The organism is Acinetobacter psychrotolerans, assembly GCF_048552595.1.
Classification (GTDB): domain Bacteria; phylum Pseudomonadota; class Gammaproteobacteria; order Pseudomonadales; family Moraxellaceae; genus Acinetobacter.
Window position 1 is genome coordinate 1 of sequence record NZ_JBIMDK010000016.1, and the last position, 57,671, is coordinate 57,671.

The 57,671-nt window shown below is 37.7% G+C and carries 47 protein-coding genes, 7 tRNA genes and 1 pseudogene (1 of these 55 running past the window's edge); 46 read left to right on the forward strand and 9 right to left on the reverse strand.

Annotated features, from left to right (window positions below):
* Window positions 1-348 precede the first annotated feature (348 nt).
* Both ACG94X_RS13015 and ahpC read left to right on the forward strand, forming a co-directional pair.
* Entirely contained in the window at window positions 349-3,072 is a 2,724-nt protein-coding gene (locus ACG94X_RS13015; RefSeq protein WP_419384147.1) for a hypothetical protein, read from the forward strand.
* A gap of 566 nt (window positions 3,073-3,638) precedes the next feature.
* Complete coding sequence (gene ahpC, locus ACG94X_RS13020; protein WP_419384148.1) at window positions 3,639-4,202, forward strand: alkyl hydroperoxide reductase subunit C; 564 nt, start codon at window positions 3,639-3,641, stop codon at window positions 4,200-4,202.
* A gap of 70 nt (window positions 4,203-4,272) precedes the next feature.
* Here the strand turns inward: ahpC and ACG94X_RS13025 are convergent, their stop codons facing one another.
* Both ACG94X_RS13025 and ycaC read right to left on the reverse strand, forming a co-directional pair.
* The gene (locus ACG94X_RS13025) at window positions 4,273-5,196 is read right to left on the reverse strand and encodes a LysR substrate-binding domain-containing protein (RefSeq protein WP_419384149.1); all 924 of its coding nucleotides are present in this window, start codon (window positions 5,194-5,196) and stop codon (window positions 4,273-4,275) included.
* 131 nt (window positions 5,197-5,327) lie between these two features.
* A complete protein-coding gene (ycaC, locus tag ACG94X_RS13030) occupies window positions 5,328-5,954 on the reverse strand; it encodes an isochorismate family cysteine hydrolase YcaC (protein ID WP_419384150.1) in 627 nt (208 codons plus the stop codon).
* A 277-nt stretch (window positions 5,955-6,231) separates the two neighbouring features.
* On the opposite strand from ycaC, the gene ACG94X_RS13035 reads away from it, so the two are divergent.
* The 3 genes from ACG94X_RS13035 (at window position 6,232) to ACG94X_RS13045 (ending at window position 9,970) form a co-directional block, all read left to right on the forward strand.
* Complete coding sequence (locus tag ACG94X_RS13035; RefSeq protein ID WP_419384151.1) at window positions 6,232-7,101, forward strand: pirin family protein; 870 nt, start codon at window positions 6,232-6,234, stop codon at window positions 7,099-7,101.
* Between the two features lie 721 nt (window positions 7,102-7,822).
* The gene (locus ACG94X_RS13040) at window positions 7,823-9,121 is read left to right on the forward strand and encodes an FAD-dependent oxidoreductase (RefSeq protein ID WP_419384152.1); all 1,299 of its coding nucleotides are present in this window, start codon (window positions 7,823-7,825) and stop codon (window positions 9,119-9,121) included.
* 18 nt (window positions 9,122-9,139) lie between these two features.
* Entirely contained in the window at window positions 9,140-9,970 is an 831-nt protein-coding gene (locus tag ACG94X_RS13045) for an SAM-dependent methyltransferase (protein WP_419384153.1), read from the forward strand.
* A 69-nt stretch (window positions 9,971-10,039) separates the two neighbouring features.
* Here the strand turns inward: ACG94X_RS13045 and ACG94X_RS13050 are convergent.
* Window positions 10,040-10,115, reverse strand: a tRNA-Thr gene (locus ACG94X_RS13050).
* A gap of 678 nt (window positions 10,116-10,793) precedes the next feature.
* Between ACG94X_RS13050 and ACG94X_RS13055 the strand changes: the two are divergent.
* From ACG94X_RS13055 to ACG94X_RS13115, 13 genes and pseudogenes are all read left to right on the forward strand, one after another.
* Window positions 10,794-10,985: pseudogene (locus ACG94X_RS13055) on the forward strand (tyrosine-type recombinase/integrase); the annotation flags it as partial.
* Window positions 10,986-11,376: 391 nt separating this feature from the next.
* Entirely contained in the window at window positions 11,377-13,791 is a 2,415-nt protein-coding gene (locus ACG94X_RS13060; RefSeq protein WP_419384154.1) for a hypothetical protein, read from the forward strand.
* A gap of 291 nt (window positions 13,792-14,082) precedes the next feature.
* On the forward strand, window positions 14,083-15,057 hold the full coding sequence (locus ACG94X_RS13065; protein WP_419384155.1) for a YagK/YfjJ domain-containing protein: 975 nt from the start codon (window positions 14,083-14,085) through the stop codon (window positions 15,055-15,057).
* Window positions 15,058-15,161: 104 nt separating this feature from the next.
* Complete coding sequence (locus tag ACG94X_RS13070; protein WP_419384156.1) at window positions 15,162-15,440, forward strand: hypothetical protein; 279 nt, start codon at window positions 15,162-15,164, stop codon at window positions 15,438-15,440.
* 22 nt (window positions 15,441-15,462) lie between these two features.
* Window positions 15,463-16,497, forward strand: coding sequence for a DUF932 domain-containing protein (locus ACG94X_RS13075; protein WP_374665209.1), 1,035 nt, complete (start codon window positions 15,463-15,465; stop codon window positions 16,495-16,497).
* A 185-nt stretch (window positions 16,498-16,682) separates the two neighbouring features.
* Window positions 16,683-17,741 carry a YqaJ viral recombinase family nuclease gene (locus tag ACG94X_RS13080; protein WP_374665211.1) on the forward strand — a complete coding sequence of 353 codons (1,059 nt, stop codon included), beginning with the start codon at window positions 16,683-16,685 and terminating at the stop codon, window positions 17,739-17,741.
* Between the two features lie 195 nt (window positions 17,742-17,936).
* On the forward strand, window positions 17,937-18,821 hold the full coding sequence (locus ACG94X_RS13085; RefSeq protein ID WP_374665213.1) for a recombination directionality factor: 885 nt from the start codon (window positions 17,937-17,939) through the stop codon (window positions 18,819-18,821).
* 79 nt (window positions 18,822-18,900) lie between these two features.
* Entirely contained in the window at window positions 18,901-19,131 is a 231-nt protein-coding gene (locus ACG94X_RS13090; protein WP_374665215.1) for a helix-turn-helix transcriptional regulator, read from the forward strand.
* A gap of 202 nt (window positions 19,132-19,333) precedes the next feature.
* The gene (locus ACG94X_RS13095) at window positions 19,334-20,509 is read left to right on the forward strand and encodes a Fic family protein (RefSeq protein ID WP_419384157.1); all 1,176 of its coding nucleotides are present in this window, start codon (window positions 19,334-19,336) and stop codon (window positions 20,507-20,509) included.
* Window positions 20,510-20,656: 147 nt separating this feature from the next.
* Window positions 20,657-22,990, forward strand: coding sequence for a type I restriction-modification system subunit M (locus ACG94X_RS13100; protein ID WP_419384158.1), 2,334 nt, complete (start codon window positions 20,657-20,659; stop codon window positions 22,988-22,990).
* On the forward strand, window positions 22,990-24,300 hold the full coding sequence (locus ACG94X_RS13105) for a restriction endonuclease subunit S (protein ID WP_419384159.1): 1,311 nt from the start codon (window positions 22,990-22,992) through the stop codon (window positions 24,298-24,300). Before ACG94X_RS13100 ends, ACG94X_RS13105 begins: the two co-directional genes overlap by 1 nt.
* Window positions 24,297-27,563, forward strand: a complete 3,267-nt coding sequence (locus tag ACG94X_RS13110) for a type I restriction endonuclease subunit R (protein ID WP_419384160.1) — start codon at window positions 24,297-24,299, stop codon at window positions 27,561-27,563. Before ACG94X_RS13105 ends, ACG94X_RS13110 begins: the two co-directional genes overlap by 4 nt.
* Before the next feature lie 61 nt (window positions 27,564-27,624).
* Window positions 27,625-29,496 (forward strand): DUF262 domain-containing protein, encoded by a 1,872-nt coding sequence (locus ACG94X_RS13115; RefSeq protein WP_374665225.1) that lies wholly within the window; start codon window positions 27,625-27,627, stop codon window positions 29,494-29,496.
* A 226-nt stretch (window positions 29,497-29,722) separates the two neighbouring features.
* Here the strand turns inward: ACG94X_RS13115 and ACG94X_RS13120 are convergent, their stop codons facing one another.
* Window positions 29,723-30,919: a tyrosine-type recombinase/integrase gene (locus tag ACG94X_RS13120; RefSeq protein ID WP_374665227.1), complete on the reverse strand. Its 1,197-nt coding sequence runs from the start codon at window positions 30,917-30,919 to the stop codon at window positions 29,723-29,725.
* Between the two features lie 181 nt (window positions 30,920-31,100).
* A tRNA-Ser gene (locus ACG94X_RS13125) sits at window positions 31,101-31,190 on the reverse strand.
* Between the two features lie 119 nt (window positions 31,191-31,309).
* Here ACG94X_RS13125 and ACG94X_RS13130 point away from each other — a divergent pair.
* The 3 genes from ACG94X_RS13130 (at window position 31,310) to ACG94X_RS13140 (ending at window position 34,935) form a co-directional block, all read left to right on the forward strand.
* Window positions 31,310-33,190, forward strand: a complete 1,881-nt coding sequence (locus ACG94X_RS13130) for a potassium transporter Kup (protein ID WP_419384161.1) — start codon at window positions 31,310-31,312, stop codon at window positions 33,188-33,190.
* A gap of 376 nt (window positions 33,191-33,566) precedes the next feature.
* Window positions 33,567-34,613, forward strand: a complete 1,047-nt coding sequence (locus ACG94X_RS13135) for a DNA/RNA non-specific endonuclease (protein WP_419384162.1) — start codon at window positions 33,567-33,569, stop codon at window positions 34,611-34,613.
* Between the two features lie 76 nt (window positions 34,614-34,689).
* Window positions 34,690-34,935 (forward strand): hypothetical protein, encoded by a 246-nt coding sequence (locus ACG94X_RS13140; RefSeq protein ID WP_419384163.1) that lies wholly within the window; start codon window positions 34,690-34,692, stop codon window positions 34,933-34,935.
* Window positions 34,936-35,065: 130 nt separating this feature from the next.
* On the opposite strand, the gene aqpZ is transcribed toward ACG94X_RS13140, so the two are convergent.
* Both aqpZ and ACG94X_RS13150 read right to left on the reverse strand, forming a co-directional pair.
* Complete coding sequence (aqpZ, locus tag ACG94X_RS13145; RefSeq protein ID WP_419384164.1) at window positions 35,066-35,758, reverse strand: aquaporin Z; 693 nt, start codon at window positions 35,756-35,758, stop codon at window positions 35,066-35,068.
* A gap of 246 nt (window positions 35,759-36,004) precedes the next feature.
* Complete coding sequence (locus ACG94X_RS13150) at window positions 36,005-37,033, reverse strand: AraC family transcriptional regulator (RefSeq protein WP_419384165.1); 1,029 nt, start codon at window positions 37,031-37,033, stop codon at window positions 36,005-36,007.
* 219 nt (window positions 37,034-37,252) lie between these two features.
* Here ACG94X_RS13150 and ACG94X_RS13155 point away from each other — a divergent pair, with 219 nt between their 5' ends.
* Window positions 37,253-37,891: a hypothetical protein gene (locus ACG94X_RS13155; RefSeq protein WP_419384166.1), complete on the forward strand. Its 639-nt coding sequence runs from the start codon at window positions 37,253-37,255 to the stop codon at window positions 37,889-37,891.
* A gap of 356 nt (window positions 37,892-38,247) precedes the next feature.
* Here the strand turns inward: ACG94X_RS13155 and ACG94X_RS13160 are convergent, their stop codons facing one another.
* Together ACG94X_RS13160 and argH are read right to left on the reverse strand one after the other, a co-directional pair.
* Window positions 38,248-38,517, reverse strand: coding sequence for an oxidative damage protection protein (locus ACG94X_RS13160; RefSeq protein WP_419384167.1), 270 nt, complete (start codon window positions 38,515-38,517; stop codon window positions 38,248-38,250).
* An 11-nt stretch (window positions 38,518-38,528) separates the two neighbouring features.
* Window positions 38,529-39,959 carry an argininosuccinate lyase gene (gene argH / locus ACG94X_RS13165; protein ID WP_419384168.1) on the reverse strand — a complete coding sequence of 477 codons (1,431 nt, stop codon included), beginning with the start codon at window positions 39,957-39,959 and terminating at the stop codon, window positions 38,529-38,531.
* Here argH and ACG94X_RS13170 point away from each other — a divergent pair.
* The 24 genes from ACG94X_RS13170 to rplA all read left to right on the forward strand — a co-directional run.
* Window positions 39,950-41,131, forward strand: coding sequence for a sensor histidine kinase (locus tag ACG94X_RS13170; protein WP_419384169.1), 1,182 nt, complete (start codon window positions 39,950-39,952; stop codon window positions 41,129-41,131). The genes argH and ACG94X_RS13170 overlap by 10 nt on opposite strands.
* Window positions 41,132-41,159: 28 nt before the next feature.
* Entirely contained in the window at window positions 41,160-41,897 is a 738-nt protein-coding gene (locus tag ACG94X_RS13175) for a LytR/AlgR family response regulator transcription factor (RefSeq protein WP_419384170.1), read from the forward strand.
* A gap of 95 nt (window positions 41,898-41,992) precedes the next feature.
* Window positions 41,993-42,916, forward strand: coding sequence for a hydroxymethylbilane synthase (gene hemC, locus ACG94X_RS13180; protein WP_419384198.1), 924 nt, complete (start codon window positions 41,993-41,995; stop codon window positions 42,914-42,916).
* 12 nt (window positions 42,917-42,928) lie between these two features.
* Entirely contained in the window at window positions 42,929-43,711 is a 783-nt protein-coding gene (locus ACG94X_RS13185) for a uroporphyrinogen-III synthase (RefSeq protein ID WP_419384171.1), read from the forward strand.
* Entirely contained in the window at window positions 43,708-44,547 is an 840-nt protein-coding gene (locus tag ACG94X_RS13190; RefSeq protein WP_419384172.1) for a hypothetical protein, read from the forward strand. The genes ACG94X_RS13185 and ACG94X_RS13190 overlap by 4 nt, the downstream gene beginning before the upstream one ends.
* Before the next feature lies 1 nt (window position 44,548).
* Window positions 44,549-45,742, forward strand: coding sequence for a YfgM family protein (locus ACG94X_RS13195; protein ID WP_419384173.1), 1,194 nt, complete (start codon window positions 44,549-44,551; stop codon window positions 45,740-45,742).
* A 9-nt stretch (window positions 45,743-45,751) separates the two neighbouring features.
* Window positions 45,752-46,198, forward strand: coding sequence for an acyl-CoA thioesterase (locus ACG94X_RS13200; RefSeq protein ID WP_419384174.1), 447 nt, complete (start codon window positions 45,752-45,754; stop codon window positions 46,196-46,198).
* 202 nt (window positions 46,199-46,400) lie between these two features.
* Entirely contained in the window at window positions 46,401-46,724 is a 324-nt protein-coding gene (locus tag ACG94X_RS13205) for an H-NS histone family protein (protein WP_419384175.1), read from the forward strand.
* A 163-nt stretch (window positions 46,725-46,887) separates the two neighbouring features.
* A complete protein-coding gene (gene gspN, locus ACG94X_RS13210; RefSeq protein WP_419384176.1) occupies window positions 46,888-47,631 on the forward strand; it encodes a type II secretion system protein N in 744 nt (247 codons plus the stop codon).
* Window positions 47,632-47,633: 2 nt separating this feature from the next.
* Window positions 47,634-48,485, forward strand: a complete 852-nt coding sequence (locus ACG94X_RS13215) for a type II secretion system protein N (protein ID WP_419384199.1) — start codon at window positions 47,634-47,636, stop codon at window positions 48,483-48,485.
* A gap of 41 nt (window positions 48,486-48,526) precedes the next feature.
* Entirely contained in the window at window positions 48,527-50,764 is a 2,238-nt protein-coding gene (gene gspD, locus ACG94X_RS13220; protein ID WP_419384177.1) for a type II secretion system secretin GspD, read from the forward strand.
* Window positions 50,765-50,959: 195 nt separating this feature from the next.
* On the forward strand, window positions 50,960-51,685 hold the full coding sequence (locus ACG94X_RS13225) for an FHA domain-containing protein (RefSeq protein WP_419384178.1): 726 nt from the start codon (window positions 50,960-50,962) through the stop codon (window positions 51,683-51,685).
* Window positions 51,686-51,770: 85 nt separating this feature from the next.
* Window positions 51,771-52,439, forward strand: a complete 669-nt coding sequence (locus ACG94X_RS13230) for an HAD-IA family hydrolase (protein ID WP_419384179.1) — start codon at window positions 51,771-51,773, stop codon at window positions 52,437-52,439.
* Between the two features lie 146 nt (window positions 52,440-52,585).
* Entirely contained in the window at window positions 52,586-54,079 is a 1,494-nt protein-coding gene (trpE, locus tag ACG94X_RS13235; RefSeq protein WP_419384180.1) for an anthranilate synthase component I, read from the forward strand.
* A gap of 98 nt (window positions 54,080-54,177) precedes the next feature.
* A tRNA-Thr gene (locus ACG94X_RS13240) sits at window positions 54,178-54,253 on the forward strand.
* Between the two features lie 55 nt (window positions 54,254-54,308).
* Window positions 54,309-54,392 (forward strand) — tRNA-Tyr (locus tag ACG94X_RS13245).
* A gap of 36 nt (window positions 54,393-54,428) precedes the next feature.
* Window positions 54,429-54,504 (forward strand) — tRNA-Gly (locus ACG94X_RS13250).
* A gap of 12 nt (window positions 54,505-54,516) precedes the next feature.
* Window positions 54,517-54,591: transfer RNA gene (locus ACG94X_RS13255), tRNA-Thr, on the forward strand.
* 146 nt (window positions 54,592-54,737) lie between these two features.
* Window positions 54,738-55,928, forward strand: coding sequence for an elongation factor Tu (gene tuf / locus ACG94X_RS13260; protein ID WP_419382675.1), 1,191 nt, complete (start codon window positions 54,738-54,740; stop codon window positions 55,926-55,928).
* A 50-nt stretch (window positions 55,929-55,978) separates the two neighbouring features.
* Window positions 55,979-56,054 (forward strand) — tRNA-Trp (locus ACG94X_RS13265).
* A gap of 74 nt (window positions 56,055-56,128) precedes the next feature.
* Window positions 56,129-56,569 (forward strand): preprotein translocase subunit SecE, encoded by a 441-nt coding sequence (secE, locus tag ACG94X_RS13270; protein WP_419384181.1) that lies wholly within the window; start codon window positions 56,129-56,131, stop codon window positions 56,567-56,569.
* A 7-nt stretch (window positions 56,570-56,576) separates the two neighbouring features.
* Window positions 56,577-57,110 carry a transcription termination/antitermination protein NusG gene (gene nusG / locus ACG94X_RS13275; RefSeq protein ID WP_419384182.1) on the forward strand — a complete coding sequence of 178 codons (534 nt, stop codon included), beginning with the start codon at window positions 56,577-56,579 and terminating at the stop codon, window positions 57,108-57,110.
* A 118-nt stretch (window positions 57,111-57,228) separates the two neighbouring features.
* Window positions 57,229-57,657: a 50S ribosomal protein L11 gene (gene rplK, locus ACG94X_RS13280; RefSeq protein WP_419384183.1), complete on the forward strand. Its 429-nt coding sequence runs from the start codon at window positions 57,229-57,231 to the stop codon at window positions 57,655-57,657.
* A gap of 3 nt (window positions 57,658-57,660) precedes the next feature.
* On the forward strand, window positions 57,661-57,671 hold the 5' end (the start) of the coding sequence (gene rplA / locus ACG94X_RS13285; RefSeq protein ID WP_419384184.1) for a 50S ribosomal protein L1. The gene runs 685 nt beyond the window's last position; only the first 11 of its 696 coding nucleotides appear in the window; it begins with the start codon at window positions 57,661-57,663; its stop codon lies beyond the right edge, outside the window.

Sequence of the window (57,671 nt, forward strand, 5' to 3'; positions counted from 1 at the left end):
AAAGCGTTAGATTGGCTTACACCATTAGAGAAATTTGCTCAGCTTGTTGATTATCATAAGACTTTTCAAACTGTCGCACCTCATGTTTGAATTCGCCGAGTAATTAATCTGGAATTACGAGCTTCACAATGTATAAAAATTGCAGAAATAGCCAAAAAGAGCTTTAGTAAAAATGTTGCTATTGATTTTTTAAAAAAAGCATTAAATTCAGCTTCTGATTATAATGACTTAAAAGATATTTCAGAACTAGTAAATGGTTTAGATTCTGAACTATATGAGCAAGTGTCACAAAGGATTTTAGAGTTATTTCCAAATAGTGTTCGGTCTAAATTATATTGTATTAATGGGTTGGTTAAAGAAAAAAAATTTAAAGAAGCATATGATTATGCCTGTAATAATAATTTTGAAGATGATGTAATTCTTTATTTAGATTTTTTATCAGAAAATTACCATGTTTTGTCACAGGACTTCTATGGGTTTTATGTTTTAGGGATAAATAAAGGTCTTAGTCAAAAGTACTTATATTCATTATTTAAGCTAACAAAGGACTACCTTAAAAGTGAAAAAAATTTTCAAGGTTGGTTTATTTTAATAGATAAATCTTCAGAATTTTTAAATAAAAAAAATATATATTTAGAATATAAGTTTTTTGCTGAAGAAGTCTTAACGTATTTTGATGTAATTAAAGAGGGGGATGAAATATTTGATTATTTGTACTTTGCACTTGAGTATTTATTTTCTTTAGATAATTCAGAAGGATATACGTTGGATGAAATTAAATATGAACTGGTAGATATAGTTGAGTTCTCGAAAAATAATGGTTATGGTCTCGCATTCATAGTAGAGTTTCTTCTCAAAAAATTTGTTAATGGAGATTTTACCTTACAACCAAACACTGAGTTAAGCAAAAGTTTAGTGAGTTCATCTAAGGAAATTATTAAGGAAAATTATGAAATACTGAAGGATGATTTATTTCAAAAGAAATATATTAAATTAGATGGTGATTATCACTCATTTACTGTTGAACTACCTGATAAAAATATTATAGATGAAATTTTATGCCTAAAATTTTATATTTCACTTGATGTTTTGAGTGAGGATTTTGATGGATTAGAGAGTTTTAAACAATCCTATAGTGAAAATTTATATACTATTTATAATTTAGCAAAATTATCGTCATTTAAAGACTGTGATTTAGATTTTTTAAGAATTACACTTAGTAGTATACTGTGGAAATATGATAAACAAACTATTCGAGATTATTCACAATATCTATTATTATTAGCAAATTCAATTGAAAGAAAAAGGATTGGTCTAATTGGTTATGCTGAAGTTTCTCATAGATTATTAGACTTTAATGATGCTTTAGTTAGTTCGGCACTCTCTATAAAAGGAGGAAATATACCTGTAAATTATTATTATTTGACTGGAATGTTAATAGTTAAGCTCTTCAGAGATATTCGTTTTGAAAATAAAGCATTAGCGGTGTTAGATATTTTAGAATCAAAAATCAAAGTTTATGATATTAATATTTATGGCTCTATTGAGATGGAGTTAAAATTTATGCGTTACGTTATTCAATTTAAAGTAATGCTAAAGAGTCTTAAAGATAATTTAGAAAAATTAAAAAAATTATTAGAAGATGTTATTGAGTTTAATAATAAAGAAAGAAGTGCTGGAAGAGATATTAATCCATCTTTAGTACTGGCTATTCAAATTTATAAAATTTTAAAAGATAATGAAATTAATGTTGAAAGTTATAACTTATTTTTTAGTCAACAGGATTATGAAAGTAGTAATTTGAAATTAATTTACTCTTCATTGTTTGATGAAAATTTTAATTCAATATTCTCATTATATAAAAATAATCAGAGTAATTATGCTGAGAATTTAGAGTCTGACTCTAAAGATCTAAGAACTATAGCTAGAAGCTACTTAAATAATATTGAGGGGAAAAATAATTTTGACATAATTTTTTGTCTTGAATTACTTTCAGATCAAAGTATTAAAGATATAAAGTCAAATAAAGTTGATTCTCAGATTAAGTTCTTTGAAAATATTGATGGATTTATATCGAGTTTAGATAAAATTATTGATAAATCCGATGTTATATATATGGGGTTAAGTCAGACTCATCAATTAGTTGTTGCTAATATAACAAAAAATGAAGAATTAAAAATTGAAATTAAAGTTGAAAAAGATTTCTTAATAGATAACTTTGTGGAATGGTCGAAAAAATTTCCTAAAAATTATGGATTTTTTGACATCAGAGATGATCCAAATCTTTTCTTTGATTCTATTGAGGCATTAGGAATAAATATAAAATTAAATCGCGAAACAATTTTTATTTTTGATACAGAAATTCACTCATTAGTTCCAAATATTTTTTTAAATAATGATGTTTTTATTGGTGCAGAGTTTCCAGTTTCTATTGCTCCTTCGCTTACATGGTTAAATAGTGCAATGGAAAAGGAAAAACATAGTTGTTATGAAAATATGAAGGCTTGGATTTCAAATGATGACTCTAAAGATAATATAACTTTAAAAACATTAGGTGAAATGTATGTAGATGGTGGGATTTTGGAAAGTTATAATATTTTTTTGAATACAAATCATCTTATACCAGAGAATTTAAATAACTCTAAAATGATTATGATTACTGCTCATGGTGGTACGAGTATCAGAAATAATAGTTTTTCTTCTATTAGTGATGAAGGCTCTATAAATGTTCATTACAAAGAATTTGCTCAAAAAATATCAAGTAATGAGTTGGTTATACTTTTTGTTTGCAATGCTGGTCGATTCGACAATCATCCTTATTCATCTTCTACGATGAGTTTACCTCGTGAGTTATTAAAGCATGGTTGTGAAACAGTAATTGCATCACCCTGGCCATTAAATGCCATGATGACTCCTACATGGTTTGAGTTTTTCTTGGTTAAATGGATTAATGAGGGGTTAACAGCAACCCAAGCTGTTTTTGAGACAAATAGAGAATTTTATAGTGGAAATAATGATCCATCAAGATATCTTGCATTGAGTGTTTTTGGTAACCCTTTTAAAAAATATTAGCGTGAAGTTGTTTTGAAAAATATTCGCTTTAATTTTAGGTATCCATATAACATGAGAGTACGTTGTATTTGACCAATTCTGTGATCAGTAAAATCTAGAAATAAATTTTATTTCACAAAATACTTAACATTAATTTGTAAGTTGTTGTTATTAAATGATATATTATTTAAAGGCATGTATATCCGTTTTAATTGATTAAAACGGTAGATCATAAAAACCCTTTGTGAATACAGAGGGTTTTTTTATTGCGCAGATTTTAAGAAGATGAATAGAGTAATTAAGAATTAATCGAGATTACTTTATTCATGAATCAGAAAAATATGACACAGAATAATAAGGAAATCGGGCAGATGAAATGCTTTTAACCTTGCTTAATAGAAAGGTTTTTAGACACTAGTGATCTCACTGGAAGAATTTTCATCAGAATTATTGATCATCATAAAATAACCATTAATTTAAAAATTCGATTATTTTTATAAATATTTTCTGTTTTACCGATTTAAATAAATTTTGTATTGTGAATTCACAAGATAAGCACTCCCTGAAACGAAATTGAGGAATACCAAATGAGTTTAATAAATACAGAAGTAAAACCATTTAATGCAACAGCCTACCAAAATGGTGAATTTGTAGAAGTTTCAGAACAAAATTTGAAAGGTAAATGGTCTGTGGTATTTTTCTATCCTGCCGATTTTACCTTTGTATGCCCAACAGAATTAGGTGATTTAGCCGATAACTATGCTGAATTCCAAAAAATGGGTGTAGAAATTTATTCAGTATCAACAGACACTCATTTCACCCATAAAGCATGGCATGACAACTCAGATGAAATCAAAAAGATCCAATATCCAATGGTGGGTGATCCAACTTGGGCTTTGGCAAAAAACTTTGAAGTGTTGATTGAAGCTGAAGGCCTTGCAGATCGTGGCACTTTCGTAATTGATCCTGAAGGTAAAATTCAAATTATTGAAATCAATGCCGGTGGTGTTGGACGTGATGCACAAGAATTACTGCGTAAAGTGAAAGCAGCACAATATGTACACGCACACCCAGGCGAAGTATGTCCAGCAAAATGGAAAGAAGGCGATGCAACACTTGCACCTTCAATTGATTTGATCGGTAAAATCTAATCATTGCATAGGATTAAAATTGAAAACCAGAAGTTAAACTTCTGGTTTTTTTATTATTCGATTTTTGGCTTTATAAAATATAACCATCGTGTTTAGGGGCATAGGCACGGATACCTTCAACTAAATCTTCAATCAATTTTTCCATGACTAAGCGTTGACCTTTGCGTGATGCATAGACCAATTGTACAACACCAATATTGGAACACCACTCTGGTAACAGATGGATTAAACGTCCTGAAGCAATGTCTCGTTCTACCGTTAAATAGGGAAGATCAGCAATACCTAAGCCATCGAGTACCGCATAATACGCGCCCATTAAGTCATTGCTTTTGACCCGAGGCTGTAACGGAATATCAATTTCTTCTCGTTGCTGAATATGATGTAAATGCCAATGATAGTGCTGTTTATCTGTACCTAATACAATGGTTGGAAATTCACAAAGTTCTGTAACATGCTGAATTTCACGATCGCCTAAAAGTTCAGGACTAATCACTAAACAGTGCGTGGTTTTAATTACATCTCTAACGATAATGCTGGAGTCTTCATTGCTTGAAAAGTTAGTACGAATGGCTAAATCAATATCATCATGCAGCACATCGATACGTCGACTGGTGAGTGCCAATTCAACCCGAACTTTGGGATATTTTTTTAAAAACTGATTTAGAATCGGTCGAATTTGATGTTCCATCATCACCGGTGGGCAACTAATTTTAATTAGTCCCTGTAATTCAATTTCTTGTTTTAATAAGACATTCTGAGCATTATCCGCCTGTTCAATAATCTTTGCACATTCCTCAAAGAATTCTTGTCCTAAAGGTGTGACTTTAAAATGCCGTGTTGAGCGTTGAATCAGAGTCACATTAAATTTGGCTTCTAAATCCAGAATACGTCGGCTCAGTTTAGACTTAGTGATATTACTGGATTCACTGGCAGCACTAAATCCACCATGTTTTACCACCAAATAGAAATAATAGTAATCATCAAAAGAGTGCACAGCTTCATCTCAGGTGTGTTGATGATAAAATAGTATCATTAATAGGAAAATATTTTAAAATTTGTACAAATAAAATGCAGAAACAAAAGCGAGGAATGCAAAGACTTACATTCCTAGCGACAACGATTATCTTATTTTTGAGAAGTGTTTTGTGTGTAGCTGTTGATCAGATTACGATAGTCAGGGATATGGTTACCAAATAGCGTACCTAAACCTTCAATATCATTACGCCAATCACGATGTAGCTCACAAGAAGCACCAAACCAAGTCATTAATTGTGCACCTGCATTGCTCATACGGTCCCAAGCTGAGTCACGTGTCAGCGGATTAAATGTTCCTGAAGCATCGGTGATGACAAAGACATCAAAATCTTCTTCAAGGGCAGAAAGTGCAGGAAAGGCAACACAAACCTCGGTGACGACACCCGCAATAATCAGTTGTTTTTTACCTGTTGCTTTTACCGCTTTGACAAAGTCTTCATTGTCCCAAGCATTGATTTGACCAGGGCGAGCGATATAAGGCGCATCTGGAAAAAGTGCTTTTAACTCGGGTACCAGTGGACCATTGGGGCCATCTTCAAAACTGGTGGTCAAAATGGTTGGAAGGTTAAAATATTGAGCCGCAGCAGCCAGTGCCAACACATTGTTTTTAAACTTATCTGGGTCAATGTCGCGAACTAAAGAAAGTAATCCAGTTTGATGATCGACTAACAATACCGCAGCATCATCTTTGTTTAAACGAACGTAAGGTTTTCCCATTTTTTATATCCTTGAAGTCACTAAAATTTAAATTGTGCTTAAATACAAAACAAATTATTTTGCATGGATTTCATGTTACGTGGCTTAATCATGATAATTAAGCCTATAAACTGAGATTAATAATCTCATAAATAAGATGATTGATTGAAAAATACGCTGAGCCTTGGCTGTTGAATATCCTATATTTGGGATTCAGCGTATTGGTAGATTGCTGTATTGATCACTTTAAAAAACCTAAAATGGATTCATATTAAAGCCTAGAGATAGGAGTATTGAGATGAAAAAAATTAGTGGTGTTTATCGTAATCAACAAATGCATTGGGTCGGTGACGGTTTTCCTGTAAAAAACCTATTTTCATATGATCGTTTAGGTCAGGCAATCAGTCCATTTTTGTTACTAGACTACGCAGCGCCGTATCATTTTGATCCGACTACAGCACAACGTGGTGTAGGTTCACATCCGCATCGTGGCTTTGAAACGGTCACTATTGCTTACCAAGGTGAAGTTACGCATAAAGATTCACATGGTGGTGGCGGTACGATTAAAACGGGTGATGTGCAATGGATGACGGCAGGTGCAGGATTGGTTCATGAAGAGTTCCATTCCCCTACTTTTGCCGAAACGGGTGGCTTATTTGAAATGGTACAATTGTGGGTCAATTTACCTGCTGCAGATAAAATGACAGCACCGAAATACCAAGCAATAGAAGCTGAGGGTATTCCTGTTATTCAATTTGATGATGGTGCAGGGCATATTCGAGTGATAGCGGGTCAGTTTGCAGAACAGACAGGCCCTGCGTCGACGTTTAGTCCTGTGAATGTGTGGGATGGAGCTTTGAAAGCGGGGCATGCACAGTATATTCATGTACCTGTCGATCACAATACATTGGTGGTCGTACTCGAAGGTGAAATGTCACTCAATGGATCGCAGAAAGTTGCAGATCATTCCATTGTTCTGTTCGCCAATGATGGTGAAGCAGAAATACAACTTGAAGCGACTACAGATGCTAAATTTTTAGTGTTGACGGGTAAACCATTGAATGAACCGATTCAAGGTCATGGGCCATTTGTCATGAATAGCAAAAATGAAATCATTCAAGCTTTTAGTGATTTTAATAGTGGTAAATTTGGTGAAATAGCAGGTTAAGCATTATTTTAGAAAGATAGATTTTAAATCTATCTTTCTGTTTTAAAGTTCATATAAATCAATGCTTAACTTTTATGAAAAGAAAAAGGGCTTCTATTCCACACAATAGAGGCCCTTTTTACGCTGTAGTTTCATTGTTATGATTTATTGTTGTTATATTGTGATTTAGTTGTCGTTTTTGTTAAACATATCATATTAAAATAAAAACGTGATGTAAAGCACATTTTTTAGAGTTTGGTTGGTTTATACCTATTATTTTTAACAATTTTTCTTATATCATTATAAAAAAATGTGAAATATATTATATCTGAATAAAAAAAAAGGGATCTCTAATCCACACATTAGAGGTCCCTTCACGCTGTTATTTCTCAATTATTTTACTTTATTATTAACGTTTCTTTTTATAAAATAATGTGAACCACACATCATTTTCATTGTAAATAATAAATAGATTATTGTGTTTTGTAAATATTAATTTACTAAAAAGTTAAATTATCTTTTTGTTTTTTTTTGAATATAAATATTTTTATTTAATAAATTAGTGACTTATTGCATTGGTCTTCTGCTGTAGGTTTGGAATAAGTTGATTAAAAAACACTCTTATGGCGTGGTTTTGAAATTTTTAGATGATGAAAAAGCGTTAAAACTGGAACTTTTTAATACCCTCATTTAAGTATGAATAGCTCATAATAAAAAAAATAGTTACTCACGGATAATAACTTTGAAAATTGCAGTGATTGGTAGTGGTATGGCTGGACTGGCTACCGCAAGAATTCTCAAAGATGCGGGTCATCAGATTACGATCTTCGAAGCATTATCAGGTCGTGGTATGGATAGCCACAGTATTGAGTTTGAAGGTGGATTGATTGATGCTCCATTACGTGTGATGAATCCACACTTATGGAAAAATACACTCAGCCTCGCAGCTCATTTGGGCATAACCGCATTTCCAGTACGTACCTTTATGTCATGCACGTGGTTATTTGAAGATAAAAGTGAAACGTGGTTAACCACTTCACGAACTCGTATTGGTAACTTTCCAATTATCAATAATCGTAAAGGGCTTAAACAATATGGTTGGCGCTTAGTTAAAGGGATGTTACAACTTAAAACGGCAATTCATCAATTTTTTAAGTCTAAAAATCAAGACATTACCCTTGCTGATTTTATGAATCAGAATAATATTGAAGAAGTATTCTGGCATGGTGCAGTCATGCCCGTGCTTTATACCATTTGCACATGTGATCCTAAAACCATTGGTGAATGGCCTGCAAAACCCTTATTGATTTTTCTTAAACAATTAACAGACGGTGATGCATTATTACGTCTACATGGTGGTACGCCTGCTTTTGTAGATAAATTAATAGATGGTATTGATATTTATAGTGACTCTGTAATTACCAAAGTTGAAGAACAAGAAAATGATATCTTGGTGGAAAATGAGCAAGGTGAACAATTCCACTTTGACCGTGTTGTTGTTGCGACCCCGACCAATAAATTAACCGATTTTTTAAATGCGGATCAGTTTGCAGAAGATTTGGCTTTATTAAGTAAGTTTAAATTTGAGCAAGGTGAGTTGGTCATGCATACCGATTCATCGGTCATGCCGCAGAATCGCAAAGATTGGTGTGTACTGAGTTATATGATGGATCGTAAATTTACCAAACAACAATTCACTGTATGGCTAAATTCGATCGAACCGAGTTTGGTGGGTAAGTCACCCGTATTCCAAACATGGCGTCCTGTGACAGATATTGATCCTAAGAAAGTTATTTCTAGTGTAAAGCTTACACGTGCGGTGGTCGATTCAGAAACTGTGGCTTTAAATAAAGAATTGCAAGAGCGGCATAAAGCACCGAATCGTAAAGTATTTTACTGCGGTTCCTGGTCATGCGATGGTTTACCAATCCTTGAATCTGCTGTGACTTCTGCAATGCACATAGCAGAAGTTTTTGGTGCACCATTGCCATTTGTTGGTTTAAAACCTAAAGTTGAGGTTGCACCACAACTTGGCTATTAACAGCCTCAGTGATTTGAAATGAAATGGTTACAAGCAATTCAGAAACGCCTTCTGAAACATAAATATGCAATTAATGCAAAATTGTTGAGAGATGAGTCAGAATGTGCTTGGACCAATTTAGGCTATTGGGATGATGCAACATCATCCTATCCTCAAGCGTGTCAGCAATTGGCACAGCAGCTTGCTCAACAGCTTCATCTTAACGCAGAAGATCGTGTTTTAGATTTGGGTTGTGGGCAGGGTGCAAGTTTAAAATATTGGCTAGAACATTATCAGATTCAAAATTTAACAGCAGTTGAATTACAATCTGAATGTGTTGAAAAGTGTCTAAAGAATATTCAACAGCACTCTCCGCGCATTAAAAATATATATTGTCAATCATTTTTAAATTTAGAAACCATTCAATTTCAACAATATTTTGATGTAGTGATGTGTATTGATGCGGCATATCACAGTGATTTAAATTTATTTTTAAAATCGGCAATCTCCGTTTTAAATAGCAATGGGCGTTTGGGCTTTCATTACCTGATGTTGTCTGAGCATACATTAAGTTCAAAACAAAAATTGAAATATCACTACATGTTAAAAGCGGCAGATGTGAATTTCGACCATTTAATGACAAGGGCGCAACTGCAACAAACTTTACATGATAATGTTTTGCACAACATTGAAATTCAAGATATTTCTGACGCTGTTTTGTTGGGTTTTAGCCAGTACATTGGCTCATTGTCCAAGACACAAAAAAGTAGCTTAGATCTGTTTAAAATACAAATGACTGCGAAATTGTGCAAAACATTATTTGAGGATGGCATTGTGCGATATGCCCAAATTTCTGGACAGAAAAAATAGTTTTAATTTTTAAAATAGATTGCTCAAAAACAACAAAGCCTCACTAGAAAAGCGAGGCTAAGTAAAAAATGGTGCCGGCACACGGATTCGAACTGTGGACCTACTGATTACAAGTCAGTTGCTCTACCAACTGAGCTATGCCGGCAACGTGGCGAGAATTTTACAGAAAATCTGTAAGATTGCAAGCTAAAAAACAACCACTTGAATTTTTTCAATAATTTATTTTTGTAGAAAAAGGGTGATTGATACTGAAGATATCCATTATCAAAGTAAAAAATTATATATATTTTAGTATTTTACTAATTTTAATTGTGCTAAAGAGCCACCTTGATTAGCAGCTTTTTTTAACCACTGTTGTGCTTTAGCTTGATCTTGTTGAACACCTGCTCTTTGTTAGATATGGATCGGCTACTTTAAATTGGGCATTAGTATTGCCAAAATTTGTATTTTGATTATTAAGTTTTATTTTCATGGTTTTAGATTTTGTCGTTTTGTCTGATTCTTTGTCGTGATGTTGGGGGTATAAAAAAGCTTAGACCATTACAGTCTAAGTCTTTTTAGATTCCAGTGGATGCTATAGAATTGAATCTTGGCGAGAGAGGGAGTCATATTTTTAAATTAAATATATGAAATACAATAAAATAAAAAAATAAATTTTTAATTATACCCACATTTATACCCCCAACTGAATGAGGGTACTCTTATGTCATTTCGTGGTATTTATTAACTGGCTAAATAATGATCATTTTATCTTTGGCTAATTCATTTTACTCACAGTGAATCAATTTAAGTGGAAATTAAGCATTCATGCTGTGTTTGCTGAATAACTGCACTTGGGTTTAGATCGTTCTTTAGTACTGTGCTCAATGAGTCAAATTTATTCAATAACGATGCCATTGAACGTCAGCTTGCTCATGTGCCTCAGAACCGTATTCGCTCTGCATATAACCGTGCTCAGTACTGGGATGAGCGTGTGAAAATCATGGAATGGTATGAGGAGAGTGTGAAGGAATAGTTGAATTAATCGACCTAGAACAACCATAAAGACCACGCCATCAAGCGTGGTTTTTTATGCAGAATGTTTATTTTTTAATAAGGTATAACAGTATCTAAAATGAGGTTTAAAAGTTTATAAAAGTGTGTGTAATAGTTATTATAAATGGGTATAACAGTAAAATAAAAAAATTATAAAGAAAGTAAAAAACCATAGTTTATAGGTATTCAGCTATATTTTTATACGCTATTCTTAAAAAAATAATCAATAACTTAATGATATGCAAAACAGCCATTCCAATACTGATAAAGTTAGCGACAGTAATCTTCATTTTAAGAGGCTAAGTAGTGATCAGATTTTCAGTTTTTTGAAACGCTACTATAACGATACCTATCCGCTTTCTGAGGAGGGGGTGCGAACTCAACCTGAGGGTATTTACTTCGAAGCTATTGAGACATTAGAGCGGTTGCATCATCGCTTGGTTGAGGTATCAGATTTTATAGGTTATGCAAAAATTGATTGGAGGGATGCTGATACAGTACAAAAGAAAAATAAAATAAAAGAAATCGTCGATTTTTATAATGACTTAGTCATTGATGTAGACCTGATGAAAGTCGGGATGAAGGGTTATGATTTTGCTCCTAAAGTAAAAGCATTTATTCATTTTGTTGACAGTGTGGAAAACTGTAGATTTAGATCGGATGTGCAAGCAAACCCGTGGACGACTGAGGATTTTCCACATGATGAAATTTTTAAAACTGTAGACCAATTTAAGCAGTATTTTGAAGAGCGAAAAAAGAGTTATCGTCCTGCTCTTATACCATCCGAATGGAAAGAACAGGCCAAAGAAGTTGAAAAAGCGATAAGTAAATTTAAGAGGATTACTCAGGCACTATATGTCATAAAGTTTAGTGTGGCTGATTTATCAGAAGATGAGCTTGCTAGGTTAACTGCAGATCTTAAAATTGATACATTCCTAGCCGATTTCAAATCTGAACAAAAGCTAAGAGATTTTATCGAATGGCTCAGTCCGCAGCATATTGTTGGTAAATTACCTTGGATATGTACATGGACTAAGGCTGAGATAGATATTCGGAGGCAAGTACGATTTACAATCGGGATGATATTGGATGCTACTGATCAAGAACTAGAGCCCAAAGGGATTGAGCAGCAGTTAGTTTATGATGTTGCTCAGCGATTGGAAGGAAGTTGGTTTGAGCCATTTATTGTTTTTGATGTTGTACAGTTAGATCAGATATTCGATCAGCTTGGTGTTGGGTTAATTCGCAATATTAAACTGCCCAGTAAAAGAAAAGTAGATTTGATGTTGAAGTGGTATTTAGGTGTTTTTTATCAAGTAGACGCTATCATTCAGCCATCTAATTTGGAAGCAGAGACGTCCTTTGCTGACAGCAGAGTTATTCAAAATGTTAACTATAAAAAATTAGAAAATATAAAAGGTGAGCTAGATCGCAGAACAAAAGCAAGAACGATAGACATAGCGAAAAATAGATCAACTTGGAATACAGCCAAACTTTTAAAAAAAGTACCCACATACTTCAGTTCTATCCATTACCTTTATCAGGGTTTAAGGGATATTGAAGGGTTGACTAATGACGATATTGATAAGCTTCAAAAGTTGAATTTATTTATAGCTTATTTAGAGGTCACACGTTTAGATGGCTTGCAAGATACGCTTAAAATGGCAAAACCTCAAAAATGGGCTGATGTAGTTCAGATTTACTTGTTATTGCTTCAGGATTGGAATAGTTCGTATCTGGAATTAAGTGACCTAGCCGTTTGTGAGCTTGAGCCTTTAGATAGGAGTTTTAGATGTAACCCAGCTATAAGAGGTATACAAGAAGAGCTAGAATCAGAACAATCATTGAAGACGATAGTTAAAGAGCTGAGCAGACTTAAAAGAGAGCTGTTAAATCAAGAAAACCTAACCAGTTTAAAAGTATCGACAAGATTGGTCGAAAAAAATAGTCAATCCGCTATGGAATATCTGAAGTACAGCTTTAAACAAAATTCGGTGTTATTGCGCTTTAAGATTGATAATCGGGAGAGTGGTCTTGAATTGAGTACGCTGAAAAATTTATTTACACAGTTTATCAAGGCGATTGGTCGTGCACCTAAACGGATAGGGGCAGAGATAGATGCCTATATCGGCTATTATGTTCACGATGGAAAAAGATACTCTATTGATTGTACGGCAATATTTTATCTCAGAAATAATGTACATGCTCAGGATGTTCAGGAAAGCCTTGAAGATTATTGGCAGGAATTTAAAAATAAGTACGCTAAAACCAAAAAACTTAAACTTAATCAATTAAGCTTGTACCTAATTCCGACTCTCTGGTCTGAAGATGGTAATTTAGATCCTTTTGTGGTCAATAAAGGTGACAAACTTATTCCTCAGCTTAAAAAAGATCTAGTGGGTTTTTATACTGCATACGAATACATTGGGGCATGTAAAATTATACAGGGTCATGTAGAAAAAAGGCCTGAGTTGTTCTTAAGAGGCAGAACTCGAAAGCCTGTTTCTAAAGGTAAAGGAGTTAAAAAACGACAACAACCTTTAAGTATCGTACAGTCATCTGAAGGGGATTCTTTAGTCGATGAGGCAGTACTAATCACGGATAACACCATTGAGCAAGCACATACTGTAATGATTGAGAAGGATCGGCTTCAAAATGGTGAAAATTCAAATGTAGTTATTGACGATGGGGAACAACAAATGCGGGATAGAGCTAAGGAGTTTCAACGTCAAAGAATACTAAACTTAGCGGCTAGTGTTGAGCCTTTGACACCAAAAAAATCATGAGTTGAATAGCCACCGATTTTGTAGCATAGCAAAAAGTTGTCGCTTCGTCATAAATGGACTTAGCAATACATTTTATAGGGAAGTAGATGGATTAAGTCCAATTCTGCCTTGTAAAAACCAGCTCGAAGCTAAGTGGGTAAATAAGGCTATATAAATATATTATATTTAATATTAATCAATAATATAGATCTAATATCATATAGGAATCAACTAATCTAAGCTCATTTAATCCTACAAGTAAATTCTTAAAGATCTGTCCTATAGCTATGTATTAACAACAGGTACATAGCAATGGAACAAACTAAGATCAATCATTCACCACTCATTACTTCAATTGAGAACTTTGTAGAAGACACACTAACACGTCAAAGACCATGGGATGATTATTGGTCTGAATTGGTTGAACTACTTAGTGAATTACAAGAGCAATATAATTCAGATCTGATTTATTCTCCTTATAACAGAGCCATGATTGAGCTGATGTTTGAATTGGAACGGGGATTAAAAGCCTTTCAATATATTCAGAATTCAACTTTAAAAAAACTAAGATTTCGTGATGTAAAGTCAAGATTTCAAAAGTTCCAAAGACAGCATGAACGAGAGATTCAATGTTTCAAAGAGGATGAGTTAAAAAATCGATGCAAGGCTATGGAATACACAGAACTGTTGCTGGAGCATTACTCTAAATTAGCTGTTATTCGGGTTGATTTATCTTATAAACAGAATAAGCGCAGATTCGTTGATATCTCGGACTTTAGACAAGATATTCGAAAATTACTGGACCGATTACAGGATGGAGATCGCCATTTCAGTGATTTGCAGGGCTATATGTATGCTTTAGAGCAAGGTGCTCAAAAAGGATATCATGCTCATTTCCTACTTTTCTATGATGGTAGTCGTGTTAAGTTTGATCGCCATATTGCAGATTGTATTATCGATACTTGGAAAGAAATAACAGGAGAGGCTGGTCAAGGATACAATTGCAATACTAAGCAGAATCGTAAAAGTTACCAAGAGAGAGGTAATGATGCTCTAGGTTCTGTGAGTCGGGGAGACAATGCTAAGAGAGCAAATGTTCTGAAAATAGTCAGGTATTTCACAGCACCTGATAAAACGGAGCAATATCTAAGAGTACGTGACAAAAATATGCAGACCTTTGGACATGGTAAATTTAATAGACCTTCGCGACGTGCTACTGCTGATACGATTAATCGAGTAAGAGAGGATCGACGATTAGAGGGTGGTCGCAAGCATCCTAAGCGTTAATTGAATCAAATCTCAGATATACATTATCTAGATGAAAACAAAGTTATTTCAACTTTCTAGGCTTGCCAATCGGTGAGCCTTTGTCATTTTTGGAGATGTATATTATGAGTTTAAATTGTCCTTATTGCTTATCGGATCAGGTCATTCAAGTGGTCAATCAACAGGTGAATGGAACTGATTCATCAGGCTTAGCAGCATCTGCATCATTCGCAACCATTGGTGCATCCATCTCAAAGAGCCTACCTTTGCCTGTATCACCGCTACTTGGTGGGCTTGTAGGAGCAGTGATTGGTGGTCTATTCAGTAGTGTGTTTGATGAGCCTAAAAAGCCTGTCACCATGACCTACTATCATTGTAACCAATGTCAGCAGAACTTTCGTTGAGTCAGCATAGGAGATCAAATCAATGGCACATCAAATTGAGCAAATCGCCTATGTTGGTGAAACCCCTTGGCATGGGCTAGGTAATCAACTCGGTCCAAATCAGCCACTCGAAGTTTGGGCACAGCAAGCAGGGATGGATTGGCGTATTGAATCATCCGATGTCAGTTATATGGCAAAGAATGAACGTGGTCAGAGCATTATCATGTCGTTTGAAGAGCAGCGTGTCTTGTATCGCTCAGATACACATGCTCCATTATCGGTTGTGAGTCAGCGTTATCAGGAAGTACAACCGAAAGAGATTTTGGAATTCTACCGTGATCTGACTGAGCAATCAGGTTTTGAATTAGAAACCGCAGGGGTTCTGAAAGGCGGTAAGAAGTTCTGGGCTTTAGCACGCACAGGACAAAGCACCGCTTTAAAAGGTAAGGATGTCAGTAATGGCTATATTCTACTTGCTTCTGCATGTGACGGTACATTAGCAACCACAGCTCAATTCACCAGTATTCGTGTGGTCTGCAACAACACACTTGCTATTGCTTTAAAAGGAGCGATAGCGAGTGCGGGTGTGGTCAAAGTACCTCATAGCACCAAATTTGATGCAGAGAAGGTTAAACAACAATTGGGTATTTCAGTTCGTGCATGGGATGAACATATGTATGAAATGAAACAGCTCTCACAGCGTAAAATCAGTCAGTCGGAAGCTAAGGCTTACTTTGATGCAGTGTTCAACAACAGCACCATGTCAATTTCTGATCCTGAAGAGAATATCATTCAGTTCTATCGTCAGGTCGCAAGTAATCCACCACAGCAAAACAAAACTGAGCCAAATGGAAGAGCCATGACCAAAGCACTCGACATGTTTAATGGTCAGGGACGAGGGGCTGATCTTTCATCTGCCAAGGATACGGCTTATGGCTTACTGTGTTCGATCACAGAATTTGTAGATCATGAACGTCGCGCCATGAGTACAGATCATCGTTTGGACTCAGCATGGTTTGGAGCTGGCGCAGGTCTTAAACAACGTGGGCTAGAACAAGCTTTGTCTTTGATAGCCTAAGCCCATTAAAACCTAACCCCTCAAGTCGCAACAATCGCTGATCACAGCACACACGTAAACCCCCCAACTTTTAAAGCACAATCAATCATCGTTATAAGCATGCATATAGCCATCCCCGACCTCGTGTCGGGGGTGGCTATTTTATGCACTTTTTTACAAGAACTGGAATTTATAAGGATACAACTATGAATCAAATTGCACCGATTTCAAATCAGCCTCGGCAGGCTGATGTTCAAACCATAATGAATCCACAGACAACAGCCAAGCGACTAAGCTCTGCAAAACGCTTAGTCAATACCAAAGATATGGCTTATCAAGACTGGCTCGAAGTCCGTAAGCAAGGCATTGGCAGTAGTGATGCCGCAACAGCATGTGGCTTAAACCCCTATATGTCGATGCTGGAACTCTGGCTAATCAAAACAGGTCGTCAAACTCAATCTATTGAAGATGAAAGCACAGGTGTTGCGCCACTCTATTGGGGAAAACAGCTTGAACCCTTAGTCGCTGAGTATTACAGCATGCATACCGATAATAAGGTGCGTCGAGTCAATGCCGTGTTACAGCACCATGATCCTGACAAGCATTTCATGCTGGCAAACTTGGATTACTCCGTTGTCGGTAGTGAAGAAGTGCAGATCCTTGAATGTAAAACAGCAGGGGAGCATGGAGCTAAGCTGTGGCGTGATGGTGTACCACTTTATGTCTTGTGTCAGGTGCAGCACCAATTGGCAGTGACAGGAAAACAGGCAGCCCATGTTTGTGTATTGCTCTGTGGACATGAAACCAAAATCTTTAAAGTGACTCGTTCTGAATCTGTGATTGAACACATCATTAGTGCAGAACGATATTTCTGGGAGTGTGTAGAAAAGGATACGCCACCATCTGTCGATGCAAGTGAATCGGCAGCCAAAGCGATTCAACAACTGTATCCGGTCCATATACCGCTAACAGTTGAAGACCTATCTCAGAATGAAACAGCCAATCTCATGTTCGATAAGCTGATAAAACTGAAAGAAGAGATTCAGCATAAGCAAGAACGCTTCGATGAACTTAAGCATCAGATCCAAATGATGATGAGGGATGCTGAACGTGCCACCTTTGCTCATGGTTCTGTAGTCTGGAAGAAAGCCAAGGACTCTATCAGCCTAAATACCAAGGCATTGCTTCAGCACCAGCCTGAACTCATCGAGCTTTATCCACTTCAAAAGCAGGGCAGCCGTCGCTTCAACATCTATACCGATTAAACCTACTTCATTTCATCAAATCCAAAATGCACAAAAATCGCTCCCCGCTCTCTACATCATGTGTAGAGAGCAAATCGGTCACGATCTTTGCAGCCAGCAACTAACTTTTCAATATTTGGGTAACTTATTTGGCCCGTACTCTGGCCTACATAGAAGCACTCAAATATGTAAGGAATTAAATATAGGAATATCAAAATGATTAAAGGTCTAGCAATTACACCACCAGTGCTTGGGCGGATCAGCATTGGGCGAGTCGTGGAAAAGAATGGCAAGCGTCTGCCTGAAAAAGATGATCAATTCACCATTACCTCACAAATTCAAAATAAAGAAGGTTGGGTTAAACATCCGCTTGATGAACAGCTTCGAGCCAATGCACCCAATCAAAAGCTGCGCTCGATCCCAGTCAGAATGATCTTTAATGATCCTGATCTGAACTTAAGAGCAGAGTACACTTTGTTTGATCGTCAGACGGGGCGACCTGTTTGTATGGGGGATGGTCAAACCTGTCAGCGACTCACCAGTCAAGGTGTAGAACAGCATCCTTGTCCTTCACCTGATCTTTGTCCATTGGCTCAAGGAGGGCATTGCAAGCCATACGGACGTTTGCATGTGAACTTAGATGAATCGGATGAATTCGGTACATTCATTTTTAGAACAACGGGTTTTAATAGCATTCGGACTTTGGCAGCTCGGCTGAGTTATTACCATGCTGCGTCGAATGGTCTGCTTTCGTGTTTACCGTTACAACTGACATTACGAGGTAAGAGCACAACACAGAGCTATCGCCAACCCGTGTACTACGTGGATTTAACTTTAAGGGATGGGATCAGTCTGAATGAGGCCATTATTCAGGCGAAGCAGATTGATGAGCAGAGTAAGCAGGCAGGATTTTATCAGGAGGCAGTTGATTTTACGGCAAAGCAGGGCTTTGCAAATGGGAAGATGGAGGTCGATATGGAGGAAGGCTTGGATGTGGTCGAGGAGTTTTATCAGCCTGTTGAGGGGCAGCAGATTGAGGAGGCTCAGACTGCGTTTAATATCCAGCAGGGATTGAAAGGATCAGTGACGGTTTTGAACTAAATGGCACAGAGTAAAACCTTACGAGATTGCCGTATCTCATGAGCGAGTTGCTCAAAATCATGAGATAGGAGTAAACATCATGAACGCATTTGTTGGTCAAACTTTTCAAATGAATCAAATCGTTAATATTAAAGATGTCATCCAATTTACAAGTATTAGTCGAGCTAAGATCTATGAAATGATTAATGAAAAATCAAAATACTACGATCCTACTTTTCCTCGACCTGTACGTTTAAGTGAATCACGTATCGGCTGGTCAGCTTGGGAAGTGCATCAGTGGATTGAAGACAAGTTGGAAAGTCGTGAGTAAAAATGGGAGCTTCGGCTCCCTTGTTTTTTAAATGGATTGCTACACTTAAATGGTAGTAAATTATCTTTGAGTATATCGGTATAAATAGCGGCAATTTTTTTGTTAAAATAACTTATATTATTGATATTAAAAAATTTATATTTTTTTTATTTCGGCAAAAATAACCTATAATGATTTCAGTTGTTTTGTTAAGGTGGTTAAAGTGGATATTACCCCTATAGCACGTGTGTACTCACCTGAGCTTGAAGAGAAATTATTAGAAATAGCTCGTTTGGATGCGCAGTTGGATGCTACTGTGCCTGTCACTATTCGTGAGTCGGTAGAAGGCTTACTTCGAGTAGTGAACTCGTATTACAGTAATAAAATCGAAGGTAACCCGACTAAGCCAAGTGAATTGATTGCATTAGTAGATGATTCAACAGAGCATAAATCAAAAGGGCTTTTGGAAATTAAGCGTCATATTGAAGTTCAAGTGAAGCTTAATTTTGAGAATAACCCTCAGGAAGATGTAGCGAAGCAAGACTTTATAAAAGCAATCCATAAAGCTTTCTATGCTGAATGTACCCCTGATGAGCTTTTAGTTTCATCTAGCGATAACGCTAAGATTTATGAAATTGAACCAGGCGAATATAGGGTTACGGATGTTTTTGTAGGACAGCACAGACCTCCAAAACCAGATTTAGTGCCTACCTACATGAGTTGGTTTGCGAGTGCTTATAAAATTGAATATTTGCATGGCTTAAGTAAGTACTATGCTATGGCCGCATCGCATCATCGCCTTGCTTGGATTCATCCATTTTTGGATGGCAATGGACGGGTAACACGTTTATTTACTGATTGCTTTATGCGAGCCATTGGTTTGAAAAGTTATGGATTATGGTCAATGTCTCGGGGTTTTGCTCGATCGAGTGAACAATACTATCGTTACCTATCGATTGCTGATAGGCCACGACAAGGCGGAGAAGATGGCCGTGGAATCCTATCTGATGCGGGTTTAGTAAGTTTTACTGAATATTTTGTGGATGTCGCAATTGATCAAATGACTTACTTCACCAGTCTTTTAGAGCCTTATAAACTGGAAGAAAGAATCAATGTTTATTTCCAATTACGCTTTAATGGTGGTTTGTTTGACAGTAAAGGCAAACCATTAAAAAAACTGCCATTGGAAGCGAAAGATATTTATAAAACGCTTTTATACAATGGCCCGCATACGCGTAAAGAGTTGCAAGATAAGTTGCAAGTGAGTGAACGGAAACTGAGGGATATCATTACGGAAATGGCTAAAGATCATTTGATCTTTGCTCCACCTAAACGGCCTTTGCAAGTTCGCTTATCACCACATGCTGTTGAGGTTTTGTTTCCTTATCTATTTCAATAGCTAAAAAGCATAATGAATAAACGACCAATAACGTTAGCACGACATGTGCTGACGTTATTTTTTTTATCTATAGAAAATCTATACTTATTTCAGGCACAATCAAGCTAATTTAAAAATGCTATAGCTTTCACGCTTTGGAAATTGCTGATGTCGAATAATAACTTTTCTCAAATCGCAGCCTTCATTTGGTCGGTTGCAGATTTACTTCGTGGTGACTTTAAACAATCGCAATATGGACGTGTCATTTTACCGTTCACCTTGTTACGTCGCCTAGAGTGCGTGCTTGCTGAAAGTAAAGCAGCTGTTGTGGCAGAGCATGAAAGAATTCAGCTGTTGAACCTGCCTGAAGAAGCACAAGAAAAGTTCTTATTACGTGCCACCAATGAATTGGCATTCTTTAATACATCGCCTATGGATTTAGGCAAGATGGGTCAAACCGATATTAAAGCCAATTTAAAAACTTATGTGCAAAGTTTTTCTAAAGATGCACGTGAGATTTTTGAGCATTTTAAATTCGATGAATTTGTCGGTTTACTCGATGATGCCAACTTACTCTATAAAGTCGTGAAAATGTTTGCCACGACTGATCTCAGTCCTGAAGCTGTTTCTAACCATGAAATGGGTTTAGTGTTTGAAGAGTTGATCCGTCGTTTTGCCGAAGGTTCGAACGAAACCGCAGGGGAGCACTTTACCCCGCGTGACATTGTGCGCTTAACCACATCACTGGTGTTTATGGAGGATGATGAAGCCTTAAGTAAAGAGGGTATTATTCGTACCATATACGATCCAACGGCAGGTACGGGTGGATTTTTATCGTCTGGGATGGAATATGTACTGGAGCTCAACCCGAATGCGGTGATGCGTGCTTTTGGTCAGGAGCTAAATCCTGAGTCTTATGCCATCTGTAAAGCAGACATGCTGATTAAAGGTCAGGATGTCAGCCGAATCAAACTCGGCAATACCTTATCCAATGACCAACTTTCACAAGATAAATTTGATTACATGCTGTCCAATCCACCTTTTGGGGTGGACTGGAAAAAGATTGAACAAGATATTAAAGATGAACATCAAGTCAAAGGCTTTGATGGGCGTTTTGGTGCCGGCTTGCCACGTGTATCGGATGGTTCTTTACTGTTCCTGATGCACTTGATTAGTAAAATGCGTAATCGTGACCAAGCCAATGATCAAGGTAGCCGAATCGGAATTATCTTGAATGGTTCACCGTTGTTTACCGGTAGCGCAGGCAGTGGTGAAAGTGAAATCCGTCGTTATATTCTAGAAGCTGACTTGCTTGAAGCGATTATCGCTTTACCCAATGACATGTTCTATAACACTGGTATTGCCACTTATATCTGGGTACTCAGTAACAAGAAAGATGCTGAGCGTAAAGGAAAAGTACAGCTGATTGATGGCAGTCATCTATACAGCAAGATGCGTAAGTCTCTCGGCTCTAAGCGTAATGAGATGAGCGAAGACGATATCAAGACCATTATCCGCAGTTTTGGTGACTTTGAAGTGATGGATGCACGTACACTGGATAAACCCGCTGATGTTAAGTCTAATCGTGGTCGCCAGTCTGCCAGTCCAAAAACAGAAACTGCCAAAACCTTTGCCAGTAAAATCTTTAACAGCTATGAATTCGGTTATCGCCGCGTGACCATTGAACGTCCATTGCGTTTATCTGCACAGATTACGGATGAGGCGATTGCTTCTTTACGTTTTGCACCCAAGCCTTTTAATGCGGTGATGCAAAGCATTTATGAGCAGTTTGGTGCGGCATGGACAGATGCATCCACAGACCAAAGCTATGGTGATTTATCCGAGCTTGCGCTTGAAGTGCGTGCCTTGATTAAAGCCGAATATCCTGAGCTTAAAGAAAAAGACATTAAAGATGTACTGGATAGCAAAATATGGTTATTCCAAAAGGAACTCATGCACAAGGCTCAAGCCTTACAAGACTACATTGGCACGGCGCAATCAGACGACTTTAACCAGTTTGATGAAAGCTTAAAGCATGCCTTTAAAGCCACAGACATCAAGCTCGACAGCAAAGAGAAAAAACAATTCCTCGATGCGATTAGCTGGAAAAACCCTGAAGCTGAACCCGTGATTGGTAAAGTGGTAAAAGGTGCTGAAAACCCGCTTTATGGTCAGTTTAGCTATAACGGCAAAGTGGTTGAGTTTGTACAGGATGGTGATTTGCGTGATGCGGAAAATATTGCTTTAAATCCAAACGTAGAAACCACCGATTTAATCGAGTCTTATTTTAAACGCGAAGTTCAGCCGCATGTGCCGGATGCATGGATTAATGCCGACAAGCGTGATGATAAAGATGGCGAGATTGGCATAGTGGGTTATGAGATTCCGTTTAACCGTCATTTTTATGTGTATGAACCGCCACGTGACCTGGCCGAGATTGATGCGGATCTGGATGCGGTGAGCCGTGAAATTATGGCACTTCTGCAAGAGGTGCATTCTTAATGATTGGTTATGAAAAATATAAATTAACTCATTCTTTGGGATTTGAAAAAATTCCCGTGGAGTGGGACTTAAAGAAAGTGAAATATTTATTCCACATAGGTCGAGGACGTGTCATTTCACAAGAAGAGCTAATGGATAATGGTTTATATCCAGTTTTCTCTTCACAAACTCAAAATAATGGGTGTCTTGGTTATATCAATACATTTGATTTTGATTGTGATCAACTGACATGGACAACTGATGGAGCAAATGCAGGAACTGTATTTATTCGGTCAGGTAAACATAATTGCACTAACGTATGCGGTACGTTACAGCCGATAACATATCAAACTAATTTAAAATTTAGTCACTATGCACTTCAATATGCCACTCAATTTCATAAGCGACCTGATACAAATGGCGCAAAGATTATGAATAATGAAATGGCGGAGATTAGTTTTGCCCTGCCTGCTGAATGTGAACAGTTTAAAATTATTGAGTATCTCGACCATGAAACCGCAAAAATTGACAGCCTGATTGAAAAGCAACAACAGTTGATTGAACTGCTTAAAGAAAAACGTCAAGCGGTGATTAGCCATGCCGTAACCAAAGGTTTAAATCCTGATGTGGCAATGAAAGATTCAGGTGTGGAATGGTTAGGGCAAGTGCCAGAGCATTGGGTAAAAATTAAATTAAAATTCATTGTAAAAAGTATTATTGATGCAGAACATAAAACTGCTCCATATTTTGAAGATGGTGAATATCTAGTTTGTCGTACAACCAATGTAAGAAATGGGCAATTAAAGTTAGATGGTGGTAAGTATACAAATCAAGATACATATAACGAGTGGACTCAAAGGGCTATTCCTGAAATAGGAGATATTCTTTTTACAAGAGAAGCTCCAGCAGGTGAGGCATGTGTTTATGATGGATCTGTACCACTATGTTTAGGACAAAGAATGGTTCTATTTAAGTTAGATCAATCAAAAGTTTGTCCTGATTTTGTCTTGTACTCAATTTATTCAGGTTTAGCTGATGATTTTATTAAGCAGTTATCTCAGGGAAGTACAGTGACACATTTTAATATGTCTGATATTCAAAATATTCCCTTATTTGAACCACCACAAAATGAACAAATAAAAATTAAAGAATATTTAATGGCAATTACTGGTCGTTATGATGAGCTAATTTCAAAAGCCGAATCAGCAATTCAACTGATGCAAGAACGCCGCACCGCACTTATTTCCGCAGCCGTTACCGGAAAGATCGACGTCCGCAACTGGCAAAATCCAAATAACAACAATGAAGCTAAAACGGAGTTTAGCGCATGAGTCTAGATGCAACCCGGGAAAATAATTTCCAAAATGACATGATTCAGCACATGCAAGCCAACGGTTGGGTATTGGGTACAGCCAAACACTACGACCGTGAAAATGCATTGTATAGCGCAGACGTTTTAAGCTTTGTGCAAACGACTCAGCCTGAAGAATGGAAGAAGTTTTGCCAGAACTATCCGATCGATTCAGAACAAAAATTTATTGATGCCTTGGTGATACAACTCAAAAAAGCCGACATCAATGCCACCGATCAAGCTTCACGTAGTTACGGCACCCTGGGCGTGTTACGTCATGGGCTAAAAATCCGTAATGCTCGTTTTAAACTCTGCCAGTTTAAACCTGAGCATAATCTCAATGCCGATACTTTAGCGCGTTACAAGCAGAACATTTGCCGTGTGGTGCCTGAGTTGGTGTATAGCCCATATGCCACAAAAGCAGAATTAGACAGTACAGGTGTGCAAGCCAAAAAATGGCGCATCGATCTGGTGCTGTTTATCAATGGCTTGCCTGTTTCCACGCTGGAGCTTAAATCTGAATTCAAGCAGACTGTGCAAAATGCGATTACCCAATATAAAAAAACGCGTTTGCCTAAAGACCCTGATACCAATAAGCCTGAACCCTTACTGACCTTTAAACGTGGTGCATTGGTACATTTTGCCGTGAGTCAGTATGAAGTCTATATGACTACACATCTGGCAGGAGATAGCACCTTTTTCTTGCCATTTAATAAAGGTACGCATGACGGCGGTGCAGGCAATGATGCACCTGAAGACCAAACCCGCTATGCCACAGACTATTTATGGAATGAAGTTTTAACGCCTGATAATTTACTCAATATTCTCGGACGTTTTGTTCACCTCAATATTGAAGATAAAGAAGATGCAGAAGGGCGTAAATACAAGCGCGAGAGCCTCATCTTTCCACGTTACCATCAGTGGAATGTGGTCACCAAACTGGTTCAAGATGCCAAAGAGAATGGCACAGGGCATAAATACCTGATCCAGCACAGTGCCGGTTCAGGTAAATCCAATTCGATTGCATGGACAGCGCATCAGCTTTCCACTTTGTACGATGAACACGGCAATAAACAGTTTGATTCCGTGATTGTGGTGACGGATCGCACCATCCTAGATGCACAGCTACAAGACACGATTTATCAGTTTGAACATGCCGATGGCGTAGTTGGACGCATTAATAATAAAGAAGGTGATGGCTCCAAGTCAGAGAAACTGGCAACGTCACTGGAAAAATCTCAACCGATTATTATTGTCACCATTCAGACCTTCCCCTTTGTACTCAAAGCCATTGAAAACAGCACTGCACTCAAAGAAAGACGTTATGCGGTCATTGCCGACGAAGCACATTCATCACAAAGCGGTTCAACGGCGCGACAACTCAAAGAAGTCTTGATGACGGACAGCAGTGATGAAGATGTCATGCTGTCTTCAGAAGATATTTTAGATGCAACCTTGGCAGCGCGTCGTGCCAATCCAAACGTCAGTTATTACGCCTTTACCGCAACACCTAAAGCCAAAACCCTAGAATTGTTTGGACGTTGCCCAAATCCTTTATTGCCACCGTCAGTAGAGAATAAACCTGAAGCCTATCATATCTATTCCATGCGCCAAGCGATTGAAGAAGGCTTTATTTTAGATGTCCTGAAGAACTACACCAACTATAAAGTGGTGTATAAACTGACGCAAAAGCTGGCAAGCAAAGACCATGAGGTGGATGCTAAAAAAGCCAAGGTGAAGGTCAATCAATGGGTACGTTTGCATGACCACAATATTTCACAAAAAGTAAAAGTGATCATTGAACATTTTAAAAAGAATGTGATGGGCCTATTGGGCGGTCAAGCTAAAGCTATGGTGGTTACTAGCTCACGTAAAGAAGCTGTACGCTATAAACTCGCTTTTGATAAATATGTGGCTGAACAACGTTATCAGTCGATTCAAGCCATGGTTGCATTCTCGGGTGAAGTAGAGTTTAACGATTCAGATCCGAATAGCAGTGCATTAGTCGGGCAGAAATTTACTGAAAACAACATGAACCCGAATTTAAAAGGGCGTGAAATGCGTAAGGCATTTGATAGTGATGATTATCAGGTGATGTTAGTCGCTAACAAGTTCCAGACGGGTTTTGACCAACCAAAACTCTGTGCCATGTACGTGGATAAAAAACTCGGTGGGGTAGAGTGTGTACAAACCTTGTCCCGCTTAAACCGGACGTATCCAGGTAAAGCTGAGTCAGGCACTTTTGTGCTCGATTTCTTTAATGAACCTGATGAAATTTTAGAAGCATTTCAGCCGTATTATCAAACCGCTGAACTAGCAGATGTTACTGATCCTGATAAGGTCTTTGAGTTGTTTAATAAGCTCAAAAGCAATGGCATCTTTTTGTGGTCGGAAGTTGAGCAGTTTGCCACGGCATTTTTTAGCCGCAATAAATCCAATGCAGTACTGGCGAATATCTGTAAGCCTGCTATTGAGCGTTGGCAGCAGCGCTATAACACGGCGATTGCTGCATATAGTAAAACCAAAGACATGCTGGAACGCTGTAAACAAACAGGTGATGCTGTCTTGATTGGTAATGCAGAAAAGGATTTTGCTGAAGCCAAAAAAGCCAAAGATGAACTGGAAATCTTTAAAAAGGATTTAGGCACTTTCACTCGCTTTTATGAGTTCATGTCACAAATCGTGGATTATGATGATAAGGAGCTGGAGAAGCTAAGTCTGTTTGCGCGTAACCTGAGACCGATGCTACGTGAAAATATCATCTTAGATGATGAAATTGATTTAAGTAATATCGAGATGAGTCACTATCGGTTGTCTAAACTGCGTCAGATTGATATTGAGTTACAAGCCAATAGCACTGAACATCAGTTAGAGCCAAGTAATGATGTGGGGAGTGCGACCGCGAAGGACAAAAAGGAAGATTTTTTATCCAGCATTATTCATCGTTTAAATGAAGTCTTTGTGACAGATAAGCTGACCGATCAAGACATGATTAATTACGCGAACACCATTGCAGACAAAGTCTATGAGAATAATGGAGTGATGTCGCAGATTGCCAATAACACACGTGAGCAAGCAATGCTAGGCGATTTCCCTCGTGCTATTGATGATGCCATTCTAGGCAGTCATGAAGCACATAGAGAGCAGATGATGCAATTGCTTTCAGATCCATCTAAGGCACATATTTTTGGTCATTTGATTTTTGATATGTTGGCGAATCGTGGGCAGATGCCGCTACGTTAGGAAATTAGAGCGTGCGGTATTTAAAAGGTGAATAATTTTAGAGAGGGAGAGGGGAAAGAAAATGCAAATTGATGCCCAAGTAAAAAGTATTTCAGATATTAATCAGTTCTTTATTGTTCCAGATTATCAAAGAGAATATGTCTGGAAAGTTAATGACCAAGTAAAACAATTCATCACAGACATAGATAATGCCTTTGAAACTTCAAGTAATGATTCGAGCTACTATTTAGGGTCAGTTATTATTGTTAAAAAAAATGATAATTATGATGTCATTGATGGTCAGCAACGTCTTACTACAATTGTATTAACTCTATGTGCATTAAAAGATTTTTTAGAGAGTATTACTCGTACTGAATCTGCTGAAAACTTCTATACTGCGATTAAATCATGGTTGTCGACTTTTAATATGAAAACGGCATCTCATCAAAACCGTGTAGAGTTGCAATACGAAGAAAGCCAAAATTATGTAGGCTATCTTATTCATAAAAAAGAATACAAAGGTAAGGTTACGCCATCTATTCAAAAAATGCAGGCAGCCTACGATGCGATGTATGAGTATGTTGGAAGTTTGAATAATGAAGGACAAGAGCATCTAGTTGATTTTATTACTTTCTTCTTCAATAAAATTGTCTTGGTTTTTATTGTTTCTGCAGATCTTCATGGTGCATTAAAAATATTTGAAACTAGTAATCAGCGTGGCGCAAGTCTAGATGCTATGGATTTGGTTAAAAATCTGATTTTTAGTGAAGCTAATGAAAAAGATTTTCCTGATATTAAATCTAAATGGAAAACGATTGTTGGAAATATTCATGCCTGTAAAGAAGGGGAGAATCCATTACGTTTTCTACGCTATTTTTTAATGGCGCGTTATTATAATAATGGAATTTTACGTGAGGAAGATATCTATAAATGGATTATTTCTGAAGGTGAGCCATTAATCAACTATAAAAAGAAACCAATAGAATTTGTGAATGCATTATTAAGTGCTTCAGAACGTTATTCAAAACTAGTTAACGCGACAAGTTTAGCTGACCATCATCAAACGTATCATGCTGTAATTAACATTGGCTACATTAATAAATATATGTCTAGACAGCACTTATTGCTATTGTTGGCATTAGATGTTAATTGTGAAGATGAAGTAATTAATTATCTGGCGAAACAGTTAGAAACTTTATTTTTCGTGAACAATACTTTAGGTATACAAGCTAAATATAATGAGAATAATTTTAGTATTTGGGTGCAATATTTCCGCGGTTTAAAAACTATTGAACAAGTAAAAGTTGCTGTGGAAAAAACCATTGCAAAATATATTACTAAAAAGGCAGCCGAATTTAAACAAACTTTCTTAATAAAACGTCATGATGCTTTTAATCCGTTGTATCGTTTACGTTATATTTTAGGTACTTTAGAAAATAAAGCAGCTGAACTTTGTAATATGCCACTGAAAGATCATGGATTTATCCAAAGTCTTCAAGTCGAACATATTTTACCTCAGACGCCTAAGGCAGATGTAATTCCTGAAGCATATGGAGCTGACTATTTAGAATATTCTAGTCAGGTTTACATGTTAGGTAACGTGACATTATTAGAAAGTCAGATTAATCAGGCAGTTAATAATTTTAATGACCTAAGTGCAGATTGGTTTAAGCAAAAGCAATCTGAATATAAAAATTCAGCACTAGTACTAAGCAAAATGCTAGATGATGAATTTAGTATTGGTAAAAATACTTCAACGAATCAATTTATCCATGATTATAACTATGCTTTTAATGAATGGAAAAAGGAACAGATTCACCAGCGTCAGCAAGTTTTACTGAATTTAGCTCTTTTGTCTTGGACAATTAATGGACAAAGAATAGACCAATATAAATTTACTGATGAAGATGAGCAACGTATAAACATAGATCAAGTTGCTGCAGAGGTATTATAAGGAAACTATAGGTCAAGGTGATATTAGGTTATTCTAACTAGCTCAACATATTGTTTAATTATTTATTAAAATAATATCTAAATTTTATTTCAGCAGCCACTTCGGTGGCTGCTGAAATAAAAAAACCTACCATAGAAACTTTTAAAAATTTTAAGTAGAAAAAATATTATCTCTGCAAAATAGCCATATAAAATGAACTTAAAAATTGAGTTTATTACATAGACTTTTACATCATCTTCCGCTTAGGGAAAGGCACAATTTTATTTCTTAAACTATCAATAAAATCTGACCATTCCTGCATCATCTTTACTCGATATTCTAAATGTTGTGCGTGGTTATACGCTTGAGAAACAGCATTACCGACTCGATGCGCTAACTGAATTTCAATAGCATCATGCATATAGCCTTGTTCATGAAGAGTCGTTGATGCAAGCCCACGAAACCCATGTCCAGTCATTTTACCGTTATAACCCATTGTGCGAATTACGCAGAGTAGGGCATTACTGCTCATAGGTCTGGCAGTGCTGTGGTTATAGAAAACGTATTGCTTATTGCCTGTAAGAGGTCTTAAGCCTTCTATTAATTCAATTGCCTGTCTTGATAAGGGAACGATATGAGGCTGAGCCATTTTCATTTTTTCAGCAGGAATACGCCATAAATGATTATCAAAATCAATCTCATTCCACTCCATCATTCTAAGCTCAGCGGTGCGTACAAATGTGAGAGTCATTAGTTGAATCGCTGTTTTGATCATTGGATTACCATGATAGTGATCCATACGCTCAAGGAAGGGTGGAAACTCAGAAATATCTAAGCGTGCCATATGCTTTGTTTTTCGCGGTTTTAGGGCCTCTCCTAAGTGTGGTGTAGGGTCATTCTCGATGAGACCTTTACGAATTGCGAAACGGAAAATCCGCCCAGCTAAAGGTATTGAACGCTTAGCCATTTCTTGTGCTCCTCTGGCTTCAATCTTTTTAGCACAAGCAAGCACATCTTTACCTTTGATTTGGTCAATCGGCATATTACCCAAAGCAGGGAAAAGGTCTTTCTCAAATACAGATAAGTCACGTAAATAAGTATTTACTTTAATTACAGCTTTACGGTCTTCCATCCACTCCATTGCAAGTGTTTTAAAAAGTGTATTTTCATCGGCCTGTAGTTTCTTTTGTTTCTTTGCTTCATTGGGATTAATCCCATCTTTTAGCTTTAATCGTGCTTCATCTCTTACTCTTCTTGCTTGGGCAAGCGTCGTATCTGGATATGTACCAATACTGAAAATATTCTCTTTACCATTGAAGCGGAACTTCATCCGCCAATGCATACCACCTGAAGGTGTTACCTCCAGATACATGCCTTTTTCATCAGAGTATTTAGTTTTTTTCTCTGACGGTTTGATTTTTCTGACTTGAGCATCTGTAAGCATTGCAATTTTTCCGCAGAATTGGGGGTATAATTTTGGGGGTAATTTATTATACCCTCAGTTATACCCCCAACTATATCAAGCTTGCAATAGACAAAGTGGATTGTATTAGACATAAAAAAAGACCTAAACCCTTTAGATTTAAGTCTTTTAAGATCTCATGAGACATCACGAGAATAGTATTTGGCGGTGAGAGAGGGATTCGAACCCTCGATACGCGCAAACGTATACACACTTTCCAGGCGTGCTCCTTAAGCCACTCGGACACCTCACCAAGGCGTGGGATAATAACCAAAAAAAAGAAATATGCCAAGCAACAATTGATATAGAGCAAATTTTTTTTCACAGTGATATCATTCCAAAAAAATAGTGTCTACTTCTAGAAGACGTTTTATGCAAAGTACTGCAAAAAAAGCAGCGTTACCCGCAATTACGCTAGCAGCATTAGGTGTCGTTTTTGGAGACATTGGAACCAGTCCCTTATACGCACTACGCCAATGTTTCCTTACCGCACATATCGCAATTACCGAAGCAACTGTTCTTGGAATCTTATCGTTGATTTTCTGGTGCATGATGCTCACCATTAGCTTCAAATACGTCACCATCATCATGCGTGCAGACAACAATGGTGAAGGCGGTATTATTTCTTTATTGGCACTGAACCTTAGATCCAATAGAATTCCAGATAATCGAAAAATCTATTTGATTGCACTTGGGTTTATTGGTGCATCATTATTCTTTGGTGATGGAATTATTACGCCAGCAATTTCCGTACTTTCAGCTATTGAAGGTTTAAGTATTGCCACACCAATGTTTAATAGATGGTTAATGCCTTTAGCAATAGGAATTCTAGCAGCACTGTTCCTCGTACAAAGACATGGTACGGGTACAATGGGCAAGTTCTTCGGTCCAATAACGTTGACATGGTTCGCATCCATCGGTCTTGTTGGGATCTATAGTATTAGCCAAACGCCATACGTTCTTGCCATGCTCAGCCCACATTGGGCATTAAACTTTATTTTTCACCAACCCTACGTGGCTTTTTTGACCATGGGTGCAGTAATTTTAACGGTCACAGGTGGTGAAGCACTGTATGCAGATATGGGGCATTTTGGACGATTGCCCATCCGTTTAGGGTGGTTCATTATTGTTTTGCCATGTTTATTGTTAAATTATGCAGGACAAGGTGCATTATTACTGCGTGACCCGAATGCAATTGAAAACCCATTCTATCTATTGGTTCCAGATTGGGGTTTATACCCAATGATTGCTTTAGCCACAGCCGCTGCTGTCATTGCTTCACAAGCAGTGATCACAGGGGTGTTTTCAATGGCAAATCAGGCAATACAGTTACGCTATTTACCTCGATTGACTGTACATCACACTTCAGATGTTGAGCAAGGGCAGATTTATTTACCCTTTATCAATTGGGTGCTATTTGTATCCATTGTTTTACTTATTGTCATTTTTCAAAACAGTGCCAATTTAGCCAATGCTTATGGTGTTGCTGTGACCATGACGATGTTCTGTGATACAGTTTTAATCTCAATCTTAGCCTATAGTTTTTGGCGTTGGTCAAAGTGGAAAGTGGCTTTATTTGTAATTCCTTTTCTCGTGATTGATATTGTATTTATTGGGTCAACATCCCTGAAAATTATTTCTGGAGGATGGGTGCCAATTCTGATTGGTGCAATGGTTTTCACCATTCTTATGACGTGGAAGACAGGTCGTGAAATTGTATTCAATCGTTTAGAAAAGGATGCATTGCCTTTAGATTTATTTATCAAAAGTGTCAGTTTGAGTGATGAAACAAAGTTTGTACCAGGGCAAGCTGTTTTCTTAACAGGAAATCCAAACATTGTGCCACATGCGATGTTGCATAATATTAAGCATAATAAAGTCTTACACGAACGAAATATTCTCGTCACTGTTATTACCCGTGATGTGCCATATGTTCCAGATCAGGAGCGGATCAGAGTAGAGGTATTAAATGAGAAGTTCCAACGTATTTTTGTTTACTACGGGTTTAAAGATCAGCCTGATATTCCGAATGCGCTAGAACTGGCTTATGGTCAACTTGAGATTGATTTTGACATGATGCACATTAGTTTCTTCATCTCTCGTGATCGTTTGATTCATACAGTAGGGGATGGTATGGCACCGTGGCGAGAAAAGTTGTTTATTTCAATGCAACGAAATACCAGCCCAGTGAGTGATTTTTATCAGATTCCACCAAATCGTGTGGTGGAAATGGGTAGTCAGATCGAAATTTAATTCAATTCCAAATTAAAGTATAAAAAGCCAAGATTATTCTTGGCTTTTTATTGATCCTCAATCTTTTAAAGCGCTATTTTTCATGAATTAACGCGACAAATCATGTCGCTTATGGCTCGAATTATCTATATTCAACATGCGATAATCTTATGTGTAAGAGCCGTGAATGTTGGGAAATAATTTATTTTTCAGAATTGAGTATTGAATTGAGAATAGATTGTTACATCCAGTGTTGCTTTACTAAACAATATTTGTAGAAGCTTTATTCAGTTGAATATTCAATCAATATCTTTCAGGGTGGGCTCTTGATAAGCTATTTAAATTCAAATATTTAATTTTTAATTTAAATAAGGTAGTTGCGTCTTTGGGAAAGTTTTTGTTGAAAAATTCAGTTGTTAAAATCATATTGGGTGTTGTGGCGACTGGAAGTTTTGCAATTGCTTTTGGGCAAGAACGTATTGCCCAATTTATACCTTTTGCCCAAGGGAAAAGTTTAAATTCAGATTGTTTATCTCAATTTTATAGAGATCAACCACCTATTCTAGTCAAAGATAATTTAAAGAAAAATAGTTATCCGCTTTGTTTTAATGGCTTTAATGTCATGTATTCAGGTGTATCAAAAACACCATTATGGACAGCAGAATATTTATCTCCAAAGCGTTTAAGCCAAAAAATAAAGCGTGAAGATAGTTTTCATGAAGAAACACGTGTAAGTGCTGAACATCGTGCATTATTGTCGGATTATCGTGCTTCTGGTTATGATCGTGGACATATGTCACCCAATGCCGATATGCCGAATAAAAGCGCACAATATGATAGTTTTTCACTTGCCAATATGGTGCCGCAAGCACCTAAAAATAATCAACAAATTTGGCGAGAGCTTGAGGAAGCAACCCGTGCAATTGTGACGAAACAGAAAAAAGACGTTTATGTCATCACAGGGCCACTTTTTTCGGGTAAAAAGCTGAAAACCCTAGGTCGTGGAGTGATTGTTCCGACAGCTGTATTTAAAGCCATTTATATTCCAGAGCAGGGCATTATTGGTGCTTACTATGCGCCAAATAATAATTCACTACAGGTTAAAGTGGTGAGCGTTTGTTATTTAGAAGAACAGTTGGGAATGAATTTATTTCCACAACTCACAGAAGAACAAAAACGTAACACCTATAAACTGCCTTTAACTGCAACTCAGGTAAAAGCAAATAAGAAGATAGACTATTCACACTGGGATGCAGAGAGCCAATGTGCCGAAGATGTGACTCAAGATGAAATTAAGGCTTTGCAAAAGCAATTTCAGCCGAAAGGAAGTGTTACTGCGACATCAGATGTTGGGCTACCTAAAGTGGACCAACAAACTCAAGATACTTTGGTTAAACAATTGGTTGAGGCTTTATTGCAATATATTTTACAAATTTTAAAATAATTGAATGCTTAAGTGATGGCTAGTTTTTTAAATCGATTTATACTGAATCATATCTAAAAAAACTGAGCACATTAAAATGTTTAAAGCGTTTGAAAATGGGACAGAATCACATTCGATTCATGATTTAACTTTAGAAAACCAAGATGATTGTGTGAGTATTTATGGCAATTTACAGATCACCAAAGATCAAGCAGGATTAAAAGCAGCAAAAGTTTTACAAAATTATTTAAATGATATTGTTGCAGCTTTAGAAAAACAACCAGATTTACCAGAACAAATTGTACGTCAAACTGAAGGTGAAATAGAAAATCCATTTCTTTAATTTTTCTTTATTTTTAAGTTAAGTAATTATTTTTAGATATAAATTCAGGCTAATTCTAAATAAAAAACCTGCATCACGCAGGTTTTTTATTATTGAGAAATCGTTTCATTTTTTGAGTTGATTCTATGAATTATTGTTGAGGTTCTTTGCCTACAACTTTATAAATCATTGCACCAATCACCGCACCAACAATTGGAGCAACCCAGAATAACCACAATTGGCTCAGTGCTTCAGTTTGTGCAAATAATGCAACAGCAGTACTACGTGCAGGATTTACCGAAGTATTGGTGACTGGAATACTGATTAAGTGAATGAGTGTTAATGCTAAACCAATGGCTATCGGTGCAAAGCCAACAGGTGCACGCTTATCTGTAGAACCAAGAATGACAATTAAGAAGATTGCAGTAAGTACCACTTCAATGATCAGCGCTGAAATCATTGAATATTTACCGGGTGATAAATCGCCAAAACCATTGCTTGCAAAGCCACCCGTACCTGTGAATCCTGCTTGCCCTTGGACAATGAGATACAAAACAAATGCAGCAAAAATACCACCAACCACTTGGGCAATAATATAGGGCACTAAATCTTTGGCATCAAAGCGACCACCGACCCATAAGCCAACACTGACAGCAGGGTTGAAGTGTCCACCAGAGATATGACCTAAAGCATAAGCACCTGTTAATACAGTCAGACCGAATGCCAAAGATACACCGACGAAACCAATGCCTAATTCAGGGAAGGCTGCTGCCAAAACAGCACTACCACATCCGCCAAACACGAGCCAGAATGTTCCAATAAATTCTGCAAAATATTTATTCATGATTTTTCCTATTTTTATAGAAAGATATGGCTATACAATTCATCATGAAATTGTGAATAGCCTTTTGATTATATTGTGATACAAATCACTTTTTGTGAGAGTAATCATAATCTAAAAATATGAAAATAGAATAACAAATAGGCATTTTTTACATAAAAAATCTTAATATAGAAATTATATTTGTAAGATAAAGTCGATTAACAATAAATTAATGCTAGAAATATCAACTTAAAGCGTGAAAAAGTTTTATCTAATATTCATCACTTTATCATTATCCAGCTTTTTTTGAGCCCGCCATTGTTGTGGTGTCAGCCCAGTCCATTGTTTAAAGGCGCGTTGGAAGGCACTTTGTTCTGAATAACTGAGTAATAATGCGATTTCATGTAGACTTAAATAAGGGTCTTGTAAGTACTGTGCTGCCAAAAGTTGTCGGACGTCTTGGACACGTTGTTGATAGGTGGTGTCTTGGCTTTGTAAATGGCGTTGCAATTGTCGTGTAGACATATTGAGTTGTTTTGCAATGCTTTTAATTTGATAATTATTTTTTTGTAGTCCCAATAAAATACTTTGCTGTAAACGCTCATCTAATTGCGTGGTATTGGGCAGTGTTTCGAGTAAAGCTTGAGCTTGGCGCATCAATAATTTTTGTAAAGTTTGATCACTTTGTTTAATGGGGATAGCAAGTGCATTGAGAGGAAATATGAGTTCAACTTTATCTTGTTGAAATTTTACAGGACAATTAAAAAAAGCTTCATAAGCCATTACATTTTTAGGCTTATGATGAATAAAATTAACCTGATAGAGCTTAATTCCATCGGCGATGAAAAATCTTAAAAACTGAATCATGACCGCAATCGCAATTTCATCAGTAATTTGCGTGGTTAAATGACTGGGCAGGTTTTCCCAACGTATCGAGATATGTTGTTCATCATAATATTCAATTTTGAGTGGGCTTCCATCATAAATTAAACGATGAAAATCGTGATAACGAGTGAGTGCTTCACCTAAGGTTTCACATGATTGTGCAATATAACCAATAATGCCAATATGCTTAGGTTGTACATAGTCAGCAATTTCAAGCCCTAGAGCCGAACGCTGTAGTTGTAATTGAATGTCATCCAAAATTTGACGCCAAATGGTGTAATCAAAGCGTTCAACATTTTGAACCTGCTGTAGTGCTGCTGAAATTTTTAGACCTTTAGCCTCGCTAAAAGTATAGAGTAATTGCCCAAGACCACCATATACGGAGCCGGCATAGTCCTTTAGCTGCATCATTTACACATCTTGTTATTGTTGGTTCCAGTCGTATTTAGTTTTAGCGCAAAGTTATTTTAATCGAGTTTAAAGAACACAAGCAAGCGTATCTCAACGGATTGATGGTGATATAAGTGAATGATCTTCGATTGTCGTTATTTGTCAATGAAAAGGTTTTTACATGTCAATATCTTTTTTTTTAGCTATTCTATAGTCAATATAAGAATAAGGAGATCCGCCATGTTAAAAGGTTTTGTTGTAGGTTTGGTTGTGGCAAATGGATTCGAATGGGTTGCACATAAATTCATTTTGCATGGTACGCATCGTACAGGGCAACCACGTTATAGCCCTGTTCCTCGTAGTATGAAGTCTCATTGGGAACACCATCGTGAGGTTCGTAAGCAGGAATTCCATGATGATGGTTATGTGGAAGGGATTTCAAATTGGCGTACTAAAAATGAAATTGTTTCACTAGCTGTCGTGGCAGGTATTGCAGGTTTGGCTTTCTACCCAATTTCAAAAGGTATGGCAGCAGCAGCACTATATAGTGCGGGGAATTATTATTATATTCATCGCCGTGCTCATTTGGAGCCTGATTGGGCAATGAAAAAAATTCCTTGGCATTATGATCACCACATGAACTCAAACCAAGATGCGAACTGGTGTGTAACTAAGCCGTGGTTTGATTACATTATGGGTACACGCGTCGTTTCATCGGCAGATCTTAAAGAGCAGAATCCATTGGGTGTGAACTTACCAAAACCAATAGCCGTTTGGTTGTCTACAACGGTGGAAAAATATTTCCCTGCACAATGGGTTGATAAATCGCCAAAATTGATTGATCAAAGCAACGATAATGCTATGGATTCAGTGGCGTAAATTTGAGTACATGATTTATCAATGGAAGATGCAATGGGTGACAGTGCTGTCGTGAATAGTCAAAAAATATGTATATATTGTCAATATCTATGTGGTTGATTCGGTTAGATTAGCAAGTGTAGTTATCTCAGAATGCAAATGCTGTTGTTTCTGAAGTTTATAGGAGTCTCCAAGACTCCTTTTTTTATGCCTAGAGAAAAGCCATGTTGTGCTATTTAGGGCAATAAAAAAGAGCCTCTTAAGAGACTCTTTTTGCATGCGGGCATCGTCTTGGATTTGTATAATACGATGCCTTATTTTCTACTCGAAGCAGGTTTTTGGTCTTGCGTTCGGGCAGAGTTGTGGTCTACTTATCCTCACTCAGGTTTTAGACCTTCAGCTTTTTCCAATGAGTCATCATTATTGAAAAACTTTTCACGCTGTACTTCTAAAAACTTTTTTGCATCGGCTTCAAACACATTTAAACGCTTCTCATTGATGAGCGTTGTTTGGTGTTTTAACCATTCTTGCCAAGCTTGTTTAGAGACATTTTCAAAAAATTCTAAACCTTTTGCCCCTGGAAATGGTGCAAAATCTAAACCTTCTAACTCTTTTTGATATTTACGGCAAAAAACTTGTCGAGACATATCAAAGCTCCTTATGCATAAAGTTGTTCTAAACGAGTGTAAGCACGTTCAATTGCAGCAGCAACTTGAGCAGGTGCAGTTCCACCAATGTGATTACGTGCATTGACAGAAGCTTCTAAAGTCAAAGCTTTTTCAAAGACATCTGCTTGGATTAAGTCTGAAAATTGTTGCAGTTGCTCAAGCGTAAGTTCAGATAAATCTTTCGATTCCTGCACACCTAAAGCAACGGCTTTACCGACAATTTCATGTGCGTCACGGAATGCAACGCCATTCTTAACCAAATAATCTGCTAAGTCTGTTGCGGTAGAGAAACCACGTAAAGCAGCTTCACGCATGATTTCGATATTCGGTACAAGTGCAGGAATCATATCCGCAAATGCCATGAGTGAACCACGAACGGTATCAATCGCGTCGAATAAAGGTTCTTTATCTTCTTGATTGTCTTTGTTATATGCCAAAGGTTGACCCTTCATGAGTGTAAGTAGACTCATTAAGTCACCATAAACACGACCCGTCTTACCACGAATTAACTCAGGAACATCTGGGTTTTTCTTTTGTGGCATGATGGATGAACCCGTACAGAAACGGTCTGGAATATTCACAAATTTAAACTGTGCAGATGTCCAAAGGATCATTTCTTCTGACATGCGTGACATATGCATCATGATTAACGCTGCAGCAGCATTGAATTCAATTGCAAAATCACGGTCAGATACAGCGTCGAGTGAGTTTTCTGCAACAGCTTCGAAACCAAGTAATTCCGCAGTAAATGCACGGTCAATTGGATAAGTTGTTCCTGCCAGTGCAGCAGAGCCTAAAGGCATACGGTTAACGCGTTTACGACAATCGATTAAGCGTTCAGAATCACGAACTAACATTTCAAACCAAGCCATTAAGTGGTGACCAAAAGTCACAGGCTGTGCAGTTTGTAAATGAGTAAAGCCAGGCATAATGGTGTCAGTATTTTTAGCCGCTAAGCTTAGAATACCTTTTTGTAATTTTTCCAGTAATTTTAAAATAGCATCAATTTCGTCACGTACATAAAGACGAATATCGGTTGCTACTTGGTCATTACGGCTACGACCAGTATGTAATTTTTTGCCTGTAATACCAATACGCTGCGTTAAACGTGATTCGATATTCATGTGCACATCTTCTAAATCGATGCGCCATTCGAAGTTGCCTGCTTCAATTTCAGCTTGAATTGTATTCAAACCGTTGCGAATGTCATCACGTTCTTGTTCTGTTAAGACACCTACTTTTGCTAACATGGTTGCATGTGCAATAGAGCCTGCAATATCTTGTTTATAAAAGCGTTGGTCAAATTGAACAGATGCAGTAAATTCAGCAACAAAGGCATCAGTAGCTTCAGAGAAACGACCGCCCCACATACCAGAAGTTTCGGTTTGTGACGGATTAGAGGAATTAGAAGATGTGGTCATATCGGCTCAATAAGAAAAAAAGCAGTAAAACTCGCAGCAGTATAGCAAATTCAGCCTCGCTTGCCGAAGTAAAGCGCAATCAATCGTCAATAAAATCTGCAGGACAAGGTTTGCAGTCTTATTTTTTTAGCAAAATTGGGCATCGTCAGTATTTAATTGAACTGTTTATTGCCAGTAATGTGCTGGCTTTATTATTGGCTTTAGCAGAAGCGCAATCTTGGCATAATTTAAATATCGGCCATGTTTTAGAGTATATTTTATATATCAATTGGATTTTATTGGCATTCGCTGCATTTCAAGATTTTTTTCAGAAAAGATTGGATCAGTGGAGTTATTTTGCAATTGCGATATTTAGCTTTTTATTGCTACAGGTTATTGTGCTGTGTACCACGGTTGCTTTGAATATTATTCAATATTGGGGCAGCCATTTTTCATTGGAAAATATTTCCTCAGCGCATATTTATCACAACGTAGTTTTACATTTAAGTTATGGGGTTTTGCTTGGCGCATTTTGTTTGCGTTATATGTATATTCGTGAGCAAGCGGTGTTACAACAAAACAGTGAGCTCAATGCACGTATTCAAGCGATGCAGGCTCGGATTCATCCGCATTTTCTATTTAATAGTTTAAATAGTGTGGTTAGTCTAATCGCAACTGATCCCGATAAAGCTGAACAGATGTTGATTAATTTGTCTAAATTATTTAGAGCAAGTCTTCAAGAATTAAAATTGGTTACCCTACAAGAAGAAATTCAATTATGTAAACAATATATCGCAATAGAGCAAATTCGTCTGGGAGATCGTTTAAATGTCGAGTGGAATATTCATCAACCTTTGTTACTCGGTCGGGTCTCAATTCCTTTGTTAACCTTACAACCCTTGATTGAAAATAGTATTTTTCACGGTGTTGAAAAAAAAATCATCGATGCCAAGATAGGCATATTGGTTGAAATATTGGAAAATCAAGTCAATATAGTCATTACTAACCCATTTTTACAGGATAGAATAAAACTTAGAGAAGGGCATGGAATTGCTTTAGAAAATGTAAAACAGCGTTTAAAAGCACATTTTGGCGATACTGTTTATTTTCGAAGTTATGCGGGACATGAATTATTTACCACAGTAATTCAATATCAGTATAAAAAGAGATTTGTAGGACAAACATTAAAATAAATATGATGGATTTGGGAGAGGAGGATAAATGGACATCCTAATTTGTGATGATGAACCCCTTGCAGTGGAACGTTTGTCACGGTTGGTGTCGCAATTGGGACATCATGTTATCGCCACAGCACTACATGGCAAACAAGCTTTAGAAATGGTTCAAAAGTATGAGCCAGATGTTGTGTTGCTCGATATTCAGATGCCCGAAATGGATGGATTAAGCTGTGCGCAACATTTGTCGCATTTTGATCCAATGCCAGCCATTATCTTTTGTACAGCGTATGATGAATATGCTTTGCAAGCGATTCAGTCACAAGCAAAGGGATATTTGTTAAAACCGATTGCAAAAGAAGAATTGGAAACAGTTTTGGATAATGTTACAAAACTGACGCAAGCTCAACTCACTAACTTAGAACAAAAAGAACTCATGGAAGAAAAAGTGCAAAGACAGCAAATAGCTGCAAAGACGTATAAAGGTTTAGAGTTGATTCCTGTTGAAAATATTTATTATTTTTTAGCAGATCAAAAATATGTCACTGTGCGCCACAGGAATGGCAGTGTACTTATTGATGAGACTTTAAAAGACCTAGAAACGGAATTTGCAGATCGATTTATTCGAATTCATCGTAATGCCTTAATTTCACTGGATTATCTAGATGGATTGGAAGTGGTAACGTCAGGGCAATACCAAGCAAGATGTCGAGAGCTAGATGAGCGATTGGCGGTCAGCCGCAGACATTTACCTTACCTTAGAGAGCGCATGCAGAACTTATAGTATGATGTGAACATTAAATGATTTTGATAATTTACTTGCATTTTTAAGAGAGCAGGGTAAGTTTAGGTTGTTTAAATTTTGGCAAATCTGAAATGATGAAAACCTTGAAAATCGCAACACGTCAAAGTCCACTTGCATTATGGCAGGCTGAGCACATCCGTGAGCGTATAGAACAATTACATTCACATGTGAAAGTAGAGTTGGTGACTTTTGTTACTCAAGGCGACAAAATTTTAGACACACCATTGGCTAAAATTGGTGGTAAAGGTTTATTTGTTAAAGAATTAGAAGCTGCTTTACTCGATGGGCGTGCAGATTTAGCCGTACATTCAATGAAAGATGTACCGATGCTAATGCCTGAAGGCTTAGAACTTGCTGTGATTTGCGAACGAGAAGATCCTCTGGATGCTTTTGTCTCGAATAACTATGAAAAATTTGAAGATTTACCTCTAGGTGCGAAGCTTGGAACGTCAAGTTTGCGTCGTAAATGTCAGATTTTAAAACAGCGTCCAGATTTAGATATTATTGATTTACGTGGCAATGTTGGCACACGTTTATCCAAGCTAGATGCAGGTCAATATGATGCGATTATTCTTGCGAGTGCTGGGTTAAAACGATTGGGGCTTGCCGAGCGTATCCGTCATACATTAACCGCTGAAATTAGTTTGCCTGCTGTTGGGCAAGGTGCATTGGGCTTAGAATGCCGTTCGGATGATCAAGAAATTTTAGATCTGATTATGCCGTTGATGCATGCTGAAACCAATACGTGTGTACGAGCAGAGCGTGCTTTCAATGCTTATTTGGAAGGCGGTTGCCAAGTACCTATTGCTGGTTTTGCCCAATTGGACAATCAAATATTGACGCTTGAAGGTCGCGTGGGTAGCCCTGATGGTCAGGTATTGTTGCGGAGCCAAGTTCAGGGAGCTCAAGTAGATGCTGAACAATTGGGCGTGCAACTTGCACAAAATTTGCTTCAACAAGGTGCTGGGGAAATACTCAAAGCACTTTATCAAGATTAGTTTTAAGCTTCGATGCTGTTTATTAATACCCGCCCCATTGAACGTGCGCAGCTGCTCACAACATGTTTGCGTGAGGCAGGTTTTGATGTGGTTGATTTGCCTTTGTTGGCGCTTAAAGCGAGGCCTTTTAGCCACCAGTTGCAATCTCTGTATTCACAACTTCAATATGCTCAAATGGTTGTTGTGGTCAGTCCCACGGCTGTAGATATTGGAATGCAATATTTACAGCAAGCAGGTATTTCGCTTGCACAAATACAACATCTTCAATGGATTGCTGTAGGTAAGAAGACAGCGCAGAAACTGGCGGAATTTGGTGTGCGGAGCCATATACCAGAAGTTGAAACTTCAGAAGGTATGTTGGGCTTACCCATTTTCAAACAGCTTAAAAATATCACTCAAATTGCGTTTTGGCGTGGTGAGGGTGGTCGTCAATTTATGATGCAGCATTTTGAAAATTGTCATATTGATGTTTTAAATTTTGTGTTATACGAGCGTTCTTGTCCTAAATCGAGTTTGGAACAATTCCCATCTTTTGTGGCGAAATTGGGTCAATATGATACGCCATATTGGAATTGTATCAGCAGTGAAGCCAGTTGGAATCATTGGCTTGCATTGACCCAAAGGCATGATAGCCTTGTCCATGCTTGCCATTATTTGGTTTTAGGTGAGCGTTTGTATCAATTATTAGTCAATCATAAAAAGAAAACTGACAAATGTTTTAAAATCAGTAAAATTTTAAATTTAGAACCAGAAACGATTCTGCACACTATGTTGCAGTTGCAAAGGAAACTATGAAGAAGCTTATTTATGTCTTATTGTTGATCGCTATAGGATGGCTCATTAAGTTGAGTTATGACTTCTATCAAGTTTCGCAACAACTCAATGATATACAGCAAAGTTTACATAATAGTGAACAAAAAAATGCCAGTTTAAATGATCGATTGGTCGCAGTTCAAAGGCAAACAGATGATCCTACTCAAGCCAATGTTCAAAAGGCTTCACCTGTTCAAGTCAATGAGCCCACTGTTGGGCTGAGTCCAAGCGTACTGATTAAACAGCAATTGGAATTGGTTCAATTTGCGATTCAACAGCAACAATATATTTATGCACTTGAACATTTAACCCATATAAATCAGTCGTTAGATCAATATACTTTGGCTGATGCAGTTAAACAAAGTTTACATCAAGCTATTGCACAAGATATGCAGAGTATTCAACAATTTATCATTGCGAAAAATGAACAACAAGAACGGTTAATCACCTTGATTAAGCAAATAGATGTGAGCTTAATGAGTGAGTTAAAACGTAATCAATTGAGCCCTACAAAAAATCAGCCTGAACATTTTTGGCAAAAATGGTTACAGATAGATATTATTGCGGAGCAATCACCTGAACTGACCAACCGTAAATTTATTTTAAAAGAAGTTCAATTTAGAGTTTTACTCGCACAACAGCTGCTTATGAAAGGGCAGAGTGTGGAGTTTCAGGAAATGTTGAATCATGCCATTCAGCAATTGGATCAATTACCTGATGCTTCGAGTCAACAATTAAAACAACAATTGATTCAACTGAAACAGAAACCATTACTTCCTGCACCAAAGCTCAATAGTATCGCTGTATTGGGGCAGTAAAATGAAACATATTATTCTGATTTATGCCTTTATTAGTTTAATTATTTTAGCTGTGTTGAGTGTGTTGAGTTATTCAGCTGGTGCAGGATATGTTTATGTTTTATGGCATAACATTCAAATTCAAACCAATATTTGGGTACTTATCTTTTTTGGCGTTATTCTGAGTTTTTTATTGCATAGTGCATGGCTTCTACTCAAGCGTTATTTAAATCGGGAAAAGCGTAAACTTGAACAAGTATTGAGTTTTGAACAGTTACATCCTTTTGAAAAGCTTGGAGTATTGTGGTTGTTGGATGGTGAGGATGAACAGCAACAAGTGATTCAACAGGTTTTTGATCAATCTGGATTATTGAAACAGATTATTCATGCGCAACTTTTATATAAACAGCAGAATTTTTCAGAAGCATTGAGTATTTTAGAGCATAGTCCGCCTTCGGCATTTGAATTGGCGGAGATTTTACGTATTGAAGTTTATTTGGCGCAAAATGATGATCAACAGGCTTTAACGCATTTAGAATTTTTGAATGGGCATGATCTCTCGCCGTGGTTGGAGCCACTTACAGCAAGTTATGCGCTCAGTATTCAAAAATTATGGGGGAAATTTGCGATCCAATTCCCATGGCAGTATCTGCACTCTACTCAGTTTGGGCAACTTGAAATTTCAACTAAACAACAATGGTTAACGCAACTTTTATGTTGTTATGAACAAGGCAGTTTTGAGGATTTAGAATTATTACAGCAAAAGTTTTTGGACATTGCCGATCAATTGGAACAAATGCCTTACGACACTAAAGTATTGTGGTTAAAAATCATCACCCGATTGCCCGAACTGGCTCATCAACAACAGCAATTGGCAATCCAACTTTTAAATGAAAAATTTGATCAAGATATATTCTATCTTTGGTTCCAGCAACAGTTATTAAGACAAAATCCAGATTATGAATACTTAGAACAACAGATTTTAAATTTAGAAAATAAGTATTTAGATATACCAGTATTTAGTTTTGCAAAATGGCACATATATAGTGCAACACAACGTGAGTATGATGCAGAGCAGCTTTTAGCATTATATCCAAATGATGTATTAATGAATTATCTGAGAGTTAAAGCAACATTAAATGGAAATGATGAATTAATTCAACAGTTGAATTCTATTTTTGAAAAAGATACCAATTATATTCAGTTTAAAATTTGAGACTACATTATGAAGTTGTTGGCAGAATTCCCTATTGTTTATGAACAAAAAGTAGCTTGGGGAGATATGGATGCTTTCGGTCATGTGAATAATGTGATGTATTATCGTTATATAGAAAATGCTCGTATTGCTTATTTCGATCAATTAAATGTCTTTGGACAAGATGTTTTAACTGTTGTTGCATCCAGCCAATGCAAATATCTAAAACCAGCATTCTATCCAGACGTGTTACATATTGGTGCAAGAGTTGAAGAAATTCGAAATAGTGCAATGCGTATGCGTTATGTTTTATATAGTTCTCAACAGCAACAAATTGTTGCAGATGGTGATGCAGTCATAGTATTTGTGGATAAAGTGGAAATGAAAAAAACATTAATTCCATCCATGTTACGTCAGTCAATTCTTGACCTAGAAATGACAGTTCAAAATGATTTAAGCAAAGCATTAAGTGATTAAGCACTATTTATGATATTTAAAATAGAAGAAAGTTAATCTATTTTATTCCTTACTTAAAATAAGCCTTAAATCTCGTTATTATATTTTTGTTCTTTTATGTATTACAAGTTGATTATATGTATTGCTTAATTGAGAAAATAAAAATACTATTACTTGGAAATTATTTTAAATAACTATTATGAGTTTGTGCGGAGAGTTGGTTATGCCAGATATTAGTAAATTATCAGTTGAAGAGTTAAGAAAGTTAACAGCAGAAGCAGAAGCTTTAATTGAATCTAAAAAAGATCAAGAAATTGAAGATGCATATAATAAAATTATTGAAATTGCAGCATCTGCAGGTTTAACTTTAGAACAGTTTATTGAATACGGTGCTCAAAAACGTAAAAAATCAACGCGTAAAGCAGTTGAACCGCGTTATCGTAATAAACATGATAGTTCTGAAACTTGGACTGGGCGTGGTAAACAGCCACGTTGGTTAGTTGCACAAATTGAAAAAGGTGCAAAATTAGAAGATTTCTTGATCTAATCTTCATCTAAGTGTCATTTTAAGATTATAAAATTGAAAAAACCAAGCGAAAGTGCTTGGTTTTTTTATAGAGTGAATTGGCGATGTGAAAAAACTGTGCATAATGTAAAGACAAGAGGACATCATCTCGCACGGAAGAATAAATGAATATGGTAAAAGCTGGATGAATAAAAAATCAAAACAGATCAGTTGGTGGGTTACAGGTGTTGTCGCTTTTCTAGTTTTTGTATTATTACAGGTTCCTGCGACTTGGTTGATTTCAAAATTTTATAAAAACAATCAGATACTTCAAAATGTGAGTGGCAATATTTGGCAGGGTCAAGCAGATTGGCATAAAGGCAATTTACGTGGTTCTGTAACATGGCGAACGCGACCTTGGGATTTGGTTTTATTGCGTTTAGGCGCAAATATTGAAGTGCATAGTGGACAAACCCAGTTAAATGGCGTGGTTGGTTATGGTTTAGGAAAAAAAATCATTTTTAAAAATATCGATGGGAAAATTGCACCTGAAACTTTAAAAAATATTGCAAATTGGCAGTGGCCTGCAAATTCAATTCAGTTAAATGATATCAGCTTGAGTTTTAAAAAAGATAGTGGCTTTAGTGATGCCGATGGTCAGTTGCAATGGGGTGGGGGGGAGTTGCGCTATAGCTTCGGTCAGCGTCAAGATCAAATGAATATTCCTTCTTTAAATGGTCAACTCAAGGATGAAGCGGGTAAACTTATTTTTGATATTCAGGATCAACGCAGTCAAAAAATGGCGAATATCAGTTTAGATTCAAGCATGATGTTAGACGTGCAATTGACTCAGCGTATGTTGCTGAATGTTCCTTCCTATGACGGTAAGGCAGGTTTGGATACTTTTGTGATTAGTTCTAGACAACCACTTATACAAGGTGGTTTCTAATGATGAATATAAAAGAACGCTTTGAAAATATTACACTGAAAAAGTCAGAAAATTTTGCACCTATTATTTTGCTATTGCTTATTCTCGCACTGTGTTGGAAATTGGCATCTATATTTTGGTGGGTTGTTGCACCACCGCAAGCTGTACAGCCTGAGCAAGTAAGTTTAGGGTCACAGCAAACTCAAGTACCGAATATTTCAAGTTTCTCGCTATTTAATGAAGTTGGTGCTACGAGCGCAGCAGACGATAGTATTCCAATGTTGTTGCAAGGTGTTGTGGTCAGTTATCCAATGCGCTTTTCATCTGCGGTAATTAAAGTCAAAGAAACAGCAGATCGTTATCGTGTTGGCGATACAATTGAAGGTACCAGTTATCAGTTATCCGAAGTATATTGGGATCATATTGTACTGAGTCAAAATGGTCAGAATGGCAAAGAGTTGCGTTTTACGGGGTTGGATAATCTTTATCAGCCTGTGCCACTCAATCCGACTGGACAAGCACCATCTACGCCATCTGAGCAGACGACACAATCGCCTCCACAGCAGCAAAATTCGAGTCAAAATGCATTGGGGCAGGCGATTGATCGAATGAATGAAAATAGAGAACAATATCTAAAGAACATGGGGGTGAGCACTAATGGCGGTCAAGGCTATGAAGTGACAGATCAAACCCCCGCAGCACTTCGGAATAAATTAGGTTTAAGATCTGGGGATCGCATTCTTTCACTCAATGGACAATCAGTGGGTCAAGGACAGAGTGATGTTCAGCTGCTAGAACAAGCAAAGCGTGACGGTAAAGTGAAAATTGAAATTAAGCGTGGTGATCAGGTGATGACCATTCAGCAAAGTTTGTAAGTGGCTAGGACTACAAATAAAATTAGGATAGATAATAAGTTATGGCTTTTTTGAATCACAATCGACCACTTTGGGCATTCGTTGCAGCAGCACCAATGATGGCTGCAATTAGTACCGCAGCACATGCTCAGACATGGAAAATTAACTTACGCGATGCTGATCTCACTGCTTTTATCAATGAAGTTGCAGATATTACAGGCAAAAATTTTGCTGTTGACCCACGTGTACGTGGCAACGTCACGGTTATTTCTAATAAACCACTCAATAAAACTGAGGTCTATGATCTATTTTTAGGTGTTTTGAATGTCAATGGCGTGGTGGCGATTCCTTCTGGAAATACCATTCGTTTAGTACCCGATAGTAATGTAAAAAATGCAGGTGTACCTTTTGATCCGCGTAACAATGCACGAGGTGATCAGGTTGTTACACGTGTGATTTGGTTGGAAAATACCAATCCGAATGATTTGATTCCTGCGTTGCGACCATTGATGCCACAATTTGCTCATTTGGCTGCAATACAAGGCACCAATGCGCTTATTGTTTCAGATCGTGCAGCGAATATTTATCAGCTCGAAACCATTATTCGTAATTTGGATGGTACAGGGCAAAACGATATAGAGGCTGTTCCGTTACAGCAAAGTCAAGCAGAAGAAATCATTAAACAGTTAGATGCAATGAGTTCGACGGGTGCATCTAAGGACTTTGCTGGGGCTCGGGTTCGTATTATTGCAGATGGACGTACCAATCGTATTCTCATCAAAGGTGATACGGGAACACGTAAACGTATTCGCAATATGATTGAAATGCTCGATGTGCCTTCTGCGGATCGTCTGGGTGGTTTAAAGGTATTTAAACTAAAATATGCGAGTGCTAAAAACTTATCCGAAATTTTACAAGGTCTCGTGACTGGTCAGACGGTAAATTCAAGCTCAAATAACGCATCAAGTAATTCATCAAATAATAGTTCAAGTAATAATATTGGTAATTCGAACTACAGTAATAATTCGTCATCAAGCAGTAGTTCAAACTCAGGCAGTATTTCTACACCCTCAATTAATTTGGGTGGAAGTTCAAACAGCAACAATAATCAAAACAATGTCACCAGTTTTAATGCCAATGGCGTCAGTATCATTGCAGATGGTGCGCAAAATGCGCTAGTCGTAAAAGCTGAACCGCAATTGATGCGTGAAATTGAAGCGGCGATTCAACAGCTTGATGTGCGTCGTCAACAAGTATTGATTGAAGCAACCATTATTGAGGTTGAAGGCAATGACGCAGACCAGTTGGGTGTGCAATGGGCAATGGGTGATTTAAGTAGTGGCGTTGGTTTAATTAACTTTGATAAAGTGGGTACGAGTTTATCAAAGTTAGCTGCGGGCTATTTAACTGGCGGTGCAGCTGGATTGGGTTCAGCCTTAGGTGCGGGATCATCGTTGATATTGGGCGATTATAAAGAAGGTGCTGATGGTTCACGTAAACTATATGGCGCTTTAATTCAGGCTCTAAAAACCAATACGAAATCTAATTTATTGTCTACACCTTCAATTTTGACTATGGATAATGAAGAGGCCTACATTGTCGTGGGTCAAAATGTCCCTTTTGTTACTGGGTCAGTTAGTACCAATGGTGGAACAGCTAATCCATATACTTCTATTGAGCGTAAAGATGTCGGTGTAACTTTAAAGGTCATTCCCCATATTGGTGAGGGTGGTTCAATTCGTTTAGAGGTTGAACAAGAAGTATCAGCTGTCGCCGAAAGTAAGGGGCAAGCTTCTGATTTGGTGACAAGTAAGCGTTCTATTAAAACAGCGGTGTTAGCCGATCATGGTCAGACCATAGTGTTGGGTGGTTTGATTTCGGATGACACAAGCCGTGTTCGTCAATCGATACCACTTTTGGGGGATATTCCTGGTTTAGGGCGCTTATTTAGAGCAGAAAGTAAATCTAATAATAAACGTAATCTTTTGGTCTTTATTCACCCAACAATTGTGGGGGATAGTGCTGAAATACGTAAAATGGCGCAACAGCGTTATGATCAATTGTATAGCTTGCAGTTGGCAATGGATAAAGATGGAAGTTTTGCCAAGCTGCCTGCCAATATTGAAGATGTTTATCAGCAACGTTTACCAATTGAGTCGCCTAAAAGTTCACAGCCTTCGGTCGTTCAGCCACAGTTTATACCTGCGCAACCTACTCAATATAACAATGTACCTTCAGGTGGTGTGATCAAAGTTCCTGCACAAGGTAATGCTATAACGACACCAGTTGCGGAAGAGTAATCAATAGTATTAGATCTTCATTATGATCTTGCAGCAGGAGTGTAAATTCATTCTAGAGCGCAGGTCGTATTTGACATTTATCTTTAGTTCTCAGTCTTATGTTGCACATGCAAGAATCTTTTGCAGCAGCGCAGATTTAGAACTTTATAGATGTCATGTTAATATAAATTCAGATTTGAAAATGAGAAGTGCATCATGACTTGGAAGTTACAAGCAATATCAGGTGAGCTAGAAGGTCAAGAGGTTATCGTTGACCGTGATATGTTAGTGGGTAGACATCAAGATGCAGATATTCAACTGCAATCTGCGGAAATTTCTCGTCGTCATGCTGCTTTTTTATTAAAAGATACTGCTCTTTGGGTGCAAGATTTAAAATCTTCCAATGGTACTTTTGTGAATGATATCCGTCTTGAGCAAGAAAAATTGCTCAAAGAGGGTGATATTGTTCAATTCGCCAGTATTAAATTTAATGTACTTGAGCCTGCTAAGGTTAGAGTTGAACCTGAGCAGCCTGTTGCTGTGGATGTTGAAATAGCTGCGGCCCCTCAAGCTGTTGAAAGGTCAATTCAACAACCTTCGGAAGCGGTTGCAACGGCAGAAATTCCTAAAGCTGTTGAAGTTGTAGAAAAGACTGCGGCACAGAGTATGAGTGAGCAAGGTATGCCTGAAATTGCTGCTCGCGATACAAATGTGCAGCTCACACGTGATGGCATGCCTGCGAATGTGGGTATTCCAAAACCTGCACCTATTCCAGAAGGTGTTGATCTTCAGGCTCAAGTTCAACCTGCACCTGTTGCAACTCCAGAAGCACCATCAGTTGCAGATAAGCAACTTGAAGAAAAGAAAAATACTTCAGTGGGTTTAATCACAATTGTGACTTTGGTTATTTTGGCAATAATTGCTTGGCTATTCTTTAAATAATTGCCGAATGCGATACACTCAAAGGCATGCAATCGCATGCCTTTATTTTATGAATGTTTTATTAGTCCAATATCAGGTGTAAATCATGAATGTTGCAAAGCTAGATCAACGAGACCTTATTTTATTTGATTTGGATGGGACCTTGGTCGATTCGGCATTTGACTTGTACCGTGCAATGAATTTGAGTTTGGCTCGTTTAGATTTGCCACAAGTTACAGAAGCTCAGGTTCGAGTCTGGATTGGTAAAGGCACATCGTTATTTTGTGAAAGCACATTGAAATATCTAAAAGGAGAAGTTGATCCAGTTTTACATCAACAACTTTTAGATACTTTTTTGGATATTTATAATGCTGAACCGTGTGTGGATACTCAGCCATTTTCAGGAATTTTAGAATTTTTAGATTGGGGAATTCAAAACAATAAAAAATTGATTTGTGTGACCAATAAGCCTGAACAGCCTGCACGAAAAATTTTAGAAGAATTGAAAATGGATCATTATTTTGTCGATGTGATTGGTGGTGATCGTTTTGATGTGCGTAAACCGCATCCAAAGCCGTTACTGTACTGCGTAGAAACTTACCAGAGCTCAAATGCGAAAACTCTCATGATTGGTGATTCGAGTAATGATGTAGAGGCTGCACGCCGTGCAGAGGTTGATTGTATTGTGGTGAGCTATGGCTATAATCATGGTGAAGATATTCAGCTTTGTCAGCCGCAACAAGTTGTCGATAATTTAACTGAGCTTTTAACTTAAAGTTGTTTTATTGCAGCATCAATATTTAAAAATAGTGGTGAGAGAAGGGAAGAGGAATGAATAATAAACATATTTTTCGATGGCAACACTAAGAGAAATTTATAGTAATCAAAACTTAGTCCTATCAAAAATAGAGAGAATTCCTCATGACAACTTCAGTGCAATTTGAACAATTAAAATCGAGTGGTTACAACTTAATTCCAGTTTATCGTCAACGTTTGGCAGATACCGATACGCCATTATCGGTATTTGCACGTTTGAAAGACCATCAACAAGCGTATTTATTTGAATCTGTAGAGGGTGGTGAAAACTGGGCACGTTATTCCATTATTGGATTGGGGGAGTCTACAGTCTTTTCGTGTAATGAAGGGCAATTGACCGTTCAATCACCCGATGGCACGCTCAACACGCAAGCATGTTCAGACCCATTTCAATATATCCGAGATTTTCAAGCACAGTTTAATGTGCCGACTCAACATGATTTACCTGCACTGCCAAACTTTACCGGTGGTTTAGTTGGTTACTTTGGTTATGATTCAGTGCGTTATATTGAGCCACGCTTAAAAAATATGCCTGTAGCAGACCCTGTGGGTGTTCCAGATTTATGGATGATGTTATCGAAGACAGTGATTGTTTTTGATAATTTAAAAGATACTTTATTTTTAATTGTACATGCCGATGTTCATGATGCAGATGCTTATACAAAAGCACAGCAGCAACTGGATCATTTAGAAAAATTATTAGCAACCCCAATTAGCTTGGTTGCAAAAAAACATACACCACCACATTTTGTATCTTTAACGGGTAAAGAGAAGTATTTAGAGTCCATTGAGACCGTTAAAGAATATATCCGTGCAGGCGATGTGATGCAGGTTGTTCCAGGGCATCGTATGGTGTCAGATTTCGATGGAGAGCCATTACAGGTCTACCGTGCTTTACGTCACCTTAATCCATCACCTTATTTATTCCTTGTGCAAGGGCGAACACTGACAGATAAAAAACCATTCTATATCGTGGGTTCGTCACCAGAAATTCTTTCTCGCCTTGAAAATGGTATAGCCACTGTGCGTCCGCTCGCAGGCACACGGCCACGTGGGAAAACTAAAGAAGAAGATTTAGCATTGGAAAAAGATTTGCTTTCAGATGAGAAAGAGATTGCAGAGCATTTAATGCTGATTGATTTAGGTCGTAATGATATTGGTCGTGTTTCTAAGATAGGTAAAGTGAAAGTGACTGATCGAATGGTGATAGAGCGTTATTCGCATGTTATGCACATTGTTTCTAATGTGCAGGGGGAAGTTTTGGATGATGTTGATGCTTTGGATGTTTTTAAAGCAACTTTTCCTGCTGGAACACTTTCTGGTGCGCCAAAAATTCGTGCAATGGAAATTATTGACGAAGTTGAACCAGTAAAACGTGGGATTTTTGGTGGAGCTGTTGGTTATTTAGGCTGGCATGGTGAAATGGATATGTCGATTGCGATCCGAACCTGTGTAATTCGTGAAAATAAAGTCTATGTACAGGCTGGAGCAGGCTTAGTTGCAGACTCAAATCCTGAATCAGAATGGAATGAAACCCAAATAAAAGCTCGCGCAGTGATCAAAGCGGTTGAATTATCATCAAACGGGTTGATTTTATGAGTTTTTGACAGTTTTTTTGCAAAAAACACTTGCAAGGATTCTAAGTTTTGCTAAACTGCACACCGTTCCGATACGAAACGTACGAAACACTAAGAAGCGCCGGCATAGCTCAGTTGGTAGAGCAACTGACTTGTAATCAGTAGGTCCACAGTTCGAATCCGTGTGCCGGCACCACTTTAAAGGTTTTGTGATAAAGTAGTTCAGAACGACACTGAAAGTAAGTGTGAATGGTGAGATTCCCGAGCGGTCAAAGGGAGCAGACTGTAACTCTGCCACGAAAGTTTCGAAGGTTCGAATCCTTCTCTCACCACCATTAACTTCGATAGAAGTGGTTAATTACCAACATTAAGCGGGAGTAGCTCAGTTGGTAGAGCGGCAGCCTTCCAAGCTGCATGTCGCGAGTTCGACCCTCGTCTCCCGCTCCATCGAAGATGATTGCTCTTATAGCTCAGTGGTAGAGCACTCCCTTGGTAAGGGAGAGGTCTCGAGTTCAAGTCTCGATAAGAGCTCCAGATACAGTTTAGTAGATTAATCTACACCAGTTTTTAGAAAGCAGGCTTATTAGTCTGCTTTTCGAGTATTTAGGTGTCTAGTTTTTTAGACGATTGTCGATGCTGAGTTGTTTTGACTCGTGTTCGACGTAAACGAGGAAGATCTCATGGCTAAGGCTAAGTTTGAACGTAATAAGCCACACGTAAACGTGGGCACAATTGGTCACGTCGACCATGGTAAAACAACTTTAACGGCTGCGATTGCAACTGTATGTGCTAAAACTTTTGGCGGTGAAGCGAAAGATTACGCTGCAATTGACTCTGCACCAGAAGAAAAAGCACGCGGTATTACAATTAATACTTCACACGTAGAATATGATTCTCCAGCTCGTCACTATGCGCACGTAGACTGTCCAGGTCACGCCGATTATGTTAAAAACATGATCACTGGTGCTGCTCAGATGGATGGTGCGATTCTTGTATGTGCTGCGACTGATGGTCCTATGCCACAGACTCGTGAACACATCCTTCTTTCTCGTCAGGTTGGTGTACCTTTCATTCTTGTATTCCTTAACAAGTGTGACCTTGTTGATGATGAAGAATTACTTGAATTAGTTGAAATGGAAGTTCGTGAACTTCTTTCTACTTATGACTTCCCAGGTGATGACACGCCTATCATTCGTGGTTCAGCTTTGGCTGCACTTAACGGTGAAGAAGGTCAGTATGGCGTTCCTGCTGTTCTAGCTCTTGTTGAAGCGCTTGATACTTATATTCCACAACCAGAACGTGCTATCGACAAGCCATTCTTGATGCCAATCGAAGATGTATTCTCTATCTCTGGTCGTGGTACTGTAGTAACTGGTCGTGTTGAAGCTGGTATCGTTAAAGTTGGCGAAGAAATTGAAATCGTTGGTATTAAAGATACAGTTAAAACAACAGTAACTGGCGTAGAAATGTTCCGTAAACTTCTTGACGAAGGTCGTGCGGGCGAGAACTGTGGTGTTCTTCTTCGTGGTACTAAGCGTGAAGACGTACAACGTGGTCAAGTACTTGCTAAGCCAGGTACAATCAAGCCGCATACTAAGTTTGATGCTGAAGTATATGTACTTTCTAAAGAAGAGGGTGGTCGTCATACTCCATTCCTTAACGGTTACCGTCCACAATTCTATTTCCGTACAACTGACGTAACTGGCGCAATCCAATTACAAGAAGGCGTGGAAATGGTTATGCCTGGTGATAACGTAGAAATGTCAGTAGAACTAATTCACCCAATCGCAATGGACCCAGGTCTACGTTTTGCGATCCGTGAAGGTGGTCGTACTGTAGGCGCTGGTGTTGTTGCGAAAGTAACTCTATAATCGCTAATGTGTTAATTATAACCGAGGGTTTAGGCTCTCGGTTTGTTTGTAGGTCAGTAGTTCAATTGGTAGAGCGTCGGTCTCCAAAACCGAATGTTGGCGGTTCGATCCCGTCCTGACCTGCCAGTTTTTAAATAAAAAACTTGATGTCGGCTAAACTGGTCATATAATAAATCGCGAAACCTACGACGAGTAAAAAAATGTCGAACGATAAATCACGCGACGCAATGGGCGACGCGGCAATTCCTCAAAGAAACAATTCTGCTGAAGTGGTGAAAACAAGTTCTCCATTAGATTTTATTTTGTGGATTATAGCATTGGCTTTATTTGGCTGTGCGTTAATGACAAATCAATATCTTCCAGCATATTGGGCGCCAGCCAATGGTATTTGGGTGCGTATTGGGGTGATTATAGCTTGTGTCATCGTAGCTTTAGGTTTATTATACGCCACCCATCAAGGCAAGGGCTTTGTTCGTTTGCTTAAAGACTCGCGTATTGAACTGCGTCGGGTAACTTGGCCAACGAAACATGAAACAGTAACGACTTCATGGCAGGTTTTGGTTGTTATCATTGTTGCTGCAATCGTTTTGTGGTGTTTTGACTACATTATTGGTTGGTTTATGAAGTTTATTATCGGGTAAGAGAGCTATGAAACGTTGGTACATTATTCATGCCTATTCAGGTTATGAAAAACAAGTGATGCGTTCACTTAATGATCGAATCCAGCGTAGCGCTGTTGCTGATAGTTTTGGTGATGTCCTTGTTCCTACTGAAGAAGTAGTGGAAATGAAGGATGGTAAGAAACGTAAATCAGAGCGTAAATTCTTTCCAGGTTATGTGTTAATTGAAATGGAAATGAATGACGATACTTGGCACATTGTTAAAGAATGTCCCAAAGTACTCGGCTTTATTGGTGGTACGGCAGACAGACCTGCGCCAATTACGCAAAAAGAAGCTGATGCGATTCTTGCACGTGTACATAATAAGGGTGAAGCACCGCGTCCTAAGACGATGTTTGAGCCTGGTGAAGAATTATTGGTTGTTGACGGTCCATTCACAGACTTTAAGGGTGTGGTGGAAGAAGTTCAATACGAAAAATCTCGTCTTACATTGACGATTAATGTATTTAATCGACCAACTCAAGTTGAATTGGAATTTCGCCAAGTCGAAAAATCAATGTAATTTGAGTTGTTTGAAAAACGCCCGATTTGTTATGAGTCGGGCATTGTTGTTGTAACAGTATTGTTACGTAAATGCTTGGGGAGCTCTAAAAGGCGTTTGTACCCAGAGGTAATTTGAAATGGCTAAGAAAATTGACAGCTATATCAAGCTGCAAGTTCCAGCTGGTAAAGCGAATCCATCTCCACCGATTGGTCCTGCATTGGGTCAACGTGGTGTTAACATCATGGCTTTCTGTAAAGAATTCAATGCTGCGACACAAAAACTTGAAGTTGGTCTTCCAATTCCAGTAGTGATCACTGTGTACAATGATAAATCGTTCACATTTATCATGAAAACTCCACCTGCTGCTGTTCTTCTTAAGAAAGCTGCTGGTATCCAAAAGGGTTCAGCTATACCTAACAAAACTAAAGTTGGTAAGTTGACTCGTGCTCAATTGGAAGAAATTGCGACTACTAAAGAACCAGATTTAACTGGTGCTGATTTAGACGCACGTGTACGTACCATTGCTGGTTCTGCGCGTTCTATGGGCTTGGAAGTGGAGTTATAAGACATGGCTAAATT

Coding starts and splice junctions, on each gene's coding strand:
- secE (WP_419384181.1), top strand. CDS start 56,129: ATGTCGAACGATAAATCACGCGACGCAATGGGCGACGCGGCAATTCCT.
- ACG94X_RS13090 (WP_374665215.1), top strand. CDS start 18,901: ATGAACGCATTTGTTGGTCAAACTTTTCAAATGAATCAAATCGTTAAT.
- ACG94X_RS13115 (WP_374665225.1), top strand. CDS start 27,625: ATGCAAATTGATGCCCAAGTAAAAAGTATTTCAGATATTAATCAGTTC.
- trpE (WP_419384180.1), top strand. CDS start 52,586: ATGACAACTTCAGTGCAATTTGAACAATTAAAATCGAGTGGTTACAAC.
- ACG94X_RS13200 (WP_419384174.1), top strand. CDS start 45,752: ATGAAGTTGTTGGCAGAATTCCCTATTGTTTATGAACAAAAAGTAGCT.
- rplK (WP_419384183.1), top strand. CDS start 57,229: ATGGCTAAGAAAATTGACAGCTATATCAAGCTGCAAGTTCCAGCTGGT.
- ACG94X_RS13190 (WP_419384172.1), top strand. CDS start 43,708: ATGAAGAAGCTTATTTATGTCTTATTGTTGATCGCTATAGGATGGCTC.
- ACG94X_RS13140 (WP_419384163.1), top strand. CDS start 34,690: ATGTTTAAAGCGTTTGAAAATGGGACAGAATCACATTCGATTCATGAT.
- nusG (WP_419384182.1), top strand. CDS start 56,577: ATGAAACGTTGGTACATTATTCATGCCTATTCAGGTTATGAAAAACAA.
- ACG94X_RS13155 (WP_419384166.1), top strand. CDS start 37,253: ATGTTAAAAGGTTTTGTTGTAGGTTTGGTTGTGGCAAATGGATTCGAA.
- ACG94X_RS13150 (WP_419384165.1), bottom strand. CDS start 37,033: ATGATGCAGCTAAAGGACTATGCCGGCTCCGTATATGGTGGTCTTGGG.
- ACG94X_RS13065 (WP_419384155.1), top strand. CDS start 14,083: ATGGAACAAACTAAGATCAATCATTCACCACTCATTACTTCAATTGAG.
- ACG94X_RS13075 (WP_374665209.1), top strand. CDS start 15,463: ATGGCACATCAAATTGAGCAAATCGCCTATGTTGGTGAAACCCCTTGG.
- ACG94X_RS13085 (WP_374665213.1), top strand. CDS start 17,937: ATGATTAAAGGTCTAGCAATTACACCACCAGTGCTTGGGCGGATCAGC.
- ACG94X_RS13215 (WP_419384199.1), top strand. CDS start 47,634: ATGAATATAAAAGAACGCTTTGAAAATATTACACTGAAAAAGTCAGAA.
- hemC (WP_419384198.1), top strand. CDS start 41,993: ATGAAAACCTTGAAAATCGCAACACGTCAAAGTCCACTTGCATTATGG.
- ACG94X_RS13230 (WP_419384179.1), top strand. CDS start 51,771: ATGAATGTTGCAAAGCTAGATCAACGAGACCTTATTTTATTTGATTTG.
- ahpC (WP_419384148.1), top strand. CDS start 3,639: ATGAGTTTAATAAATACAGAAGTAAAACCATTTAATGCAACAGCCTAC.
- ACG94X_RS13225 (WP_419384178.1), top strand. CDS start 50,960: ATGACTTGGAAGTTACAAGCAATATCAGGTGAGCTAGAAGGTCAAGAG.
- ycaC (WP_419384150.1), bottom strand. CDS start 5,954: ATGGGAAAACCTTACGTTCGTTTAAACAAAGATGATGCTGCGGTATTG.
- ACG94X_RS13100 (WP_419384158.1), top strand. CDS start 20,657: ATGTCGAATAATAACTTTTCTCAAATCGCAGCCTTCATTTGGTCGGTT.
- ACG94X_RS13105 (WP_419384159.1), top strand. CDS start 22,990: ATGATTGGTTATGAAAAATATAAATTAACTCATTCTTTGGGATTTGAA.
- argH (WP_419384168.1), bottom strand. CDS start 39,959: ATGACCACATCTTCTAATTCCTCTAATCCGTCACAAACCGAAACTTCT.
- ACG94X_RS13045 (WP_419384153.1), top strand. CDS start 9,140: ATGAAATGGTTACAAGCAATTCAGAAACGCCTTCTGAAACATAAATAT.
- ACG94X_RS13120 (WP_374665227.1), bottom strand. CDS start 30,919: ATGCTTACAGATGCTCAAGTCAGAAAAATCAAACCGTCAGAGAAAAAA.
- ACG94X_RS13110 (WP_419384160.1), top strand. CDS start 24,297: ATGAGTCTAGATGCAACCCGGGAAAATAATTTCCAAAATGACATGATT.
- ACG94X_RS13170 (WP_419384169.1), top strand. CDS start 39,950: ATGTGGTCATATCGGCTCAATAAGAAAAAAAGCAGTAAAACTCGCAGC.
- ACG94X_RS13080 (WP_374665211.1), top strand. CDS start 16,683: ATGAATCAAATTGCACCGATTTCAAATCAGCCTCGGCAGGCTGATGTT.
- ACG94X_RS13185 (WP_419384171.1), top strand. CDS start 42,929: ATGCTGTTTATTAATACCCGCCCCATTGAACGTGCGCAGCTGCTCACA.
- ACG94X_RS13205 (WP_419384175.1), top strand. CDS start 46,401: ATGCCAGATATTAGTAAATTATCAGTTGAAGAGTTAAGAAAGTTAACA.
- ACG94X_RS13175 (WP_419384170.1), top strand. CDS start 41,160: ATGGACATCCTAATTTGTGATGATGAACCCCTTGCAGTGGAACGTTTG.
- tuf (WP_419382675.1), top strand. CDS start 54,738: ATGGCTAAGGCTAAGTTTGAACGTAATAAGCCACACGTAAACGTGGGC.
- ACG94X_RS13070 (WP_419384156.1), top strand. CDS start 15,162: ATGAGTTTAAATTGTCCTTATTGCTTATCGGATCAGGTCATTCAAGTG.
- ACG94X_RS13160 (WP_419384167.1), bottom strand. CDS start 38,517: ATGTCTCGACAAGTTTTTTGCCGTAAATATCAAAAAGAGTTAGAAGGT.
- aqpZ (WP_419384164.1), bottom strand. CDS start 35,758: ATGAATAAATATTTTGCAGAATTTATTGGAACATTCTGGCTCGTGTTT.
- ACG94X_RS13195 (WP_419384173.1), top strand. CDS start 44,549: ATGAAACATATTATTCTGATTTATGCCTTTATTAGTTTAATTATTTTA.
- gspN (WP_419384176.1), top strand. CDS start 46,888: ATGAATAAAAAATCAAAACAGATCAGTTGGTGGGTTACAGGTGTTGTC.
- ACG94X_RS13130 (WP_419384161.1), top strand. CDS start 31,310: ATGCAAAGTACTGCAAAAAAAGCAGCGTTACCCGCAATTACGCTAGCA.
- ACG94X_RS13035 (WP_419384151.1), top strand. CDS start 6,232: ATGAAAAAAATTAGTGGTGTTTATCGTAATCAACAAATGCATTGGGTC.
- gspD (WP_419384177.1), top strand. CDS start 48,527: ATGGCTTTTTTGAATCACAATCGACCACTTTGGGCATTCGTTGCAGCA.